This window comes from Kouleothrix sp. 19917 (genome assembly GCF_057073505.1).
On the sequence record NZ_CP097099.1, the window covers coordinates 3,806,197 to 3,863,867 of the forward strand.

The 57,671-nt window shown below is 65.0% G+C and carries 45 protein-coding genes (2 of these 45 only partly in view); 23 read left to right on the forward strand and 22 right to left on the reverse strand.

Annotated features, from left to right (window positions below):
* The 5 genes from M1P90_RS15535 to M1P90_RS15555 all read left to right on the forward strand — a co-directional run.
* Positions 1-2,072, forward strand: the 3' portion of a protein-coding gene (locus M1P90_RS15535; RefSeq protein WP_483703756.1) for a glycosyltransferase family 4 protein. 244 nt of this gene lie to the left of the window's left edge; the window shows 2,072 of its 2,316 coding nt (coding positions 245-2,316); its start codon lies off the left edge, out of view; it ends in the stop codon at positions 2,070-2,072.
* A gap of 188 nt (positions 2,073-2,260) precedes the next feature.
* Entirely contained in the window at positions 2,261-3,277 is a 1,017-nt protein-coding gene (locus tag M1P90_RS15540) for a glycosyltransferase family 4 protein (RefSeq protein WP_483703758.1), read from the forward strand.
* Positions 3,278-3,675: 398 nt separating this feature from the next.
* Positions 3,676-4,644: a glycoside hydrolase family 130 protein gene (locus M1P90_RS15545; RefSeq protein WP_483703760.1), complete on the forward strand. Its 969-nt coding sequence runs from the start codon at positions 3,676-3,678 to the stop codon at positions 4,642-4,644.
* Between the two features lie 192 nt (positions 4,645-4,836).
* Positions 4,837-5,691 carry an IclR family transcriptional regulator gene (locus tag M1P90_RS15550; protein ID WP_483703762.1) on the forward strand — a complete coding sequence of 285 codons (855 nt, stop codon included), beginning with the start codon at positions 4,837-4,839 and terminating at the stop codon, positions 5,689-5,691.
* A 113-nt stretch (positions 5,692-5,804) separates the two neighbouring features.
* Positions 5,805-6,290 (forward strand): DinB family protein, encoded by a 486-nt coding sequence (locus M1P90_RS15555; RefSeq protein WP_483703764.1) that lies wholly within the window; start codon positions 5,805-5,807, stop codon positions 6,288-6,290.
* Positions 6,291-6,504: 214 nt separating this feature from the next.
* Here M1P90_RS15555 and M1P90_RS15560 read toward each other — a convergent pair whose 3' ends face one another.
* Positions 6,505-7,569 carry a Gfo/Idh/MocA family protein gene (locus M1P90_RS15560; protein ID WP_483703766.1) on the reverse strand — a complete coding sequence of 355 codons (1,065 nt, stop codon included), beginning with the start codon at positions 7,567-7,569 and terminating at the stop codon, positions 6,505-6,507.
* Between the two features lie 380 nt (positions 7,570-7,949).
* On the opposite strand from M1P90_RS15560, the gene M1P90_RS15565 reads away from it, so the two are divergent.
* The 3 genes from M1P90_RS15565 (at position 7,950) to mutS (ending at position 13,229) form a co-directional block, all read left to right on the forward strand.
* Complete coding sequence (locus tag M1P90_RS15565) at positions 7,950-9,095, forward strand: enolase C-terminal domain-like protein (protein ID WP_483703767.1); 1,146 nt, start codon at positions 7,950-7,952, stop codon at positions 9,093-9,095.
* Positions 9,096-9,313: 218 nt separating this feature from the next.
* Positions 9,314-10,339 (forward strand): alcohol dehydrogenase catalytic domain-containing protein, encoded by a 1,026-nt coding sequence (locus M1P90_RS15570; RefSeq protein WP_483703769.1) that lies wholly within the window; start codon positions 9,314-9,316, stop codon positions 10,337-10,339.
* Positions 10,340-10,673: 334 nt separating this feature from the next.
* The gene (mutS, locus tag M1P90_RS15575; protein WP_483703771.1) at positions 10,674-13,229 is read left to right on the forward strand and encodes a DNA mismatch repair protein MutS; all 2,556 of its coding nucleotides are present in this window, start codon (positions 10,674-10,676) and stop codon (positions 13,227-13,229) included.
* A gap of 12 nt (positions 13,230-13,241) precedes the next feature.
* On the opposite strand, the gene M1P90_RS15580 is transcribed toward mutS, so the two are convergent.
* A complete protein-coding gene (locus M1P90_RS15580) occupies positions 13,242-14,627 on the reverse strand; it encodes a YecA family protein (RefSeq protein ID WP_483703773.1) in 1,386 nt (461 codons plus the stop codon).
* A gap of 177 nt (positions 14,628-14,804) precedes the next feature.
* Between M1P90_RS15580 and M1P90_RS15585 the strand changes: the two genes are divergently transcribed.
* Together M1P90_RS15585 and M1P90_RS15590 are read left to right on the forward strand one after the other, a co-directional pair.
* The gene (locus tag M1P90_RS15585; protein WP_483703775.1) at positions 14,805-14,960 is read left to right on the forward strand and encodes a hypothetical protein; all 156 of its coding nucleotides are present in this window, start codon (positions 14,805-14,807) and stop codon (positions 14,958-14,960) included.
* Complete coding sequence (locus M1P90_RS15590; protein WP_483703776.1) at positions 14,918-15,946, forward strand: hypothetical protein; 1,029 nt, start codon at positions 14,918-14,920, stop codon at positions 15,944-15,946. Before M1P90_RS15585 ends, M1P90_RS15590 begins: the two co-directional genes overlap by 43 nt.
* A gap of 58 nt (positions 15,947-16,004) precedes the next feature.
* Here M1P90_RS15590 and M1P90_RS15595 read toward each other — a convergent pair whose 3' ends face one another.
* From M1P90_RS15595 to M1P90_RS15605, 3 genes are read right to left on the reverse strand one after another with little or no spacing between them, the layout of a single operon-like run.
* The gene (locus M1P90_RS15595) at positions 16,005-16,520 is read right to left on the reverse strand and encodes a hypothetical protein (protein ID WP_483703778.1); all 516 of its coding nucleotides are present in this window, start codon (positions 16,518-16,520) and stop codon (positions 16,005-16,007) included.
* A gap of 27 nt (positions 16,521-16,547) precedes the next feature.
* Positions 16,548-16,931, reverse strand: a complete 384-nt coding sequence (locus M1P90_RS15600; RefSeq protein WP_483703780.1) for a calcium-binding protein — start codon at positions 16,929-16,931, stop codon at positions 16,548-16,550.
* Between the two features lie 9 nt (positions 16,932-16,940).
* Complete coding sequence (locus M1P90_RS15605; protein ID WP_483703782.1) at positions 16,941-18,062, reverse strand: DNA double-strand break repair nuclease NurA; 1,122 nt, start codon at positions 18,060-18,062, stop codon at positions 16,941-16,943.
* Between the two features lie 293 nt (positions 18,063-18,355).
* On the opposite strand from M1P90_RS15605, the gene M1P90_RS15610 reads away from it, so the two are divergent.
* On the forward strand, positions 18,356-19,021 hold the full coding sequence (locus tag M1P90_RS15610) for a pentapeptide repeat-containing protein (RefSeq protein ID WP_483703784.1): 666 nt from the start codon (positions 18,356-18,358) through the stop codon (positions 19,019-19,021).
* Between the two features lie 12 nt (positions 19,022-19,033).
* On the opposite strand, the gene M1P90_RS15615 is transcribed toward M1P90_RS15610, so the two are convergent.
* The 7 genes from M1P90_RS15615 to M1P90_RS15645 form a co-directional block, all read right to left on the reverse strand.
* A complete protein-coding gene (locus M1P90_RS15615) occupies positions 19,034-19,792 on the reverse strand; it encodes an amino acid ABC transporter ATP-binding protein (RefSeq protein WP_483703786.1) in 759 nt (252 codons plus the stop codon).
* Positions 19,785-20,585, reverse strand: coding sequence for an amino acid ABC transporter permease (locus M1P90_RS15620; RefSeq protein ID WP_483703788.1), 801 nt, complete (start codon positions 20,583-20,585; stop codon positions 19,785-19,787). The genes M1P90_RS15615 and M1P90_RS15620 overlap by 8 nt, the downstream gene beginning before the upstream one ends.
* A 104-nt stretch (positions 20,586-20,689) precedes the next feature.
* Positions 20,690-21,637 carry a substrate-binding periplasmic protein gene (locus tag M1P90_RS15625; RefSeq protein WP_483703790.1) on the reverse strand — a complete coding sequence of 316 codons (948 nt, stop codon included), beginning with the start codon at positions 21,635-21,637 and terminating at the stop codon, positions 20,690-20,692.
* Between the two features lie 327 nt (positions 21,638-21,964).
* A complete protein-coding gene (hflX, locus tag M1P90_RS15630) occupies positions 21,965-23,356 on the reverse strand; it encodes a GTPase HflX (protein WP_483703792.1) in 1,392 nt (463 codons plus the stop codon).
* A gap of 331 nt (positions 23,357-23,687) precedes the next feature.
* Complete coding sequence (locus M1P90_RS15635) at positions 23,688-25,103, reverse strand: serine hydrolase domain-containing protein (protein WP_483703794.1); 1,416 nt, start codon at positions 25,101-25,103, stop codon at positions 23,688-23,690.
* A gap of 341 nt (positions 25,104-25,444) precedes the next feature.
* Positions 25,445-27,019: a phosphoglycerate dehydrogenase gene (gene serA, locus M1P90_RS15640; protein WP_483703796.1), complete on the reverse strand. Its 1,575-nt coding sequence runs from the start codon at positions 27,017-27,019 to the stop codon at positions 25,445-25,447.
* 186 nt (positions 27,020-27,205) lie between these two features.
* Positions 27,206-28,300 carry a pyridoxal-phosphate-dependent aminotransferase family protein gene (locus M1P90_RS15645; protein WP_483703798.1) on the reverse strand — a complete coding sequence of 365 codons (1,095 nt, stop codon included), beginning with the start codon at positions 28,298-28,300 and terminating at the stop codon, positions 27,206-27,208.
* Positions 28,301-28,536: 236 nt separating this feature from the next.
* On the opposite strand from M1P90_RS15645, the gene polA reads away from it, so the two are divergent.
* Positions 28,537-31,446, forward strand: coding sequence for a DNA polymerase I (gene polA, locus M1P90_RS15650; RefSeq protein ID WP_483703800.1), 2,910 nt, complete (start codon positions 28,537-28,539; stop codon positions 31,444-31,446).
* 101 nt (positions 31,447-31,547) lie between these two features.
* Positions 31,548-32,570 (forward strand): glycosyltransferase family 2 protein, encoded by a 1,023-nt coding sequence (locus M1P90_RS15655; protein WP_483703802.1) that lies wholly within the window; start codon positions 31,548-31,550, stop codon positions 32,568-32,570.
* Here M1P90_RS15655 and M1P90_RS15660 read toward each other — a convergent pair.
* Both M1P90_RS15660 and M1P90_RS15665 read right to left on the reverse strand, forming a co-directional pair.
* A complete protein-coding gene (locus M1P90_RS15660; protein WP_483703804.1) occupies positions 32,567-33,973 on the reverse strand; it encodes an aspartate kinase in 1,407 nt (468 codons plus the stop codon). The genes M1P90_RS15655 and M1P90_RS15660 overlap by 4 nt on opposite strands.
* Before the next feature lie 110 nt (positions 33,974-34,083).
* Positions 34,084-35,001, reverse strand: coding sequence for a methylenetetrahydrofolate reductase (locus M1P90_RS15665; protein WP_483703806.1), 918 nt, complete (start codon positions 34,999-35,001; stop codon positions 34,084-34,086).
* Between the two features lie 263 nt (positions 35,002-35,264).
* Between M1P90_RS15665 and M1P90_RS15670 the strand changes: the two genes are divergently transcribed.
* Together M1P90_RS15670 and M1P90_RS15675 are read left to right on the forward strand one after the other, a co-directional pair.
* Positions 35,265-36,398 carry an FIST signal transduction protein gene (locus tag M1P90_RS15670; RefSeq protein WP_483703808.1) on the forward strand — a complete coding sequence of 378 codons (1,134 nt, stop codon included), beginning with the start codon at positions 35,265-35,267 and terminating at the stop codon, positions 36,396-36,398.
* Entirely contained in the window at positions 36,395-37,705 is a 1,311-nt protein-coding gene (locus tag M1P90_RS15675) for a PAS domain-containing sensor histidine kinase (protein ID WP_483703810.1), read from the forward strand. Before M1P90_RS15670 ends, M1P90_RS15675 begins: the two co-directional genes overlap by 4 nt.
* On the opposite strand, the gene M1P90_RS15680 is transcribed toward M1P90_RS15675, so the two are convergent.
* Entirely contained in the window at positions 37,702-38,157 is a 456-nt protein-coding gene (locus M1P90_RS15680; protein WP_483703812.1) for a DUF2269 family protein, read from the reverse strand. The two genes, M1P90_RS15675 and M1P90_RS15680, sit on opposite strands and share 4 nt — an antisense overlap.
* 137 nt (positions 38,158-38,294) lie before the next feature.
* On the opposite strand from M1P90_RS15680, the gene M1P90_RS15685 reads away from it, so the two are divergent.
* Entirely contained in the window at positions 38,295-38,927 is a 633-nt protein-coding gene (locus M1P90_RS15685; protein ID WP_483703814.1) for a TetR/AcrR family transcriptional regulator, read from the forward strand.
* 126 nt (positions 38,928-39,053) lie between these two features.
* On the opposite strand, the gene priA is transcribed toward M1P90_RS15685, so the two are convergent.
* From priA to M1P90_RS15720, 7 genes are all read right to left on the reverse strand, one after another.
* A complete protein-coding gene (priA, locus tag M1P90_RS15690; protein WP_483703816.1) occupies positions 39,054-41,735 on the reverse strand; it encodes a replication restart helicase PriA in 2,682 nt (893 codons plus the stop codon).
* Positions 41,736-41,783: 48 nt separating this feature from the next.
* Entirely contained in the window at positions 41,784-45,158 is a 3,375-nt protein-coding gene (locus tag M1P90_RS15695) for a hypothetical protein (protein ID WP_483703818.1), read from the reverse strand.
* Between the two features lie 322 nt (positions 45,159-45,480).
* Positions 45,481-46,809: a glycosyltransferase family 4 protein gene (locus M1P90_RS15700; RefSeq protein ID WP_483703820.1), complete on the reverse strand. Its 1,329-nt coding sequence runs from the start codon at positions 46,807-46,809 to the stop codon at positions 45,481-45,483.
* Between the two features lie 15 nt (positions 46,810-46,824).
* A complete protein-coding gene (locus M1P90_RS15705; RefSeq protein ID WP_483703822.1) occupies positions 46,825-48,288 on the reverse strand; it encodes a sialidase family protein in 1,464 nt (487 codons plus the stop codon).
* A 330-nt stretch (positions 48,289-48,618) separates the two neighbouring features.
* Positions 48,619-49,962, reverse strand: coding sequence for a (Fe-S)-binding protein (locus M1P90_RS15710; RefSeq protein ID WP_483703824.1), 1,344 nt, complete (start codon positions 49,960-49,962; stop codon positions 48,619-48,621).
* An 8-nt stretch (positions 49,963-49,970) separates the two neighbouring features.
* Positions 49,971-50,312, reverse strand: a complete 342-nt coding sequence (locus M1P90_RS15715) for a hypothetical protein (protein ID WP_483703826.1) — start codon at positions 50,310-50,312, stop codon at positions 49,971-49,973.
* 205 nt (positions 50,313-50,517) lie between these two features.
* The gene (locus M1P90_RS15720; protein ID WP_483703828.1) at positions 50,518-51,210 is read right to left on the reverse strand and encodes a response regulator transcription factor; all 693 of its coding nucleotides are present in this window, start codon (positions 51,208-51,210) and stop codon (positions 50,518-50,520) included.
* Positions 51,211-51,541: 331 nt separating this feature from the next.
* On the opposite strand from M1P90_RS15720, the gene rpmG reads away from it, so the two are divergent.
* The 7 genes from rpmG to M1P90_RS15755 all read left to right on the forward strand — a co-directional run.
* Positions 51,542-51,706, forward strand: coding sequence for a 50S ribosomal protein L33 (gene rpmG / locus M1P90_RS15725; protein ID WP_483703830.1), 165 nt, complete (start codon positions 51,542-51,544; stop codon positions 51,704-51,706).
* A 75-nt stretch (positions 51,707-51,781) separates the two neighbouring features.
* A complete protein-coding gene (locus tag M1P90_RS15730) occupies positions 51,782-52,237 on the forward strand; it encodes a hypothetical protein (protein WP_483703832.1) in 456 nt (151 codons plus the stop codon).
* A gap of 146 nt (positions 52,238-52,383) precedes the next feature.
* A complete protein-coding gene (gene tatA, locus M1P90_RS15735; protein ID WP_483703834.1) occupies positions 52,384-52,569 on the forward strand; it encodes a twin-arginine translocase TatA/TatE family subunit in 186 nt (61 codons plus the stop codon).
* A 221-nt stretch (positions 52,570-52,790) separates the two neighbouring features.
* Positions 52,791-54,077: a GTPase ObgE gene (obgE, locus tag M1P90_RS15740; RefSeq protein ID WP_483703836.1), complete on the forward strand. Its 1,287-nt coding sequence runs from the start codon at positions 52,791-52,793 to the stop codon at positions 54,075-54,077.
* A gap of 73 nt (positions 54,078-54,150) precedes the next feature.
* Entirely contained in the window at positions 54,151-55,686 is a 1,536-nt protein-coding gene (locus M1P90_RS15745) for a sugar transferase (protein WP_483703838.1), read from the forward strand.
* Positions 55,687-55,773: 87 nt separating this feature from the next.
* Positions 55,774-56,727, forward strand: a complete 954-nt coding sequence (locus tag M1P90_RS15750) for a UDP-glucuronic acid decarboxylase family protein (protein WP_483703840.1) — start codon at positions 55,774-55,776, stop codon at positions 56,725-56,727.
* 43 nt (positions 56,728-56,770) lie between these two features.
* Positions 56,771-57,671, forward strand: partial view of an O-antigen ligase family protein gene (locus M1P90_RS15755; RefSeq protein ID WP_483703842.1) — the 5' portion only. Its footprint extends 611 nt past the window's final position; the window shows 901 of its 1,512 coding nt (coding positions 1-901); its start codon is at positions 56,771-56,773; the stop codon falls past the right edge of the window.

Sequence of the window (57,671 nt, forward strand, 5' to 3'; positions counted from 1 at the left end):
TGCAAAACCCCGATGTCGTGTGCGTGCAGCACGAGTATGGCATTTATGGCGGCGCGGCTGGCAGCCACCTGCTGGCGCTGCTCGAGCAGCTGCGCATGCCGGTCGTCACCACGCTGCACACCATTCTGAAAGAGCCCGACGCCCAGCAGCGCCTGGTGCTGATCGAGCTGGCGCGCCGCTCGGAGCGCCTGGTGGTGATGAGCGAGCGCGGCGCGGGCTTGCTGCACGACGTGTACGGCGTACCGGCAGAAAAGATCGACCTCATCCCGCACGGTATCCCCGATGTGCCGTTTATCGACCCGAACTTCTACAAAGACGAGCTGAACGCGGCGGGCAAGACCGTTATCCTCACCTTTGGCCTGCTTTCGGCCAACAAAGGTATCGAGAATGTGATCGCCGCCATGCCGGCCATTCTGGAGCGCCACCCGAATGTTGTGTATGTGGTGCTGGGCGCGACGCATCCGCACGTGCGCCAGCACGAAGGCGAGCGCTACCGCAGCATGCTGCAAGACATGGCGCGCAGCCTGGGCGTGGCCGAGCACGTGCGCTTCTACGACCAGTTTGTCGCGCTCGATGAGCTGGTGCGCTTTATTGGCGCGGCCGACATCTATGTGACGCCTTATCTCAACGAGGCGCAGATCGTCTCGGGCACGCTGGCCTATACTGTCGGCGCGGGCAAGGCCGTGATCTCAACGCCCTACTGGTATGCCGAAGAAATGCTGGCCGATGGGCGCGGCACAGTGGTGCCTTTCCGCGATGCCCCGGCCATTGCCGACGCCGTGATTGGCATGCTCGAAAACGAGGCCGAGCGCCACGCCATGCGCAAGCGCGCCTACACGCTGGGCCGCGAGATGACATGGCCCGTGGTCGGCCAGCGCTACATGGATACCTTCGCGCGCGCCCGCGCCGAGCGCCGGCATTCGGCTGGGCTGCTGCCCGTGCACACGTTCGACGAAGCGCCCGACATGCTGCCGAAGGTCAAGCTCGATCATCTGCGGCGCATGACCGACGGCACCGGGCTGATTCAGCACGCTACCTTTGCCGTGCCGAACTACGACGAAGGCTACACCACCGACGACAATGCGCGCGGCTTGCTGGCGACCGTCTATATGGAAGAGCTCGACATGGCCGATAGCGAGCCGCTGGCCACGCGCTACCTGGCCTTTCTGCAGCACGCGTTCAACCCGCTGCACGGGCGCTTCCGCAACTTCATGCGCTACGATCGCCACTGGCTGGAAGAGATTGGCTCGGAAGACAGCCACGCCCGCACGCTCTGGGCGCTCGGCGCGACGCTGGGCCGCTCGAACAACCGCGAGCTACTGGGCATGGCCATCCTTCTATTTGAGCAGGCGCTACCCGCGGCGGCGCTTTTCGAGCACCCGCGCCCCTGCGCCTACGCGATCTTTGGCCTGAGCGAGTACCTGAGCCGCTACCCCGGCGACCGCGCTGCCCGCGCGACCCTGGCCGATCTGAGCGAGCGCCTGCTGGCCCGCTACCACGAGCACAGCGCGCCCGAGTGGCGCTGGTTCGATCAGATCGTGACCTACGACAACGCCGTGCTGCCACATGCGCTGATCCTGGCCGGCCACGCGCTTGATGATGATCCCACGCTCGCTGCCGGGCTGGAAGCGCTGCGCTGGCTGACTGAAGTGCAGAGCGACGGCGAAGGACATTTTGCGCCGGTCGGCTGCCACGGCTTCTACCCGCGCGGCGGCACGCCCGCCCGCTTCGACCAGCAGCCGCTGGAGGCGCAGGCTACCGTGGCCGCCTGCCTCGCCGCCGCCGACATCACCGGCGACGAGCGCTGGCACGTCGAGGCACGCCACGCCTTCGACTGGTTTCTGGGCCACAACGACCTGCAGCTCTCGCTGTACGACCCAGCGACGGGCGGCTGCCACGATGGGCTGGAGTGCGACCGGGTGAACCAGAACCAGGGCGCCGAGTCGACGCTGGCGTTTCTGCTGGCGCTGCTGGAGCTTACCCGCGCCGAAGAAGCGCGCGCCACCGCGCCGCTGGCCCGCGAGCTGGGCGGCTTCCAGCCGCTGGTGCTGGCGCGCCGGCCAGGAGCGTAGCATAACAGGAGATGGGGATGGGAGTTAGTGAAGTCGGAGCTAGAACCCTTCCTCTTTCTTCCCTTGTATCGGGTTTTTGGCGCGCAGCGCCAAAAACCCGATACAAATAAATCGTCACTACCTTGCTGCCGCAGGCAAAAAGCACGATGCCACTCTTGCCCTACGCGCACAAAAAGAGAAAGAAAACCATGCGCATTGCTATGCTCGCGCCGATCGCCTGGCGCGTGCCGCCACGCCACTACGGCCCCTGGGAGCGCGTCGTCTCGATCCTGACCGAAGGGCTGGTGGCGCGCGGCGTCGATGTCACGCTGTTCGCCAGCGCCGACTCGATCACGGCGGCGCGGCTGGCGGCGGTGGCCCCGCGCCCCTACGCCGAAGACCCGCCGCTCGACGCCAAGGTGTGGGAGTGCATGCACATCGCCGAGGTGTTCGAGCGCGCTAGCGAGTTCGATCTCATCCATAACCACTTTGATTTCCTGCCGCTTTCGTACAGCGCGCTGGTGCACACCCCGCTGCTCACCACCATCCACGGCTTTTCATCCGAGCGCATTCTGCCGGTCTACCAGCGCTACAATCGCCGCGCGCACTATGTTTCGATCAGCAACGCCGACCGCCACCCCAGCCTGGATTACATCGCCACGGTCTACCACGGCATCCCGCTGGAGGAGTTCACGCCGCGCCGCGAGCACGGGCGCTACCTGCTGTTCTTTGGGCGCATCCACCCCGACAAAGGCGCGGCCGAGGCGGTTGAGCTGGCGCGGCGCAGCGGCATGCCGCTCGTTCTGGCCGGCATTGTGCACGACCAGGCGTATTATGAGGAAAAAATAGCGCCCTACCTTGATGGCGAGCAGATCCGCTTTGTCGGCGTGGCCGGGCCATCCGAGCGCGACCGCCTGTTGGGTGGGGCTTACGCGCTGCTGCATCTGATCAATTTCGCCGAGCCGTTCGGGCTGAGCATGGCCGAGGCGCTGGCCTGCGGCACGCCCGTCGTCGCCACGCCGCGCGGCAGCGTGCCCGAGCTGGTGCGCCACGGCGAGAATGGCTTCCTGGTGCAGAATGGAGACGAAGCGCTTGCTGCGCTGCCGCGCGTCGCCACCCTCGACCGGGACGCAATTCGCGCCGACGCCGCCGCGCGCTTCGGGCAGGCGCGCATGGTCGATGATTATCTGCGCGTGTATCAGGAGATTCTTGCGGGGGGCGAATGACCACCGACCGCCGACGACTGACCACAGACAACCAACCGCCGACGACTGACCACAGACAACCGACCGCCGACGACTGACCACAGACAACCGACCGCCGACAACTGACCACAGACAACCGACCGCCGACAACTGACCACAGACAACCGACCACAAGCGCTTGTTTCCGGTTTCATGCTGGGTATTCGTCCTTCGTCGGGTGAACATTAGGCATTCGTCCGTCGTCGTTCGTCGTTCGTCGTTCGTCGTTCGTCGGTCGTCGGTCGTCGGTCGTCGGTCGTCGGTCGTCGGCCGTCGGTCGTCGGTCGTCTCTCCCGGCGCACGCATATTGCTGGTTCACCCGTGACGGCAGGTGGCTGCCTTCGTGGCACCTGACCTGCCCGCATACGATAGGAGGTTTCATGCGAGGTTTACGAGATGAGCTCTTTCACCGCCATCGCGGCAACCCAATCCTCACCGCGGCCGATTGGCCTTACGCCGTAAACACGGTATTCAACCCCGGCGCGACACTCCTGCAAGATGGCACCACCCTCCTGCTGTGCCGCGTGGAGGATCTGCGCGGCCACTCGCACCTGACGGCTGCGCGCTCGGCGAACGGCGTGGACGGCTGGTACGTCGATGAGGTGCCAACCCTCTACCCCGACCCCGAGAACTGGCCCGAGGAGCTGTGGGGCGTCGAAGACCCGCGCATCACCTACGTGGCCGAGCTGGATGCCTACGTGATCGTCTACACGTCGTACTCGCGCGGCGGCCCGGGCGTCTCGCTGGCGCTTACCAAAGACTTTAAAACCTTTGAGCGCTATGGCGCGGTGATGCCGCCCGAGGATAAGGACGCCGCGCTGCTGCCGCACCGGATCGGCCCATACTGGGCGCTGATCCACCGACCGGTCGGCCCATTTGGCGCACACGTCTGGATTTCCTACTCGCCCGACCTGCGCCACTGGGGCAGCCACAAAATGATCCTTGAGGCGCGGCGCGGCGCGTGGTGGGATGCCAACAAAATCGGCATCTCGCCGCCCTTGATCGAAACGCCCGAGGGCTGGCTGATGATCTACCACGGCGTGCGCAACACGCCGTCGGGCGCACTGTATCGCCTGGGGCTGGCGCTGTTCGACCTTGAGACGCCCGAGCGCTGCACGCTGCGCGGCGACACATGGGTATTTGGCCCCGAGGCCGACTACGAGCGCGAAGGCGATATCAACAACGTCGTCTTCCCCTGCGGCTATACCGTCGCGCCCGACGGCGACACCCTGCACATGTACTACGGCGCGGCCGACACCTCGATTGCGCTGGCGACCGCCAGCATCCGCTCGCTGCTCGACTGGCTGCGCGAAAACGCGCGCTCCACCACGCGGCAGGGCGGCTTCTAGCTGGGTTCGTTTATCCACAGATTACGCAGATTACACAGAACAGTATTCCAATAACCAACATCTGCGGCATCTGTGTAATCTGTGGATTTATCGTCCTTCGTCATCCGCCGCTTGCAGGCTTGACACGCCCCCGCCCGCGTGCTACGCTGGCCGAACTCAAGTTCGCCCTTCTGAACTCGCGAGAACCGCACCGTGGCAGCCGAATCGAACGTCAAATCCGCCAGCCGCGTGCTCGATATCTTCGAGGCGCTGTCGGCCTCGCCGCGCGGCCTGAGCTTCACCGCGCTCCAGCGGGCGCTCGGCATCCCAAAGAGCAGCCTGCACGCGCTGCTGGATGTGCTGGTGGCGCGCGGCTACCTTGAGCTGGATGCGGCGCGGCGCGTGTATACGGTCGGCATTCGGCTGTGGGAGCGCAGCCAGGCCTACCAGCGCCATCACGACCTGGTGAAAGAAGCGTTGCCGGCAATGGAAACGATCGTCGGCGCGATCAACGAAACAGTACAGTTGGCCGCGCTCGATGGCCTGGAAAATGTCTACCTCGCAAAGGTCGATAGCTCGCACCCGCTGCGCTTGCAATCCGAGGTAGGCATGCGCCTGCCGGCCTACGCCACTGGTCTGGGCAAGGCGCTGCTGGCCGAAATGGATGCAAGCGTACTTGCGGCGCGGCTGCGCGATCAGGCGCTGGTGCCTTTCACGCCGCACACCTTCACCGACACCAATGCGCTGCTGGACGAGCTGGCGCGCACCCACGCGCGCGGCTTCGCCATCGACAATCAGGAATTCACGCCCGGGCTGTGCTGCGTCGCCGTGCCGATCGCCGATCATCGCGGCGTAGCGGCGGCGGCAATGAGCGTTTCAATCCCGCTCACGCGCGCAGCGATTGAATTGCTGAGCGCCGCGCTCCATCAGCTCGCCGCCGGGGCGCTCCACGTCAGCAGCCGCCTCGGCGCGCCCACGCCCGACCCGCGGCTGGCCGCGCTGTGCGACCCGCAAGCGGCGCGGGCGGCACTGCAGGCGCTTGAGCAGGCCGCCGCGCTGGGCATTTGATAGCGGGAATTCAGACGAGACGTTTGCCACTACGCACCACGCACTACGCTCTGGTGCGATAGTACGTAGTGCATAGTGCGTAAATCATTTGGTGTGAAAGGAGCAATTGATTGATGGATGTTCGCGAGCCGATTGCGGCGCAATACATGGCCGCGCTCGAAATGCTGAAAGGCGCAATCGCCGCCTGCCCCGACGCGCTCTGGCAGCGCGCGGGCGACATCACGCCCTTCTGGCAGGTGGCATACCACGCGCTGTTCTACACCAACCTTTACCTCAACGAATCCGAGCAGGCCATCACACTGTGGCCCGGCCACCGCGAAGAATATCGCCACGAAAAGCCGCACGACGGCCCTGCGCCCGAGCCGGCCAGCAAGGCCACGGTGCTCGAATTTCTGGCGCACTGCCAGAATTTTGTTCGCCAGCAGGTTCCGGCGCTCGCGCTCGACGCGCCGTCGGGCTTTGGCTGGCTGCCGCTCACGAAGTTCGAGCTACAGATCTATTCCATCCGCCACATTCAGCAGCACGCCGGCGAGCTGATGGAGCGCCTCGGCCCAGGCGCGACTGGCCTCGACTGGGTTGGCACCTATCGGGGCGAGTAGGTTTTAGCCACAGAGAACACCGAGGCCACAGAGGGTTTTGAGTTGCAGGTTGGAAGGTTTGCATGTGTGCAGGTTGCGGGTTCCACGTTGAAATCTAGAACGTTGCAGGTTGCCTGGAGTTTGGAGTTTAGGTTCACCCTTTCATCTTGTCATCTTGTCGTCTGTTCACCCGTTCGTTCCCGCTAACTGCCCGGCTCTTGGTTCTCGGTGCTGCCTACTCGTACAGCGACTCAATCGTCACTGCCGCGCCGCCCGCGCCAGCCGAGCGGTACGCCGCGTCGAGCAGCTCGACCGCGCGCCAGCCAACCTCGGCAGGTGCGCCATTGCCTGCCCGGCCCAGCACCATATCCACAAGGTTGCCCGATGTCATAAAGCGCTGGCGCGCGCGCTCCTCGTCGGGAACGGGCGGCAGCTCCTCGACAGTGCCGTCGGCGTGGCGAATCGTGGTGGTGCCCGCGACCATATCCATATCAATCGCGCCGCGCTCGCAGTGAAGCTGCAAATCGAGCTTGTGCTGGAAGGCGTTGCCGCTGCCGCCCACCGAGCCAAGCGCGCCGCCCTCGAACTCGACCGCCATCGCATCCACCAGATCGAGCGCGAGGCCGTGGTTGCGCATCATGCCGACGACCTGGCGGGCGCGCAGCTCGGCCACAAAGAAGAGCAGGCCGACCATATGCGTCATTTGCAGGTGGCCCTGCCCGCCGCCTGAGAGCGCGGGCTGGCTGTAGACCGCGCCGGGGCCGTGCACGGGGAAGACCGGCGAGCCGAACTGCGGGCTGCCTTCGCCGCGCAAAAACTCCACCACCCGCGACACCATGATGCAGTTGACGTATTGCACCGCGCCAAGCTCGCCCGAGCGCATCACCTCGCGGGCGCGGATGGCGTGCGGCGAGTAGGTGTGCGTATAGCCGATGCTCAGCTCGCGCCCGCGCTCACGTGCAAGCTCAGTCAGGGCGCGGGCATCGGCGGCGCGGAGGGTCATGGGCTTTTCGAGCATGACGTGCGCGCCGGACTGAAGGCATTGCCGCGCCAGCTCGTAGTGCGTGGCGTGCGGCGTGGCGATCACCACGCCATCGGGGCGCTCGCGTTCGAGCATTTCGGCGCAACTGGTGTAGCTGCGCGCGATGCCGTAGGCACTGGCGGCGGCAGCCAGCCGGGCCGCGTCGGCGTCGCAGATCGCGACTAGCTCGGCATCGGGGTTGGCTTGCAGGCCAGGAATGTGTGTGTAGGTCGACCACCAGCCAGTGCCGACGACGGCGATGCGTGCGTGCTGGGCCATGAAATGCTCCTTTCGGGCGGCTGCGCCTGGATCGGCGGGGCATGCAGCACCGGCGCGCGCATTGCCACCGAGTTCATCTATCTGAACTACCTTTCGAGCTTGTGGATCGCTATGGTACTGTCGGGCGCGATGGCTGTCAAACCAGGGCCATTGCAACGGTGGGATTGGGGGATGCAATCTATCCGCAGATTACGCAGATTACACAGATTCTGGCTCTCTTATCTGCGTAACCTGTGTAATCTGTGGATGAATTTTGCTACTTTATTGGAGTGCCGCCTACCAAACGCGCTTGACAGGGTCAGCCCGCGCTGCTATGATCGCGTTCACCTGCAGGGAACAAAGTTCATAGATGTGAACAAACGCGCCAAAGGAGGCCCTTCGTGCGTATCACCAGTGTCACGGCCACGCCCATCCGCCCCGCGCCCAGCCGCGCCTCGTCGTGGCTTTCGGAATCGGTTGTCGCGAACCCGATGTCGATCTACCCGGCCTACAAGGACAAGCGCTCGTCGTGGGGCGCGCAGTGGGGGCCGGAGGTGCTGGTGCGCATCACGACCGACGACGGGCTGGAAGGGATTGGCTGCACCGCGCCCGCGCCCGCGCGCATGTTCGTCGAGCAGCACTTTGCGCGCCTGCTCCTCGGCGCGGACCCGTTCGACATCGAGATGCTGTGGGACCAGATGTTCCGCGCGTCGCTGCCGTATGGGCGCAAGGGCCTGCCGATTATGGCGATCAGCGCGGTGGACATTGCGCTGTGGGACCTGATTGGCAAGGCCAAGGGCGAGCCGGTATGGCGGCTGCTGGGCGGCAAAACCAAGCCCGCGCTGCCGGTTTACTCCACCGGCAACGACGTGGCTCACTACCACGCGCTGGGCTTTCGCGGCTTCAAGCTGGCCATGCCCTACGGCCCGGCCGATGGCTGGAAGGGCATGCGAGGCAACCTCGCGCTGGTCGAACAATCGCGCGAGATCGTTGGGCCAGACAGCGACATTATGCTCGACTGCTACATGGCCTGGAATGTCGAATATACTGTGCGCATGGCGCGGCTGCTGGAGCCGTACAATATCCGCTGGATCGAGGAATGCCTGCCGCCCGACGACTACGAGGGCTATGCCGAAATCACGGCGCGGATCGACTCGACCACGGTGGCGACGGGCGAGCACGAGTATACGCGCTGGGGCTACAAGGAGCTGATTTCGCGACGCTGCTGCCATATTCTCCAGCCCGACCTGGCGTGGGTGGGCGGGATCAGCGAGGCGCGCAAGATCGCGGGCATGGCGTCGGCGTGGGGGCTGGATGTGATTCCGCACGCGGGCGGCTTGCAGCCGTGGGGCTTGCACTTCATTGCCTCGCAGGTGAACTGCCCGCTGGCTGAGTGCGTGGTGATCGGCAACCAGGGCGAGCTCGACGCGGTGCGCTCGATGTATCCCTTCCTGAACGGCGTGCCGCTGCCCATCGATGGGCTGATCTCGCCCAGCGACGCGCCGGGCATTGGCGTGAGTGTGAACCCCGACTGGCTGCTGGCCTGACGAAGGGCGTATAGCAATACGCCCAGACTTGACGAAGGGCGTATTGCTATACGCCCAGACTCGGAGCCTCGAAGATAAAATATCACTGCTCTGAATAACGAAGCGATGGGGCCAGGGGAGGCGCAGCCTCCCCAAAGAATCCCTTTTTTGGGCTGGACGCCACGAATGTGGCGGCCAGCCCAAAACGATACGCCGAAGGCGCATGCAAAGGAGCACACATGAAATCTCTGGTTTGGGAAGCGCCGCGCGTGATGGCGATGCGCGAAGGCGAGCGGCCGGCGCCGGGCGCGGGCGAGGTGCTGATCAAAGTTGCCTACGCGGGCATCTGTGGCTCGGAGCTGGGCGGCTACCTGGGGCATAACGCCCTGCGCGTGCCGCCGCTGGTGATGGGGCACGAGTTCGCCGGCACAATCGTCGATGCCGACGCGAGCGTGGCCGATGCCTTCCCCACGCTGGCGAGCGGGCAGGCTGTCACCGTCAACCCGATGATCTACTGCGGCACATGCGATTTCTGCGCGCGCGGGATGAACCACCTGTGCGCGCGCCGCCAGCTGATTGGCGCGGCGCGGCCGGGCGCGTATGCCGAATATGTCGCCGTGCCAGCCAAGATGGTTGCCGCGCTCCCCGAGGGCGTCTCGCTGCGCACGGCCGCGCTGGCCGAGCCGGCCGCAGTTGCGGTGCGCATTGGCGAGCTGGCCGGCGCGGTGGCGGGCGACGATGTGCTGATCATCGGCGCGGGGCCGATTGGCCTGCTGGCCTTGCAGGTGCTGCTGGCCAATGGCGCGCGGCGCGTGTTCATGGCCGATCTCGACGCCGAGCGGCTGGCGATGGCGGGCGAGCTGGGCGCGACCACGATCGACCCGCGCCAGCACGAGGTGCCGAAGTTTGTGCGCGAAGCCACCGGCCAGCTCGGCGTCGTGACCGCGCTCGACGCAGTGGGCGCGACCGTCACCCGCGCGCAGTGCGTGGCCGCAACGCGGGCGGGCGGCACGGTGCTGCTGAGCGGCCTGCACGAAGAGTCGGGCGTCATGCCGGCGGCCGACATTATTCGCCGCGAGATCGTGGTGCGCGGCAGCTTCTGCTACACCCCGGCGAACTTCAGCCAGGCGCTCGACATGCTGGCCCGCGACGCGCTGCGACTCGACCCCTGGATTGTCGAGGCGCCGCTGGCCGAAGGCGGCCCCTGGTTCGACCGCCTGATCGACGCGCCCGGCGCGGTGGCGAAGGTGCTGCTGATTCCGTAGGGAGTGTTGAGTGTTGAATGTTGAATGTTGAGTTTGCAGTCGACAGTCGGCAGGAGGCAGTTAGCGGGAGGCAGGAGGCAGGAGGCAGGAGGCAGGCGGCAGTCGGCAGGCGGCAGGCGGCAGGAGGCAGGCGGCAGGAGGCAGGAGGCAGGAGGCAGTTAGCGGGAGGCAGGAGGCAGGAGGCAGGCGGCAGTCGGCAGTAACTTGCAAACTTGCAAACCTGTAACCTGCAACCGTTCTTGGCAAAAAGGCGAACAGGCGTTCACGTTCCGCGCCAGGATGGCCGCAGGTATGGTACCATGCGCGCACACCGAGCACCGGAAAGTGAGCGCTTTTGGAAACACACGACATCCAGCGCGTGCTGCGTGCGCGCTACGGCGGCGTCGCGGCCAGCGATGTGCTGATACAGTTTGCCCGCATCGAGCTTGAGCGCCCCGACGCGCTGGTGTGGATGCAGAACGGCAAGTTCTTTGAGGTCTATGGCGACCCGGCGCGTCTGCTGGGCCGCCTGCTCGATCTGCGCGTGGCCGAAAAGCCGCTGATGACTGGCCGCGACCGCCAGCCCGTCATGCTCGCCATGACCGGCATCACCATCGGCAGCGAGCGCGAGCACCTCCAGCGGCTGCTGCGCATGGGCTACCGCGTGGCAATCGGGCGCGAGGTGGCGGGCGAGCGCGACGGCACACTGAAAGCGCGCCAGCTTGCCGAGGTCGTCACGCCCGGCAGCGTGTTCGACGAAGACCTGCTGGACGACGACCGCCGCCTGCTAGCCGCCGTGGAACTCGGGGGCGCGCACGCCGCCCTGGCCGCCGCCGATGTTTCGACCGGCGCGCTGTGGTGCCAGGAATGGACAGGCGACGACGCTGCCGAGCGCCTGCTGGATGAGCTGGCGCGCCTTGGCCCGGCCGAGCTGCTGTGCAACGCCGACCTGCCACGCAGCGAGCGCGAGCGCATCGGCGGCGCAAGTGGCATCACCCGCCTGGAAGCCGAGCGCGGTCAGCGTCACCGCGCCCTCTGCGACGAGCTTGGGCTGGCGAACAGCTACCACGTTGGGCGGCTCTCGCCTCTGCCGGCATGGTGGTTCGGCGCGGAAACCTGCCAGGAAACGCTGCTCGCCCACTTCGGCACCGCCGACCTGCGCCCCTTCGAGCTCGACACGCGCCCGCACGCGCGCCGCGCACTTGGCGTGCTTATCCGCTACCTGCAGTGGAACCGCTGCCCGGCGCTCGCTCGCCTGCACAGCGTGCGAATCGGCGGCGGCTCGGACTTGCTGCAAATGGATGCCACCACGCGGCGCACGCTCGACATTCTTGCCGGGCCAGATGGCACCGCCTTTGGCTCGCTGCTGAGCGTGCTGAACCAGACGCGCACGCCAATGGGCGCGCGGCTGATGCGCGGCTGGCTTACCCAGGGCCTGCGCGACGCGAAGGAGCTGAATGCGCGCTACGATGCGGTGCAGACCGCTGCCGACAGCCTGCTGGCCCGCGAAGAAATTCGCGCGCAGCTTGGCCGCGCTGGCGACCTTGAGCGCGTGCTTGGCCGGCTGCTGGTCAGCGCCGAGCGCGCCACGCCACGCGACATGACGCGGTTGCACGCCGCGCTGGCGGCCGCCCTGGCGCTGCGCCCGGCGCTCGCCGCGCTGGGCGGGCTGGGCCTACCCAGCTACGACCCGCCGGCCGATCTGGCGCTACTACTTGGGCAGGCCCTTTCGGCTGCGCCGCGCGCCGAGGGCGAAAGCGCTGGCGTGCTGGCGGCCGGCTGGGACGACGAGCTGGATGCACTGTTTGCCCAGGAGCAGCGCGCCAACGAAGAGCTCGACCACCTGATCAACACCCTCGTGCTCACCACTGGCCTGCGCTCCTTGCAGCTCAAGCGCGACACGCGCAGCAGCCAGATGCTCCTGGCGGTCTCTGCCGCCGACGCGCGGCGCGTGCCCGCCGACTGGAATCGCATTGGCAAGGGACGCGAGCAATACAGCACCGAGCGGCTGCGCGAACTTTCCGACGAACTGCTCGACGCCGAAGCTGCCCGCGCCGACGCCGAGCGGCTGGCGTGGCAGCGCCTGTGGGAACATGTCGCCGCCGCCGGCCCATGCCTCGGCCAGCTCGCGCGCGACCTTGCGCAGATCGATGTGCTGACGACGCTGGCGCATGTTGCCGTTCGTGAGGAATGGGTGCGCCCAACGATTGTGGGCGAGCGCGTGCTCGAAATCGAAAACGGCCGGCACCCGGTGGTCTGCCGCGCGGTCGAGGGCTACATCCCAGCCACAGTGCAGCTTGACGACGCCACGCGCCTGCTGGTGCTCACCGGGCCAAACATGTCGGGGAAATCAACCCTCATGCGCATGGTCGCGCTGTGCGTGGTGCTGGCGCAGATGGGCTCGTTTGTGCCGGCCAGCGCCATGCGTTTCGGCCTGTGCGACCGCATTTTCACGCGCATTGGCGCCGCCGACGACATTGCCAGCGGGCGCAGCACCTTTATGGTCGAAATGAGCGAGGTGGCGACGATTGTGCACCAGGCCACCGCCGACAGTCTGGTGGTGCTGGACGAAGTTGGGCGCGGGACGGCGACCTTCGACGGCATGGCGCTGGCCGAGGCGATTGTCGATCATCTGCACACGGCGACGCAATGCCGCGGCGTGTTCGCAACCCACTACCACCAGCTTGTTAGCATGATCGAGCACCTGCCGGCGATTGCGCGCTTTCGCATGGGCGTGCGCCGCGACGGCGACCGGCTGATCTTTCTCCACGCGCTGGAGCCGGGCGTGGCCGAAGGTTCGTTCGGCATTGCAGTGGCGCGCATGGCCGGCCTGCCCGCACCGATCCTGGCCCGCGCGCAGACGCGGCTGGCCGAATTGGAAGGCGCAGCAGAACGCAGGGAAGTGGTATAGCGCCAGGATGGATCAACTATTTTCCCACGCCCGCCGAATATTCTCGCCTACAATCGAAGATTCTTTCCTCTGCCCCCAGAGCGGAGCCGCATCGCTAACGAGCTTGCGCAGGTCGCCCAGCGCGGCGGCGCGCTGCTCGGGTGCAAGCAGCCCGCATGTTTCGAGGAAGCGAAGCCACGCCGGCATCAGCTCAAGCAGCGCCGCCGCGTCATAGTAGCGCGAGTCGAGAATATTAAACATCTGGACAACAAAACGGTCGAGCGTCGCGCGGTCGGGGCAGAGCAGGTGTGGCGGCGCAGACGTGCGTTCCGAGCGCGGCGGTTTTTGCCCTTTGGGCCGCCCCATGCGCCCGAATTTCCGCGCATCGAGCTCGCCGGCGTGGCGTTCGAGGATGTACTCAACCAGTGCTCTGCGGGCCATATCGCCCTTCGCCAGCGAAACCCCATGCTCGCGGTGAAGCGCGCCAATAAATGCGAACGTCAGGTCGTGCAGCTGCGCAACGGCAGGATCTTCCACGATTTCATTCTCGCCCCTGCGGCTGTGCTGCACGCGCCGAAATGCGAAATCGCCGAGCGACCAGGCCCGCTCGTCGCGGCCGGTCAGCAGGGCCAGCACCGCAGCAAGCCCTTCGTGAGGAATGGGGGCGAATTGCTCGAGCGCGGCAAGAAGCGCCGGGTCGTCGGCGCGCAGGTTCGGGTCGCGCTCGATATGCGCGAACAGCGTTAGGTCGAGCATGCGCCGGGCAAATTCGTCATTGGCCCATGGCACCAGCTGCGCGTCTTCGCCAATATGCGGCCAGGCCTGCTGCATCATCTGCGCGGTCAGCGCAAGCCAGCCGTGATAGCACAATCGGTCGAGCGCGAGGTAAAACGTATCGAGATCTTTGCCGGCCGTCGCCGCCATGGCCAGCCCAAGCTCGGGCAGGGCCGCATGGTTGCCGGCCGCCAGGGCATCGGTAATTTCCCAATCGAGGTAATAAGGCGCGTCGTGCTCGTACAGCTCAGGGCGCTCAGCATGCAGCGCGCCTATCGCCTCGTCAAACGCGCTGCTGTCGTGATGGTCGCGAATGGCGCAGATCATCTCGAATGCCAGCTCGTCGTCAAAACGCTCGTCGGCGAGCAAGCGCCCAAACAAAGCGGGAACCTCGGCGTTGTCGGCATCTTCGAACGCGCCCCATAGCTCGGCGCGCGCTTGTTCAAGCGGCGTAGGAGCTGGCAGAGGGGGCAATCCGGGCGATAGCTCGGGGAATTGCTCGCCAAATACCTGTGCAAGCTCGCGCTGCGCCTCGGCGCGTTGGGCATATTCCTGCCGCGCCGCCGCTTCATCTTTCGCCAGGCAGCATTTCTTGTATTTCTTGCCGCTGCCGCATGGGCACGGGTCATTTCGCCCAACCTGCATGGTTCACCTCGGTGCAATAAGCGCATTCTGATGCGCACTGCGTATATTTCCCAGCTGCGCGCCGGCCTGCAACGCCGCGTTGATCACGACCAGATCGCAGTCTTCGCATATGCGAGTACAATAGGCAGCAATCGTGGTGACGGCACAGATCGTACCACAAAATGTGCGGAGGCAAGCATGAGCGAATATCAGTACTACGAGTTTCTGGCGATCGACCGGCCGCTTGGCCCCGACGAAATCGCCAGCATCCGCCAGCTGTCGAGCCGCGTGCAGCCGACGCCGACGCCGCAGTGTTCACCTACTCGTTTGGCGATTTTCGCGGCAACCCGCTGAATGTGCTGGCCAAATATTACGATGTTTTGCTATACATTGCCAACTGGGGCACCAAGCAGCTTGCGTTTCGCTTCCCAAAAGCTGCAATCGACCTTGAGGCGCTTCAGCCCTACTACTACGGCGTCGAGGAAATCGAGCTGACGACGGCGGGCGACTATGTCATTCTCAACATCATGTTTCAGGAAGAAGAGGGTTTTGACTGGATCGAGGGCGAGCTGGCTGGCCTGGCCCCCCTGCGCGATGACATCCTGCGCGGCGATCTGCGCGCACTCTACCTGATCTGGCTGGCTGCGGCAGGGCGCGGCGGCGAATCGGACGAATGGGGCGATGTTGGCGCGGGCGACGATACCGATGGCGACGACCCGATCGAGCCGCCGGTGCCGGCCGGTTTGGGGCAGCTTACCGCGCCATTGCGCGCGCTGATGGAGCTCTTCGACATCGAACAGGATCTTGTTGGCGCGGCAGCCCTCGCCAGCCCGTCACTCAAGGCGACAGCCGATCCAATTGAGGATTGGATTGCGCTGCTGCCCGAAACCGAGCGCAACGCACTGCTTGTGCGCGCCGCGCGCGGCGAAGCCGTCGGCCCAGAGCTGCTGCGCCGCCTGCGTGAGCTTGGCGGGCAAGCGCGCCCGAGTGCAGGGAATGCGCCGCGCCGCACCTTCTCCGAGATCGGGCAAGCCGCCGAGGCGGTGCGCCAGCAGCGCCAGAAGCGCGAGCAGCAGGCGGCCGAGCGCGCGCGGCTCGCCAGGCTCGAAGCGCTCGCCAAACGCGAAGAACAGGTCTGGGCAGAAATTCCTGGCTTGCTGGCGCTGCGCACCGCACGCGGCTACGACGACGCGGTAACGCACATGACCGAGCTGCGCGCTCTGGCAATGCACCAAAAGCAGCGCGCCGCCTTCGATGCCCGCCTGCGCGACTTGCTGGTGCCATTCGCAGGCTCGGCGGCGCTGATGCGGCGGCTGCGCGAGAAGAAGCTGGTGGAGTAAGTATTAACGGCCGTGGCAGTGCTTGTATTTCTTGCCGCTGCCGCACGGGCAAGGGTCGTTACGCCCAACTTTTTTTGGCCTGCAGCGCCGCTGGGCGCGGAGCCATTTGCGGCGGATTTTCCGGCACAAGGTCGTCCCACAGCCAAGGCTCGGACAGGAGCAGATCGGATAGCTCATCAACCCGGCGCTGTTCGGTCGCCGTAAGCTGCAGCTCCTCCATAATCTGGCGGCCCAGGAGCATGGCGCGCTCGTAGTTCAGGCGCGCAAATTCGTCGGGCGTGAAGAACGGCCGCGTGCCGCCGAAGCGCTTATACAGATCGATGTACTCGGCGTACAGTTTAGTTTCGTCTTGCTTGGCGTCTTCTGCCGCCTGCATTCGCGGACTGATCATTCGCAGCATGCGGTACACTTCGTCGAAGCCGTATTCGTGCACAATCGGGTTCATCTGCGCACGCGCTTCTTGATCCTCGGGGCTGCGTGTGACGATGTATTCGATCAAGTCGCGATGCAGCCGATTACGGCGCGCGATGATTTCTGCCCGCTCTTCTGCATCGGGAAAGTGGTTTTCGCTCATTCTTTTTTCGTCAAGCAAAATGCCTTTTTACTCTTCCTCTTCATCGTCATCAAATGGCAGGCCGCCGCTCCCCACAAAGGCGCGGTAGTCGTCGAGCACGATTGCGTTCGCGCCACTCGTATCTTCGGCCCACACCCGATCGGCCTGAACCTCGTACTCGTCGCCATCGGCGGCGCGCACGCGCAGCCGCACGCCTTCGCGCTCATCCGTATCGGCCACGCCAAGCACGGTCGCTGTCGCAGCGCCGGGCGTGCCGGGCTGGCCCCACGAGGCCGCAAACGGCGTGCGCAGCGCGTCGGTCAGGTAAACCTCGAAGGCGCTCAGCACCTCATATTCGTCGTAGCAATCGACCGTGATCTCCTCGAAGCGCTTTTCGCGGTCGGGGATGCTTGGAATATCCTCGATCTCCATAGTTCCTCCTTACCCGCGCTGCGTGCGGTACGGCCCCAGGTAGCGCTGCACCAGCGCCAGCCCAAACTGGTTTTGCAGGGTGGTGCGCGCCCCTTCGGCAGTCGCGTCGAGCGCGCGGCCAATCTGCTTGCAGATCGCGTCGGCCAGGAACTGGGGCAGCGGCTCCTGCACCGCGCTCAGGCGCAGCGCGCTGCGGAAGGTCGCCAGCGCCGCGCCAAGCGGCTCGCGCGCAATCAGCGCGGCCGGCAATTCCAGCCGATACGCCGGCCCCTCGGCGTCGGGCCGGTAATAGATCACATACAGCTGCCCGTAGCCCTGCTCAATCGCGGCGCGGCGCTCGGCAAAATCGGCAATGCCCGGCGAGCGGTAGCCCGTCAGCAGGTGCGGTCGATCCTGCTTGATTAGTGGCACCGGCAGCGAGTGCTCGCCCGCCTCCAGCACCGTGCTCCACAGCGTCCGATCGGTGACGGTGCCCGACAGGTGCGGCGCGAGCTGCGCCACGTCGTCGGCGGCGGTGGCCTGTTTGGGGTGGGCGATTACGCGCCGACAGCTCAGCACCAGCCGCCAGTCCTGATCGGCAAAGAAGCGCTCGATCAGCGCAGCGAACGGATCCCACCAGGCGGCGCGGCGCTCGCCACGCGATTCCTGCCCGAAGCGCACCAGCAGGCGGTTCACCTCCAGCAGCGACGAGTAGAACGAGCCGTCGAGAATAAACAGGCCGCTCGACGTGGCGCGAATGCGCTGGGCCAGCAGCCGCAGTTCCAGCATGGTGCGCAGCCCGCCCAGGATGGTTTCCAGCTCCTCGATTGGCGGCAGCAGCTGCACCAGCACTTCCTGGTCGGTCAGCGTCGCTTCTTCCACCGCCACCGCCGCAATTGCCGCAAAGGTCGCGCCAGCAGCCGGCACGGTGGCGTGCGCGCCATCCACCGCGCAGAGGCGGCGGGCCGGTCCTTCGGGTGCCGTGCGGATGCGCCCGGCCAGCGCGCCGCGCAGACGCTCACGGTCGCCTTCTAGCTGGGTCAGCGTGGCGCGGCAGGCGTCGGCGCAGGCACCAATCGCGGCCAGCACCGCAGCCGGCACGGCGGCCGGGCCAAAGGTGTGGGTATCGGCGGGCGCGTCGCTGGCGATCATGCTCGGCTCCGTGAATATATACGATGGAGTATTTCAGGATTCAGAAGAACTGAACCACGGGATTTTGAGTTACAGGTTGCAGGTTTGAAGGTTTGCAAGTTGCAGGCTATCAACTCAACACTTAGCATTCAACACTCACAACTTCTCTGGTCACCTCTTCACCCTTTCACCTTGTCACCTTGTCACCCTGGCCCCCGACCCCTACGCTGGCCGTAGTATAGCACGCCTGTGCAATATGCCGCCGCGTCTGTGCTATGATTGCGCGTGGAATTGTGTATGAAGAGGAACCGAGAGTGAACCGCAAAAGCCGCCGCCCCGCCGGCATCGAGCCGCCGCAGCTCGCGCCCGACATGCCCACCGTAGATGGTATTGCCGAGCTGGAAGCGCGCGCCAGCTACACCCAGCAGGTCTGGGCCGCGCCCCAGTGCGCCGCGCAGTCGGCCGAGGATGTGTCGTTCGACCAGATGGACGTGCGCGGCGGTAGCTTCAACGCCGCCGAGCTGCCACTCGTGCAGATGGCCGACTGCCGCTTCGACACGACCGATTTTGCAAGCTGCGCGCTGGAAAAAGCCTATGTGCGGCGGGCCGAGTTTGTGGGCTGCCGGCTGGTGGGCCTGCAAATTGGCAACGCCGACCTGGCGGATGTGCACTTTGTGCGCTGCAACGCCCGCCTGCTGCGCTGCTGGGAAAGCACCGCCAAGTCGCTGCTCTTCGAGCACTGCGCGCTGCAGGAAGCCTCGTTCGACGGTTCCGATCTGAGCGGCGCGGTGTTTGCGCACTGCGACCTGAGCGGGGCCGATTTCCGCAACGCCAAGCTCAAGGGCGCCGACCTGCGCGGATCGACCATCGCGGGCATCAAGCTCAACAGCCGCGACATCGCGGGCGCAATCATCGATCCGGGGCAGGCGCTGGAGCTGATTCAGCTTTTTGGCGTTGTGGTGCGCTCGGAAGAGGAGTAAAAATTTCTGCAACTAATGCAAAATACGCGACAGAAACAGCTTGGTGCGCTCGTGCTGCGGGTTGGTGAACACCACGTCGGGCGCGCCCTGCTCGACGATTGTGCCCTGGTCCATAAATACGACCTTGTGCGCAGCGTTGCGCGCAAAGCCCATTTCGTGCGACACCACCACCATCGTCATGCCCTCGCGCGCCAGGTCGAGCATCACGTCCAGCACTTCCTTGATCATCTCGGGGTCGAGCGCGGAAGTGGGCTCGTCGAACAGCATGACTTTGGGCTGCATGGCCAGCGCGCGCGCAATTGCCACACGCTGCTGCTGCCCGCCCGAAAGCTGCGGCGGGTGCTTGGCAGCCTGCTCGGGAATGCCCACTTTCTCCAGCAGCTCGCGGGCAACGCGCTGGCTTTCGGGGCGCGAGCGCTTGCGCACCTTCTGCTGCGCCAGGCAAATATTGTCGAGCACCGTCAGGTGTGGGAACAGCTCGAAGCGCTGAAAGACCATCCCGACCTCGGCGCGCACCGCGTTGATATGCCGCTCGTTGTTGTCGACGGGCGTGCCATCCACCGCCACGCGCCCGCTGTCGGGCGTTTCTAAGTGGTTGATGCAGCGCAGCAGCGTCGATTTGCCCGAGCCCGATGGGCCGATAATCATCATGACTTCGCCGCGCCCAACCTGCAGGCTGACGTTGTTCAGCGCGCGAAACTGCCCGAAGTGCTTGGAAATACCCGCGATCTCGATCATTGGCTGGCCGCCAGCAGCAGCGTGCTCAGACATTTTTGCCCACCCTTCGCTGGAACCACTGCAGCAGCAGCGACAGCACAAGCGTCATCGACAGGTAGAACAGCGTCAGAATGAAGTAGGTTTCTTCGTAGCGGAAGGTCGTGCTGACCGACAGGCGCGAGACCTGCGTGATTTCGCGCACGCCCAGCACCGACACCAGCGACGTGTCTTTCAGCAGCGCAATCAGGTCGTTGCCGAGCGCGGGCAGCACGTTGCGCACCGCCTGCGGCAGAATGATGTAGCGCATCGCCTGCACGTGCGACATGCCCAGCGAGCGCGCCGCTTCCATCTGCCCGCGCCCGATCGACTCAATGCCGGCGCGGAAAATTTCGGCGATGTACGCGCCATAGATCAGCACCAGCGCGACGATCGCGCGCGTCGTGAGCGAGACGGCGTTGTTCTGAAAGCCAATCGACTGCGAGAGCAGCGGCACAATCGCATAGGAGATCGTGAAGATCAGCACCAGAATAGGCACGCCGCGAATGAATTCGATGTAGGTGATCGCAAGGTTGCGAAAGATCGGGTTGCGCGACACCCGGCCCAGGCCAAGCACCAGCCCAAAGATCAGCGCGAACACAAACGAAACGGCGGTGACATAGAGCGTGATCGACAGGCCGTCGATGATCGTGAAGAAAATGTTCTGATACAGCGGATCGATCAGGATCCGCACGATCATGTAGAGAATAATGGCAAGGATGATAAACAGCCACGTGGGGATGCTGCGCAGCGAGATCGAGCCGGGGGCGTTCTGCTGCTGGGCAAGGGTTCGCTCCTGATCGGCAGCCATGCTGACTCCTCGTGGGTGGGAGGGTGAAAAAATGTCGCTCGCGGCCAGGGTTGGCCCAAGCCACGAGCGACGGAACACCAACAGCGGCGTGGCCCGCCAGCAGCTTAGCTGCCGGGCAGCTTGAAGTCGGCGCTGAAGTACTTCTTCGCCAGCTCGTCGAGCTTGCCGCTTGTGCGCATCTCGGTCAGCGCGGCATTCACCGGCTGCACCAGCGCGCTGCCCTTCGGGAAGATGAAGCCGAGCGCGTCGCTGGAGATCGGGTCGCCCACCAGCTGCACTTTGTCGCCGCTGGTGCCAACGTAGCCCTGGCCGGCGGTCTCGTCCATAATCACGGCATCAACGTCGCCATTGATCAGCGCGGCCACCGCAAACGGGAACTGCTCGAAGGCCTGGATGCGGGCTTCGGGCAGCTGCTTTTTCGCCGTTTCGTAGTTGGTCGTGCCGGTCTGCGTGCCCATGCGCAGCGCGCTATCGGCCACAAACGACTTCATGTCGGTGAAGCGCGTTTCGCCCACGCGGGCCAGCAGCCGCTGGTCGACCTTGATGTAGCCATCGGAGAAATCGACCTGCTGCTTGCGCTCGTCGGTGATGGTGATGCCATCGGCGGCGGCGTCGAACTGGCCGTTGCCCACGGCCTGGATCATGCCTTCCCACGAAGATTCCTGGAACGCCGGCTTGCAGTTGAGCAGGCGGCAGATCTCAGTCCAGGTCTCGTAGTCCCAGCCTTCACCCTGCTTGTTGCTCGGGTTGATGTAGTTGAAAGGCGGGTAGGCGTTTTCCACGGCGATCTTGACTTCTTTGCCGCCCAGGTCGGGCAGCGCGCCGCCGCTCGCGGCTGCGGTGGGTGCTTCCATTGCCGCAGTCGGGGCTTCCATGGCCGCAGTTGGCGCGGCGGCAGGGGCTTCTGTGGGGGCGCTGGTTGCGGCCGGCGCTGCCGTCGGGGCCTCGCTTGCCCCGGCCGTCGGCGCGGTGGTGGTGGGCGTGGTGCCGCCACACGCGGCCAGCAGCGCCAGCAGCGTGGCCATCACCACAAGGATCGTTACACGTTTCATAGAACCTCCTTTGCCCGGGTATTATACGGCAACATGCCGCCAAGAAAAAAACCAAAGGCGGCGCAGCGCACCTTCTTTGGCTCCATTCATATACCACTGTCGGGCCATTTTGTCGAATGCGCATTCTGCACATTCAGCCCGCGTTCTGCGGTGGTCCCCGCACAAACAGCCAGCCCCGGCGGAATGCTCCACCAGGGCTGGGCCGACATCAACCTTTACACCGGTTTGCAGAGCAACGGACCAGGGACATGCCGGCAAGAAAGGCGTTGTAGCACGGAAAATACGACTGCCTTCCGCATTCCGCCAGCTGCGCACTGCAATAGTGCGCTAGCCCTGCTCATTCACCTGGAATGGCGCGAGCTGGCGGGCGATTGCACGCGGGATGCGCCCGGCCACGCGGGTGCCGTCGGCCTCGTATTCCTCGGATTCGATCACGCCGTGCTGGTGCCAGAGCGCCACAAGGTCGTTGCGGCGGTAGGGAATAAACGCCTCCAGCGCGGCCATGCGCTCGCCCAGCGTGTCTTCGATGCGCTTGAGCAGGGTTTCCAGCCCCCACTCGCGCTGCGCCGACACAGCCACATAGTCGTCGGGCAGGCCCAGCTCGCCGGCCAGCCGCCCAACTTCGCTCTCATCCACGCCTTCGAGCATGTCGACCTTGTTGAGCACGGTGATGATCGGGCGTTCGCCAGCGCGCAGCTCTTTCAGCGTTTCCAGCACCGTATCGGTTTGCTGTGAAGCATTTTTATGAGTTATGTCGAGCACATGCAGCAGAACATCGGCCTCGCGGATTTCTTCCAGCGTTGCGCGGAAGGCCGCCACCAGCTGCGTTGGCAGCTTCTGGATAAAGCCGACCGTATCGGTGAGCAGCACCTGCTGGCCGCCGGGCAGGTCGATCTGGCGCGTGGTTGGGTCGAGCGTGGCGAACAGCCGATCCTCGGCGCGCACATTTGCGCCCGAAAGCGCGTTCAGCAGCGTGGATTTGCCGGCGTTGGTGTAACCTACCAGCGCCACAATCGGCACGCCATTCTTGCGGCGGCGCTCGCGATACTGCTCGCGGTGGCGGTGCACTTCTTCGATCTGGCGCTCGAGCAGGGCAATGCGATGCCCGATCATGCGCCGGTCGAGTTCGAGCTGCGTTTCACCGGGGCCGCGCAAGCCCACCACGCCACCAGCCGAGGCGCCACCGCCGCCGGCCTGGCGCTCGAGGTGCAGCCACTGGCGGCGCAGGCGCGGCAGCAGGTATTTGTACTGCGCCAGCTCCACCTGGATGCGGCCCTCGTGAGTATGCGCGTGGGTCGCAAAAATATCAAGGATCAGGCCCGTGCGATCGAGCACCTGCACCTTCAGCGCATCTTCGAGGTTGCGCGTCTGGCCGGGCGTCAGCTCGTCGTCGAAGATCACGAGGTCGTATTTCAGCTCCTCGCGCAGCACGGCGATTTCTTCGACTTTGCCGGGGCCAATAAAATGCTTGGAGAATTGCTGTTTCAGGCGCTGGTAGGCGCTACCGACAACCTCCAGCCCGGCGGTGTCGGCCAGCAACGCCAGCTCCTGCAGCGAATCTTCGGCGCTCCAGGGGCTGCGCCCGCCGGTCAGCTCGGCCCCCACCAGAAAGGCGCGCTCACGCGGCGCGGCGGTGGAGTGCAGCTTCTTGCCGTCGGCGGTGGTTGTGGTGATGGTGATCTGCTCTTCTATGGTTGGCTCCTTACGGTTGAAACGCACAAACGCCCCGGCCCATGGCCGGAGCGCACCATTCAGTTTGGTTCAAGCGGGTCGGCGGCGGCCGCTCGGTGCTGGGTGCCGTTATTGTAGCACGCCGGTTCGCCGCAGGCAACCCGCCCCGCGATGGATATTGCCTCGGTTCAGGCGGACGCGGACGAACGCAGACGAACGCAGAAGCGCACCTATCCGCGTTTATCCGCGCTCGTCTGCGTCCAATGCTGGTCCTCCGCAACATATCAGGTTAGGTGGACGCGGACGAACGCAGACGAGCGCAGAAGCGTACCTATCCGCGTTTATCTGCGCTCGTCTGCGTCCAATCGCAGGCACGCGCTCAGCGCGCGCCGCCGCCGGCTTCGCGGCGCTGCACGCGGCCACCAAAGCGCAGCCACGCAATCGCGCCGGCGGCATCGCGCAGGAACTCGCCGCGCGCGCCGCGAAACGGCTCGTCGAGCGCGAGGATCGCGTCGTCGCCGCAAAAAGCCACGCGCACCGGCGGCGGCGCAGGCGGCGGCGGCGAGTCTTTGGCCGGGAAGCCGCCGTGCGGAATATAGTGCAGCACCAGCGTGTCGCCTTCCAGCCGCAAGTCGCAATCGGCCAGGCGCGCAGTGTAAAGCCCGGCATAGGGCGCAAGCTCGGCGGCGCTGCGCTCAAGGGGCGTGGGTGGCTTTTCTTCGATGCCCAGAAACAGCTCCAGCGCGCGCCGCACCAGCGCCTGGTGCAGTTCGCCGCCGCGCTGCGCATTGGTAAGCACGGTAATGGCGAACTGCCGCACCGGGGCCATCAGAAAGGCCGATTGCTGGCCCTTGGTCGCGCCGCCGTGGCGGGCCAGGCGCACGCCATCCGCGTCGCGCAGAAACCAGGCCACGCCCATGCGCTCGCCATTCGCTGCCGCCGCGCCGGGCTCGCGCATTTCCGCCAGCCGCTCGGGCGCGAGCAGGCGCGTGCCGTCGGCTGCTGTGCCATCGCCCAGGTGAAAGCGTGCATAGCGCATCTGGTCGCGCGCCGTCGAGCTAATGCCGCCAACCGGGTGGGCGGTGCGCGCCAGCGGCCAGGGCCGCGCCACATGGGCGGCCGGCGCGTCGGGCGGGTAGCTGTTTTCGTGGCCGGCTACAAAGCGCCGAGTCATGATGTCGCCGGGGAAGAAGAACGAGTGATCCATGCCAAGCGGCGCGAGGATCAGGTCGTGCGCGGCCTGTTCGTAGGTCGTGCCAGTCACGCGCTCGATCACGCGCCCGGCGAGGTAAAAGCCAGCATTGTTATACGACCAGATTTCGCCCAGCGGCGTGAGCTGCGGCAGATCAGCCATGCGCTCGACAATCCGCGCCAGCGCGTCGTCGCCATTGCCCAGGTCGTCGAAATAATCGCCGGCCCAGCCGCCCGTGTGCGTAAACAGGTGCCGCAGCGTCACGCGCGCCGCGACGCTTTCGTCGGACAGGCGCAGCTCGGGCAGGTAGCGGCGCACCGGCGCGTCAAGATCAAGCGTGCCGCGCTCGACCAGGCGCATGGCAATCGTGCCGGTGACGGTTTTGGTGGTCGAGCCAATCTGGAACAGCGTGTCGGCGTCTACCGGCAGCGGGTTTTCGACGCTGGTGACGCCCATTCCTGCCAGGTGCTCGCGCTCGCCGTCGATCACGCCAATCGCCACGCCCGGCACGCCCAGCCGCGCCATTTCGCTTTCGGCCAGCGCGCACAGCTCGGCAAAACGCTCGTCGCTGCTGCCCGGGCCATTCGGCTGCACTCGATGCATAAGCTCCTCCTTCTGCTGATGCGCTATTGTACACCGCGCCGCCGCTGGCGCGTGCAGAGTGAGCCGAAAACGTAACCACCAAGGCACCAAGAAGTATCAAACAATACTTTCAAGCCTTGGTGTCTTGGTGTCTTGATTGTACACCGCCCTGTTACTGGCGCGTGCAGAGTGAGCCGAAAACGTAACCACCAAGGCACCAAGGCACCAAGAAGTATCAAACAATACTTTCAAGCCCTGGTGTCTTGGTGTCTTGGTGGTAAAAATTTCACTGCTTCTCAAACAAAAAATCGGGAGCGGCAATGCCACCCCCGACTTCCAAAAAACGCTGTACGTTCTGCGCGCTACAGCACCACGGCCACGGCGCGCTGAATGTCTTCCTCGGCGTGAATCTGGTCGAGCACCGTCTCAGGCACCTCGTCGTCGAGCGTCAGCACCATCATGGCCTGTTCGCGCGGGGCGAGGCGGCCCACATACATGCCCGAAATATTCACGTCGGCCGCGCCCAGCAGCATGCCCACGCGCCCGATCATGCCCGGGCGGTCGCGGTGGTAGGTGAACATCAGCGCGCCGTCGGGCACGAAGTCGACCCAGTAGCCATCCACCTCGACAATATGCGGCTCGTCGCGCAGCACGGTGCCGGCAAACTCGTGCGCGCCATCGGCCGTGACCGCGCGCAGCACCAGCCGCCCGGCGTAGCTTTCGTCCTCGGCGTTGGAATGCTCGGTGTAGCGCAGCCCGCGCTCGCGCGCCAGCAGCGGCGCATTCACCGGCGTCACGCGCTGCTCGCACACGCCGTCGAGCAAACCTTGCAGCACGGCCAGGCGCACAGGCGCCTTGGAAACGTCGCCCAGCTCGCCGCGATATTCCAGCTCGTACTGGCGCACCGGGTCGGTGATCAGGCTGGTGCACAGCGCGCCCAGCTTGCGGCCCAGCGCGATGTAGGGCGCGAGCACGCTCCATTCCTCAGGCGCGACAAACGGCGCATTGACGGCATAGCGCGGGGTCGCGCCGCGCAGCGCGTCGATCACGCCCTCGGCCACGTCCACGCCGGTGAGCGTTTGCGCCTCGAGGGTGGAAGCGCCCAGGTGTGGCAGCGTGATCACGCGCGGGTGGCCAAGCAGCGGGCTTTCGGTCGGCGGCTCTTTGGTGAACACGTCAAAAGCCGCGCCAGCAATCACGCGCCGCTCAAGCGCATCGGCCAGCGCCGCCTCGTCGACAATGCCGCCACGCGCCGCATTCACGATATAGGCGGTCGGCTTCATCTGCGCCAGGCGCGCCGCGTTGATCAGGTTGCGGGTGGAATCGATCAGCGGCACGTGGAGCGACAGGAAATCGCTCTGCGCCAGCACCTCGTCGAGCGAGGCCAGCGTCACACCAATCTGCGCGGCGCGGTCGGTCGAAACAACCGGGTCGTAGGCCAGCACGTCCATCTCCAGGCCGCGCGCGCGGCGGGCGACTTCAGCACCGATGCGGCCCAGCCCAACCAGGCCAAGCGTTTTGCCGCGCACCTCGAAGCCCATGAACTTGTTGCGTTCCCACTTGCCGCCTTGCAGCGAGGCATGCGCCTGCGGAAGCTGACGCGCCAGACCCAGAATAAGGCCAACGGTCAGCTCGGCAACGGCCACGCTGTTCGAGGCCGGCGCATTGACCACAATGATGCCACGGCGCGTCGCCGCATCGGTATCGATATTATCGACGCCGGTGCCGGCGCGCCCAACCACCCGCAGCTTTGTGCCAGCCGCCAGCACCTCGGCGGTGACTTTGGTGCCACTGCGCACGACCAGCGCGTCGTACTCGGGCAGCACTTCTAGCAGCGCGGCCTTATCCAGGTCGGTTCGCACATCGACTTGGGCGGCGGCCCTGAGCGCGGCCAGACCTTCTTCGGCGATTGACTCCGTGACCAGAATCCGATCCATTCCTAGTAACCTCCGGTCGTTGCGGGCTGCGCCAGCCGCACCACGCGGCAGCGGTTCGCGCACCCTTGCAAAAATAAAAGACCGTATTGCAGTGCTGTGGGCGCGAACGCCAACACCGGCACTGCAATACGTTCAGCCAGCAATGCTGAAGGCGCGTGCGGCACCATGCCGCCGGCCCCAAGCCAGTTAACGGCGCGCCAGCGCCTTTGTGACGGTATCGAGCTGCTCCAGCGTGTGCGTCAGGTCTTCTTCACTGAAAAAGCCCAGGTGCCCGATTCGCACCACCGTATCTTTCAGCCGCTCCTGCCCGCCAGCGATCACCGTATTATAGCGGGCGCGCATCTCATCGCGCACGTCCTTGGGCGAAACGCCCTCGGGCAGCGTAATCGCGGTGACAACATTCGAGTTGTGCGGCGGGTCGGCGAACAGGCCCAGCCCCATATCGAGCACGGCATTGCGCACCATGTCGCCGGCGCGCTGGTGGCGCATAAAGCGCGCCGACGCGCCTTCCTGCTCCATCATGTCGAGCGCGGCGCTCAGGCCGTAGAACACCGACACGGCCGGCGTGTAGGGCGTGCTGCCCTCGTTATGCGCCTCGCGCAGACGCTGGAAATCCCAGTAGTAGCGCGGCATGCGCGACTGCGCCACCGCTTCCCAGGCGCGCGGGCTGACGCTCAGCATCGACAGGCCGGGCGGGCAGCCAAACGCCTTCTGCGAGGCCGAAACCACCACATCGATGCCCCACGTATCCGTTTCCAGCGGCAGCGCGCCCACGCCACTGACCGAATCGACCAGCAGCAACGCCTGGCTTTCTTCGTGCACAATCTGCGAAAGGCGGCCGAGCGGGTTGGTGACGCCGGTGGACGTTTCGTTGTGCGTCAGGTACACGACCTTGACGTCGGGGGTGGCGCGCAGGGCGTCGCGCAGCGCAATCGGGCTGCACGCGCTGCCCCACGAGTGCTCAAGGCGCGTAACATTCACGCCAAAGGCCTGCGCGATTGCGGCGGCGCGTTCGCCAAAAACGCCGCCCACCACCATCAGCGCGCGGTCGCCGGGAGAAAAAAGGTTGACAATCGCCGCCTCCAGGCCACCCGTGCCCGAGGCAGTAAAACAGAGGATTTCGTTCTGCGTGTCAAAGATATTCGCCAGCCGCGCGCGCACCTCGCCGAGCAACAGCTTAAACTCCGCGCCACGGTGATTGACCATCTGGTTGGCCAGCGCGGCGCGAACCGACTCGGGCATGGGCGTCGGGCCAGGAATACGAAGATTTTGGGCTGCCATGTCGTCTCCTCACACCAAATACAAAACTGTGATCTCTGTTAATAGAACGACAATCAAGGCCAACAAGTTATCTTCTACCGGCGGTCACAGGCAAAGCGCGCCACATGCCGCACAGCCCCGCTATTATAGTCGCGGAGAGTGCGCCGCGCAAGCGTGTTTGTGCCGAGTCGCCGCGCCCCGGAGAGATAGGGTATAATAGACTAGATCGGATGTGCGACTATCAGGAAGGGGTTCCCATGCCAAGCCAACGGCCATTGCTCGCCTTGATCGACGGCCACGCCCTGGCCTTCCGCGCGTTTCACGCGCTGGCCAAAGCCGGGCTGCGCGCCTCCAATGGCGAGCCAACCTATGCGGTGTTTGGCTTCATCTCAATCCTGCTCAACGCTATTCACGAACACCACCCGAAATATGTGGCAGTGTCGTTTGATGTCGGCCGCACCTTTCGGGACGATATGTACGCCGAATATAAGGCCGGCCGCGCCGAAACGCCCGATGAATTTCACCAGCAGCTCGATCGCATCCAGCAGCTGATCCGCGCCTTCAACATTCCGATCTACACCAAGGATGGCTTTGAAGCCGACGACGTGATTGGCACGCTCTCGCGCCAGGCCGCCCAGCAGCAGGTCGATACGATGATCCTGACCGGCGACACCGACACGCTTCAGCTTGTCGATGATTATGTCAGCGTGCTGCTGGCCAACCCCTACGTACAGAAGGGCAAAAACACCATGCTGTACGACGAGGCGCAGGTGCTCGATCGCTACAATGGCCTCAAGCCCACCCAGCTTGCCGACCTGCGCGGCCTCAAGGGCGACACCTCCGACAACATTCCCGGCGTCAAGGGCATTGGCGAGGCCGGCGCAATCGCGCTGCTCAAGCAGTTCGAAACCGTCGAGAACCTGTACGCCCACCTCGACGACGTGCCGAACCGCTACAAGAAAGCGCTCGACGGTCAGCAGGAGCAGGCGCTGTTCAGCAAGCGGCTGGCGACGATTGTGTGCGACGTGCCGGTGACGCTCGATCTGCGCCACGCCGAGCTGCGCGACTACGACCGCACGCAGGTCATTGCGCTGTTTCAGGAGCTGGAATTTGGCGCGAGTCTGGTCAAGCGCCTGCCCGCCACCGGCGGGGGCATCGAAGTTGCCGAGCTGCCCGCCACCACTGGCACCGGCCAGTCCGACATGTTTGCCGCGCCGGCTGCGCCAGCCGCACCCAGCGGCGACGGCCCGCAGCAAATGGCCATGTTCGACATGCCGGCCAGCGCGCCCGCCCGCCCCGCCACCATCGCCAGCGTGCCCGGCAGCGAGCACGCCCCGCTCGGCGATTACCACGCCGTCGTCACCGACGCCGAGCTGGCTGAAGTCGTGGCCGCGCTCAAATCGTGCGCCGGCTTCGCCTTCGACACCGAAACGCTGGGCACGCGCTCGCTGCAAGACGACGCCGTGGGCGTTTCGATCTCGATCACACCCGGGCACGCCTGGTACATCCCCTTCGGGCACCGCAATGGCGAGCAACTGCCGCGCGAAACCGTGCTCGACGCGCTGCGGCCTTTTTTTGCCGACGAAAAGCTGCCCAAATACGGGCACAACGCCAAATTCGACATCGAAGTGCTGGAAACGGCGGGCGTGCCGGTGGCGGGCGTCACCTTCGACACCATGCTGGCGGCGGCGCTGCTGAACAAGCGGCGCGGCCTGAAGGAGCTGGCCTTCTACGAGCTGGCCCTGCCCGAACCCATGACCGACATTGAAGAGCTGATTGGCAAACGCGGCAAAAACCAGCTTCAGTTCGCCGACGTCGCCATCGACGCCGCGACGCCCTACGCCGCCGCCGACGCCGACATGACCATGCGGCTGTTTCAGGCGCTCCTCCCGCAACTCGCTGAGCAAGCTAAGGTCGCCGAAATCTTCCAGAAGCTCGAAATGCCGCTCATCCCAGTGCTGGTGCGCATGGAATCGGCTGGCATCGGCCTCGACGCCAAGTTCATGCGCAGCCTCGGCCAGCGCATGGGCGACGACCTGGCGCGTCTGGAAGACCAGATCTACGCCTTCAACGACGGCGTGAAGTTCAACATCAACTCGGGCGATCAGCTCAGCGACCTGCTGTTCAACAAATTGCAGCTACCAACTGCCGGCCTTGAGCGCACCAAAACCGGGCGCTACTCGCTCACGGCCGGCGTGCTCGAAAACCTCGAAGCCAAAACCGACAGCCCAGCCATTCAGCTTATTCTGCGCTACCGCCAGCTCACCAAACTGAAATCGACTTATGTCGATGCGCTGCCCGAGCTGCTGAACCCGGCCACCGGGCGCGTGCATACCAGCTACAGCCAGCTTGGCGCGGCCACCGGGCGGCTCAGCAGCAACGACCCGAACCTGCAAAACATCCCCACCCGCACCGACGAGGGCCGCGAGATCCGGCGCGGCTTTGTTGCCAACCCTGGCTGCATGTTCGTCGCCGCCGACTACTCGCAGGTCGAATTGCGCGTGCTGGCGCACATCACGCAGGATCCCAACCTGGTGCAGGCGTTCAAGGAGGATCAGGACATTCATGCCGCCACGGCCGCGCAGCTGTTTGGCATACCCATCGAGCAGGTGAACAAGAACCAGCGCCGCATCGCCAAAACCACCGTCTTTGGCGTGATCTACGGCATCAGCGCGTTTGGGCTGGCTGCCCGCACCGACCTGAGCCGCAGCGAGGCGCAGCAGCTGATCGACGCGCTGTTTGCGCGCTTCCCCGGCCTGCGCGACTATATCGACAGCACGCTGGAAGAAGGCCGCCGCGAAGGCTATGTGCGCTCGCTGTTTGGCCGCCGCCGCTACATGCCCGACCTGCGGGTGAGCGGGCCGCGCCGCCAGGCCGCCGAGCGCGAAGCGATCAACGCGCCGATCCAATCTACCGCCGCCGACATCATGAAGATCGCCATGATCCGCGTGGACGAAGCCCTGCGCGAGCGCAAACTCAAGACGCGCATGCTGCTGCAAGTGCACGACGAGCTGATTTTCGAAGCGCCGGAGGACGAAGTCGAGACGATTGTTGGGCTGGTGTGCGAGCAGATGGAAGGTGCCTACCAGTTCAAGGACGTGCCGCTGAAAGTTGATCTGGAAGTTGGGCCGAACTGGGAAGAAATGCGCGACATCACCACCCACTAGCGCAAATTTCCACCACAGCACAAGCGGCAGTGCAGCAGAACGAGGTATGGTACAATAGCGCGATTATATAGACCCAGGCCACACCACAAGGGAAGCAGTCCATGCAGATCGTTGATCCTATTCCACAATCGGTGACACGCTACGAAGCAGCGCGCGATCATGTTCGCCCGGTGATTTCAATCGTTGGGCCGGTATATAATGAAGAAGCATTACTCGAAGCATTTTGTCTGCGCACAATCGAAGTTCTTGAGGCCCATGGCGAGCCCTTCGAGCTTGTGCTGGTGAACGACGGCTCGCGCGATCAGTCGCCCGAGATCCTGCGCCGCCTGCATGCCCAGGATTCACGCATCAAAGTGATCAACTTTTCGCGCAACTTTGGCATGCAGGCCGCGCTCACCGCCGGGCTCGATCATGCGCGCGGGCAGGCGATTGTGGTGATGGATACCGACCTGCAAGACCCGCCCGAGGTGGTGTTGAACCTGCTGGAAAAGTGGCGCGAAGGCTATCAGCTGGTGTATGCGCAGCGCGCCGAGCGGGCTGGCGAAACGTGGTTCAAGAAGTTCACGGCTTCGGCGTTCTACCGGCTGATCGATAAAATCACGAGTATCAATATTCCCGTCGACACAGGTGAATTCCGCCTGATGGATCGCAAGGTCGTTGATGCGATTATCACCATGCGCGAGTACAACCGCTTTATGCGTGGCATGTCGGTGTGGGTTGGCTACCGCCAGACGGGCGTAACCTACGAGCGGGCGGCGCGCACGGCCGGCGAAACGAAGTTCCCGCTGCGCAAAATGCTGCGCCTTGCGCTGGATGGCATTACCAGCTTCTCATACCTGCCGCTCCAGCTTGCCACCTATTTCGGCTTCTTTGTGGCGGTGCTGAGCATGCTGTTTTTGCTGGCGGTGGTGCTGCTGCGCGCCTTTTTCCCCGATTTCTTCTACGGGCAGGCAACCACGCTGATCATGGTGCTGTTTCTTGGCAGTGTCCAGCTGATTTTCCTCGGCATTATTGGCGAATACCTCGGCCGGATCTACGACGAAGTGAAGCGCCGCCCGCTCTATATTGTGGCCGAAGAGCTGGGCTTTGAAGAAGATCCGCACGCGCATCGGCGCGGCGTTTAGCCAAGCCGCAAGTCGTGGTGCAGGCCGCGCACCACGCCATCAACTTCGGGCTCGGGCAGCAGAAATGACACATGCGCCGAGCTGGCCCCCTGCGCAAACGCCAGCACATGCGCGCCAACCCGGCCCAGCGTCGCAAGAATTTGCGGCGCCAGCCCGCCATTATTGCTGCTTGCGCTAATCACCGCCACCAGGCTGATCGGCAGCTCCGACGAGATGTCGCGCGCTTCGGCCCCGCTGTGCTCGCTGCGATACGCCGCACGCAAACATTCACGCGCAAATGCCGCATCCACCGTGCGAACCGTCACCGTCAGGCTGCGCTCGCTGAAGCTTTGCGCGAAGTTCAGCACTTCCACGCCACTATCCGAAAGTCGCTCCAGCGCGCGCGCCGCCAGCGCAGGCGACCAGCCGCCGCTTGCGCCCGGCGATGCGGCAACGCCAAGCAGGCTCAGCCCGCCCGCCGAAATAATTGTGTGGGCGGCATGCTCGCTGGGCTGGGCCTCGGCAACAATGCGCGTGCCGGGGTGGCTTGGGCGCAGCACGTTGCGAATAGACAATGGAATATTCTGCTCGATCAAGGGCGTGAGCGCGCGCGGATGCAAAATTTCGGGGCCAAAAGTCGCAATATCCACTGCTTCAGAATAAGAGATTTCGGGCAAGGTGCGCGCCTCGGGCACCAGCTTGGGGTCGGCGGTCAGGATGCCGTTCACATCCGTCCAGATGCACACTTCGTCGGCGCCCAGCGCCGCGCCAATCAGTGTGGCGGAATAGTCGCCGCCGCCGCGCCCGAGCGTGGTGACATTGCCTTCGCGGGTGCCGCCAATATAGCCCGTAATCACTGGCACGATGCGCGCCTGCAGCAACGAGCGCAGCCGCGCGCGAATACGCTCGGATGACTCGGCGGCGAAGGGCCAGGCCGCGCCGTAGTGGTTGTCGGTCACAATCAGCTCGGTGGCGTCGACGGTGCGGGCAGCAACGCCAGCGTGGCGCAGCGCGGTAGCCACCAGGTGTGTGGCGAAACGTTCGCCCAGCGCCGCCACCGTGTCGATGCTGCGCGGCGAGTGTTCGCCCAGCGTGGCAATCGAGCGCGTGAAACGATCGAAGACCTTCAACAGCTCGGCCCACTCGCGGTACAGCGTTTCGCGCTCCCATTCGTCGCTGACGAGCTTTTCGGCCAGGGCGCGGTGGCGGCTCCACAGCTCGCGCCGCGCTTCTTCAACCACGCCCTCCTGCCCGCTCGCCGCGCTGCGCGCCGCGCTGATCAGCCGGTCGGTGATGCCGGCGATGGCAGCACACACCACCACCAGGGGTTCGCCGTCGTCGTGGGCGTCGTGCACAATTTTTGCCATCTCGCGCAGCCGCGCCGCATCGCTCACGGATACCACGCCAAATTTCATGACACGCATGGCTCTACCCCCGCTGGTACACAGCCGATAGTCAGTCCCCTGGCATACAAAAGCCGAGGCTGGCAAGCGAATGCTCCCCATGCCTCGGCGCATTGGTCGCTGCTGTCTGCTTACTCAGCCGGCGGCGCGGGCGGGCGCGGCAGCAAGCCCGCCGCCTCAACCACAAGAGGAATCGCTTTCGTCCACCCAACCGACATGATATGCACGCCGCGCACGCCTTCGATCGCCAGCATATCCTGCGTCAGCTCGGCAGCAATACGCACGCCTTCGCGCTCGGCGTCGGGCGCGGCCGACATGCGTTCCACCACCCAGTCGGGCACGCGCGAGCCGGGCAGGTGGTCGCGCAAAAAGTGCGCCGACTGCGCCGAGCGAATGACCATCACGCCGGCCATGATGTGAACATGCCGGTGCAGGCCCAGCGCGCGGGCGTCGGCCATCCACTGCCGAAAGCGCTCGATGTCGAAAATGATCTGTGTTTGAATAAACTCGGCGCCGCTCTGCACCTTTTTCTCAAGCCGGGCGATCCGCTCGATATTCGGGTTGGCAACGCCACCTACGAAGAAGCGCGGCGCGTCGCTCAGCGGCGTGCCCGACTGAAATGTACCCTCGTCGCGCATCATGCGCAGCGCGCGAATCAGCTGGAACGAGTTGAGATCGAGCACATTCTTGGTGTCGGGGTGGTCGCCAATCTTGGGGTGATCGCCCGTCATGCACAAGAAATTATTCACGCCGCAGACCGAGCCGCTCAGCACATCGGCCTGCAAGGCGATGCGGTTGCGATGCTGGCAGGTCATCTGCACAATCGTCTCGATGCCAAGCTGCTGCACCACAATGCCCGCGCCCAGCGCCGACATACGGCCAATGCCGCGCTGATTATCCGTCAGGTTCAGGGCATCGACATGATCGCGCATGGCCACGGCCAGGCGCTCGAGCGTGGCGCGGCTGGCACCCTTGGGCGGGGCAAGCTCGCCCGTTACCACGAGCTGGCCAGCGTCGAGTCGGCGCTGAAAATTACTATTTGCTGGCATATTTTCCCGTGCAGCACAGCACACAAAACCCCTCATCAGCACTCGGCGATGAGAGGCTGCACTGCATACCAAGGCGTGAAAGCGCCTGCGAACAATTGGGCTGACGGGCGGGAGTATAGCATGCTGCTACACGACTGTCAATCATCGCGCCGATTCTGCCGCTGGTGCGCGGCCCGTTCCATGATACACTGCTTATAGCATCGTGTGCCACTATTTCGACTGTGTGGCTAATCCGCAATTCATACAACCCGCCGAGCACATTCATGCAATTTGAACAATCGATCTGGACCCACCACGACAGTTGGGTGCCGAAGCCCGGCCAGCCGCCGATCGGGGCGCAGCTAGTGCTGGTGTTTGGCGCGCGCGCTGCCCTTCTGCACGGGCCGGCGCTCGAAGCGCTGCGCGCTGCCTACCCGCAGGCCCAATTCTTTGGCTGCTCGACAGCCGGCGAAATTGCCGGCGCGCACGTTTACGACGGCTCGATTGCCGCCACGGCAATTCGCTTCGAGCACACCAATTTCCGTATCGCAACGATCACGCTCGAAGCAGAAGGTGACCAGGTCGCGCGCGGCGCGGCGCTGGCGCAGCAGCTTCCGCCCGAAGGCTTGCGCCACGTGCTGCTGCTTGCTGATGGCCTGGTCGCCAACACCAGCGCCATTCTTGCGGGAATGAACCTGCACCTGCCAGCCGGCGTGGCTGTGACGGGCGGGCTGGCCGCCGATGGCGTGGGCTTCAACGAAACACTGGTGCTGTGCGATGGCTTGCCCCGTTCCGGCTGCATTGCCGCGTTGGGCCTGTATGGCGAACATCTGCAGATCGGCTATGGTTCGCAGGGCGGCTGGGATCCCTTCGGCCCCGAGCGGCTGATTACGCGCTCGGCGGGCAATGTGCTGTATGAGCTGGATGGCAAATCGGCGCTGGCGCTGTACAAACACTACCTGGGCGAATATGCCCACGAGCTGCCGGCGGCCGGGCTGCGCTTCCCGCTGAGTTTGCGCAGCGCGGACGGTCAGCCCGGCCTGGTGCGTACCATCCTTTCAATCGACGAGCAGACGCAGAGCATTACCTTTGCCGGCGACATGCCGCAGGGCAGCTATGCGCGGCTGATGAAAGCCAACTTCGACCGCCTGATCGATGGCGCAACCGGCGCGGCCCGCGCCAGCATGCTTCACGGCTCGCAGCCCGAGCTGGCGCTGCTGATTAGCTGCGTTGGGCGCAAAGAGCTGCTGATGCAGCGGATTGAAGAAGAAGTCGAAGGCGTTGACGAAACCTTTGGCCAGCGGCCCGCGCTTGCCGGCTTTTATTCCTATGGCGAAATCGCGCCCTTCCTGAATGGCACGGGCTGCGAGCTGCACAACCAGACCATGACGATCACCACCTTCGCAGAGATTGCATGACACAGACACTGCACAGCCTGCTGCGCCGCCAGCTGAAGCGCGCCGCAATCAGCGACACCAGCACCGAAGCCCACTGGCGCGAGTTTATTGCCGCCGTGAATGCCGCCTACCACCAGTCTGATGCGGACCGGCGCATGCTTGAGCGCTCGCTTGAGCTGACCTCGCAGGAGCTGATCGAGGCCAACTCGGCAATGCGCGCCTTGTTCGAGCGCCTGATCCACAGCAGTGTGGACGGGATTTTCGCCTTCGACACACAGTGCTGCTTCACAGTCTGGAACCCGGGCATGGAGCGTTTCTCGGGCCAGCCGGCCAACACCGTGATTGGCCACCAGGCCTTCGAGCTGTTTCCGCACCTGGTGCAAAATGGCGAAGAATTTTTCTTCCGCGCGGCACTTGCCGGCCGCACCATGGTCGCGCAGGATCAGCGCCATGTCCGCCCGGGCGACGAGCAGCCCGGCTCGTTCGAAAGCCACTACGCGCCGCTCTTTAACGAGTCGGGCGCGATCATTGGCGGCATGGCAGTGGTGCGCGATATTACCGAGCGCAAACGCGCCGAGCAGGAGCTGCAGCGGGCCAAGGAAGCCGCCGAAAGCGCATCGCACGCGAAGAGCGTGTTTCTCGCCAATGTGAGCCACGAGCTGCGCACCCCACTGACCGCGATTATTGGCTACAGCGAGCTGCTCAAGCAGGAATCGCTGCTGCAAACGCTGCCACCGATTCTGGCCGACCTCGACCATATTGTGGCGGCGGGAAATCACCTGCTGGCCCTGATCAACAGTGTGATCGACCTGGCGCAGATCGACGCGGGCAAGCAGATCGCTATTCCCGAAGAATTTGCACTCGCGCCGCTTGTGGAAGGGCTGGCCGACACCGCGCGGGCACTGGCGGCGCGCAACGCCAACACCGTGCATGTGCGCGCCGATGGCCCGATGGGCGTAATGGTTTCCGACCGCACTAAAGTGCGCCAGATGCTGATGCACCTGCTCAGCAATGCCTGCAAGTTCACGGCAGATGGGCAGATTACGATTGGCGTTGCGCGCAGGGAGCAGGATGGCAGCGAGTGGGTGGTGTTTACGGTTGAAGACAGTGGGGTTGGAATGACCCGCGAGCAGCTCGCCGGACTATTCCAACCCTTTACTCAGAACGATACCTCGCTGACACGGCGCTATGTTGGCAGCGGCCTGGGCCTGGCGCTGAGCCAGCGTTTCTGCCAGCTGCTTGGCGGCACGATTGAGGTGCAAAGCGCGATCGGGCAGGGTTCAACCTTCACCGTCTGCCTGCCGGCAACCCTGCCCCCCAGGCGCTAGCCCAGCGCCGGCTTGGCGATCATCGCCCACACCGCCGAAAGCAGCAGGACGATGTTCAGCGCGCTCAGCCACAGCAGGCGGCTTTGCAACGGCGGAACCTGCGCCTGCTGGCCGCTAGATGCCAGCGCGCCAATACGCGCGCCGATCGGGCGCATCACGCCATTCGTCAGCACCATCGACAGCACAATCACCGCGAAGCCCCAGATGATCCACAGGCTGTTCATCTGAAAGCCGGCGCTCAGGCCGGTGGCAAGCCCGGCCAGAAATGTCAGCCCGGCCGCCGGCAGAAACACCGCCCGCCCCACAAAGCCGCCAAGCTGCGCCAGTGCCGCCTGCGCGCCCCCTTCGCGCACACGCGCCAGCCGCATGTTCAGCAGCGTCATGGTTATAATTCCGCCCACCCATACAATCACCGACACGACATGGATGAACTTGAGCGCACCAAAGAGCATGGTCGTCCTCCTGTGTAGCCTCCGCGCCAGCCGCGTGCCAAATTATTCTTACATACTGTATAATTAAATTATTCGAATGTCAACCTGTACAAACGGGAATCGCGGGGATTTGGTAGAATAGCGGCGGAGGAAACAGCATGAGTCCACGCAGCTACCGCCTTGGCGAACGCGAACACGCCGTTCAGCAAACCCGCGCCCGCATGATCGACGCGGCGCGCAGCCTGCTTACCGCACACGATGGCGGCACACGCTTTACCATCGAGGCGGTGGCGCGCGCCGCCGACGTTTCGCGCATGACGGTCTACTACCAGTTTGAGTCGAAGGTGGGCTTGCTGGAGGCGATCTGCGATACGCTTGCGGCAAATGGCGGCATCGAGCAGTTGGGGAGCGTGTTTCGCCTGCCCGACGCCTATGCCGCGCTGGCCGAGCTAGTTCGCGTGTTTGGCGCGTTCTGGGAATCCGACCGGGTGTTATCGCGGCGGCTGCGCGCGCTGGCAACCCTCGACGAAGAGTTTGCGCAGGTGATCCGCGCCCGCGATGAGCGGCGGCGGCGCGGCTTGCGCATCCTTGCGCAGCGCCTGGCCGCGCAGACTGGCCACCCCACGCCGGCCACGTTCGACGCCACGGTCGATCTTCTGTTCGCGCTGACGAGCTTCGAGATGTTTGATATGCTGGCCGGGGCAAATCACACCTGCGCGGAGATTGCGCCAGCGGTGGAACGGGTGGTGCGCGCAGCGCTGGCCGCGCAAGTTTCTAGCGATCCTGCATGATTTGCAAACAGGAATGGGCCGCTGCGCCGGCAGGTTCCTGGTGCTGCAATCCGTCAATAGCGCCTCGTTGCGCATCGCAATCCCCAAACCCTAACCCCATCCCCTAACCCCTGCGCGTCACGCGCACTACAGCACATGCACCGGGTCGACATCGAGCGCCCAGCCGTGCGGCAGGTGCAGCGCGTCGAGTAGCGGCGCGGGATTTTCGGCGCGCAGCAGAATGTGCCAGCGAAAGCGGTTGCGCTGGCGGTGGAAAAAGGCCGGCGCAGGGCCGATGATGCTCCAGCTGCCAAGATCGAGCGTTTCCGCCAGCTGCCCAATCTCCTCGGCAAATTCGCGGGCGGCGCGCTCGCCCCGTTCGTCGCTGCCGCTGGTGTGAATAAAGCGCACCAGGCGGCTAAATGGCGGGTAGCCGGCCTGCTGGCGAAACGCGATTTCCTGCGCAAAAAACGCGGTGTAATCGTGCTCTTGCGCGGCTTGCAGCGCGTAGTGATCGGGCGCATAGGTTTGCAGCACCACCTGCGCGCCCGCGCTGCGCCGCCCGGCGCGGCCCGCCACCTGCGTCAGCAGCTGAAAGGCGCGCTCGCCCGAGCGGAAATCGGGCAGGTTCAGGCCAGTGTCGGCGGCGACCACCCCCACTACCGACACCAGCGGCAGATCCAGCCCCTTGGCGATCATCTGCGTGCCCACCAGCACGTCGGCGTCGTGGCGCAGGAAGTGATCGAGCATGCGCTCGTGATCGCCTTTGCGCGTCACACTGTCGCGATCCCAGCGCAGCGTGCGCGCGCCGGGGAACAGCAGCTCAACTTCTTCGACCACGCGCTGCGTGCCAATGCCAAACGACTTGATGCGCGGGCTCCAGCACTCCGGACACTGGCCTGGCACCATTTCGCGGTGGTTGCACGAATGGCAGACCAGGATATTAAAGGAGGAATCGTAGCCACCGGGCGGCGGGCCGCCTTCCAGCTCGTCGTAGTGCACAATCAGCGGCGTGGCGCAGTTCGGGCAGCTGATGACATGCCCGCAGTCGCGGCACATCACAAAGGCGGCCGCGCCGCGCCGGTTGAGGAAGAGAATGGCCTGCTCGCTGCGCTCAAGCGCGCCCGACAGTGCTTTCTGCAAGGGCCGGCTGAAAATCGAGCGGTTGCCCTGCTGCAGCTCGCGGCGCATGTCGACAATTTTGACTGGCGGCAGCGGCAGCGCCACCGAGCGCGGCAGGCCCATCGCGTCGCGGCCCATGCCCACACGCTCAGTCAGCGAAACGAGCGTCATGCGGCCGTCGCGCGTGGCCTGGTAGCTTTCGACACTCGGCGTGGCGCTGCCCAAAATCAGCGCGCTGCCCGACAGCTCGGCCAGGGCGCGGGCGGCGTCGCGGGCGTGGTAGCGCGGCGCGGCGTCGTGCTTGTAGGACGATTCGTGCTCTTCGTCCACAATGATCAGGCCCAGGCGCGGCAGCGGCGCAAACACCGCCGAGCGCGAGCCAATCGCCAGCATGGCCTCGCCGCTGCGCAGCCGCCGCCATTCGTCGTAGCGCTCGCCCAGGCTCAGGCCGCTGTGCAGCACGGCCAGTTTGCCCGGGAAGCGCGCCGCAAAGCGCCGCACCAGCTGGGCAGTAAGCGCAATCTCGGGCACCAGCACCAGCGCCTGCCGCCCGCGCCGCATGGCCCGCCCGATGGCGCGCAGGTACAATTCGGTTTTGCCACTGCCAGTGATGCCATGCAGCAGGATGGGTTTTGGGGTTTGGGAAGCATCTCCCGCCCCGTTTCGCTCTGTTTCGATCAGATCCAGCACATCAGCGATCGGCTTCCAGGCCTGCTCCTGCGCGGCAGTGAGCTGTGGCGGAATATCAGGTGGCACGGCGTCGCCGGCCAGCGGGTCGCGCCGCACCTCGCGCGTGCTCAGTTCGACCAGGCCGCGCCGCTCCAGCCCGCGCAGCGTGGCGAGGTCGGTTTTGGTGGCGGCATACAGCGCCTTGGCAGGGAAAGGATTGTCGGTGGGCGCGTCGGCGGCGCGGGCGCTGCGCGCCTGCTGGGCCAGAAACGCCAGCGCCGTGCGTTGTTTGGGAGCGCGGCCCAGTTCTTCCAGCGCCTGCTCAAGCGCGGGCGGCTCGGCCACCAGCCGCACCATGCGCTCGGTGAGTGGGCGGGCGCGGGCGCGGCTGATCGCAGCGCCGCGCATCAGCAGGCCGCGCTCGTGCAAGGCGTAATAAATCTCGCGCAGATCGGAGTCGCCACCGCGCAGCGCGCCACGCAGCTCGCGCTCGGTTTGTTCGCCGCGCTGGCGCAGGAAGTACAGCACGGCGCGCTCGCGCTCGGGCAGTGCGCCAAGCTCGGCGGCCATGCCAGCGGCCGATGCGCGCCAGGTTGGTTCGGACTGCTGGGCGACGCCGGGTGGCAGCATCAGCGCCAGCGCTTCATAGATTGGGGCGTGGTAGTAGACGCTGAGCCAGCGCGCCAGCCGCACCTGCGCGGGCGTCAGCGCGGCCTCGGGGTCGGCCACGTCGAGCAGGTCGCGCAGCACGGGCGCGTCGGGCGCAAGCGGGGCATCGGGGTCGGGGCGCAGCCGGTCGATCAGCGACGGGCGCTCGGCGGCGCTTTGTTCGCTTTCAAGCACCCACGCGCCGGCCGCATCCTGCCGGTACATATCGAGAATAACGCCCTGCACGCGCTGGCGGCGCAGCGGCGCCCACACCAGCTGGCCCGGGCGCGCAAAGGCGTGCAGGCGCTGCGGCACACGGTAGGTAAATACCGGCTCGGCGCCGGGGATGGTGGCGCGCAGGGCCACGTCGGCAAGCAGTTCGGCAGGCATGGCGCAAGTGTAGCACGGCGCGCGCGGGGCGGCAAGCAGCGCCGAATCTCACCGTGCCTGTGTGTCAGGCGCCTTCAGCACTTCCAGCGCGGCCAGCGTCGGCCAGAGCGTGATATCGGCATCGCGCACTGCTACGAGCGTACTCTGGTATTCAAACAAGAGCCAGTGCCGCCCTTCGCCCGTATCAGTCACATCCCAGGCCTGCACGGTTTCGCCGCCAATGGTGATCGGCTGCAGGGCGCTGCTGTTCCAGATTCCCAGGGCTTTCAGGTTTGCCGCCATTTCGCGCGCCGGCCCCTGGTAGAAGCTCAGCAGCTGCGTGCCATCAGTGGAAGAAATGGTGTAGGTTGAAAGAAACGCATAGCCACCGAGCGCGATATTTTCGAAGACATTACCGCTTGACGTGAATGGCAGGTCGTCGGCAGAGGGCGAGGCGTTAGGTATCTCGAACGCATGAAGCGCGGGTTTGCCCGCGCCGGGTGCAAAGCCAAGCACGGGCGATTCGGCAAACTGCAGCACTTCTTCCAGCCCAGCACCACGCATCGCGCGGGCGAAACTGCTGCTTGGCAGCCCATAGCTGCGGCGCACCAGCGCGGCTGGCGGCTGTGCGCTGAATGTTTGGGCTGGCACGCGCTCGGCCGGTACCAGCTCTTCGCTGACGCGCTCCCACGATTCGAGCAGCGCGCCGTTGCTGGGGCCGCCAGCCCATGTTTCGGTGCGCACTGGCCGGCCATCGCTGCCCAGCGTAATCACCGTGGTCAGGGCGTTTTCAAGCAGGTCGGCAAGATAGGGCGCTTGTTCGCCAGCGTGCTCGGGCGTGTTGATCTGCCAATGCCACAGCTCGGCGTAGGCTTCCCCCTTTGCGCACGATTGGCCGCGCCAGCTGCCCTCGGTCAGGATGACGGCGCGCGCGCCGTTGCCAGCATCGCGCAGAATTGCGCCGGGGCATGTGAGCAGTCGCAGCACCAGGCTTTGGTCCTCGTTCAGGCGCAGAGCTGCTGGCCAGCTTGGGTACCTTGTCAGGCTGCCCAGCACCGCGTCATAATCCCAGCTATTGATTGGGTCGCGCCACTGGCGGCCAAGCTCGCGCCCATCGGTGCTGCGCGTGGTGGTCACGGCAACATCGCCTTCGCTGGCGCGGCGTGCCCAGTTTTCCTGCACAAACGTGGCCGGCCAGCCGCCATACGGCGGGCTGTGGTAGGGGTCGGCAAAGGGGTCGGGCTGCTCGCTCTGGCGCTTATAGACCTGCTCGGTGAAGTGGCGCGCGCCGCCCTCAGGCGGCTGCGGCGGGTCGGCCAGCGCGCCGAGCAGCGCCTGCCATGCGGCATCGTGCGCTTGCTGCTCGACGAACAGGGCAGCCTGGGCGCGCAATGCCGCCAGCGAAGGCGGAGCCAGTGAGCGAATCACATCCAGCAGCTCGGCGCGCGTGTAGCCCTGCGCAACGACCGATGTGGTGAGCGGGCGCTCGGGCAGCGAGCCGGGGTGCAGGATCAAGGCGCGGTAGCCCTGCGCTGGCATGGCTTGCAGCCGCACCGTCATGCCATTCACCGCGATCTGGTCGGCGCGGCTCAGCGCGAACTCCTGATCGCCAGCCAGCACGGTGTGAAGAAATAATTGCTGTTCTGGCCCAGCGTAGCCGAAGCTCAAGCTGCCGAGCAGGTAGCCATCCTGCGGGCCAGGGGATGCGCCCGCGTTCACCAATACCGCCGCCGTGGTGCCAGGCGGGGCCTGCGCCGGCATCAGAATATCGGCTGCGCCTTGCTGCACCAGCCAGGCCGGCGAAACAAGGTGCGTCCAGTCGAGCAGCGGCAGCAGCGGCGTGCGTAGCTGCGGCATCGTCGTAAATGTGCCGACGCCATTCCAGGCGGTGGCCTGATCAAAAGTGCGGTTGGCGGCGGGCGTGTCGGTGATGGTTTCTTCGGAAACGATCCGCCAGGTGCTGCGGGCCGATTGCTCGGCACCCGATTCGCCAAACAGCTCGCGCACTTCGCGCAGTTGCCCGCTGGCCTCGTCAATCGTCAGCAGCACCGTGACTTTGCTGGTCGTCGCTTCGGGCGCGTCGGGCGGCAGCGCCAGCGGGCTGGTGCCGGCGAAGCTCACCAGCTGCAACAGGCGACCATCGGCGTCGCGCTGGCGGCCCCAGGTGCGCAGCTCGGCGCTGGCGGCCTGGCGCAGGTAGTTGCGTGGCAAGGCCCACGGCCCGCTGCCCAGGCGCGCTTCGAGCATGGCGGCGCGCTCGCTTTCGGTGGTGGGGAAACGCACGCGCAGGTTCGGGCCGTGCGCGCCAAACGGGTAGAGCGAGTTTACATAGCTTTCGCTCACCGCATACCAGAGCGATTGCGTACCGTCGCTCAGCTCGAACTCGTAGGGGCCGCCGCCGCTGTGGTGCACCAGTTGCAGGCGATGCCGCCCGCCCGCCGGGTCGCGCCATTCGTCGGCGTTGAGCAGCACCGCCGCGCCATCGGCAAAGAACCACTGGATGGCGTACTGCGCGTGCCACACGCCGGTTTGGCCGGCGGGCGGCGCGTAGAGCTGCGCGGTGGCGCGCTGCACGAGTGTGCGCGGCTCGGCGGCGGTGGCCAGGTCGGCGGTGCTGCCGGTGGGCGTGGGCGCGCTGCGCGGCCAGACCAGAAAGGCGATGATTAGCAGCACTGGCAGGGTGACCAGGGCAATGCGCGTGCGCGGCTGCGCGAGCCAGCTTTCCGCTTCGCTGCCGGGGGCGCGTGCGGCGGCTTGCATGTCGCCAAGCAGTTGGGCTGGCAGGCGGAGTTCGCGCAAGGCACCACGCAAAATTTCCTCAACACTTGCGCTGAGCTGCGACCAGGCCAGGTCGGCAGCGCGGCACAGGCTGCACAGCGCCAGGTGGCCGCGAATTGATGGATCGGCCATGCGCGCAGGATCGGCCAGGGCCAGTGCGGCGCGGGTCGGGCGGCACTCGGCGGGCGGGTCGGTTTCGGTGAGCAGGGCAGCGCGCTCGATCGGCGCGTGTGGCGCAAGTGGCAGCAGGGCGTCGCGGATCTGCTCGCGGGCGCTGGCTTCGTCGCCGCCGACAATTGCCGCAATCTGGCGCGGCTCGAAGGCGCGGCCAATCGCCAGGCCCAGCACCAGCCGAAGCTGGCGCGGCAGGCGCGCAAGCGCGGCCAGCAGCGGGGCAGCCTCGGGGTGGGCGGGCGGCGGCGCGGCCCAGCCGGGCAGGCGGCGCGGCGGGCGGGCGGCTTCTTTCGGCAGCGCGGCCAGCAGGGCGCGGATGAGCGCCGGCTCGTTGGGCGGCGTGCCGTCGAGGGCCATGCGCCGCACGGCCTGGATCAGCGCACGCGCAGCCTGGCGCTCGTCGCCAAGCAGCAGAATCGCCAGCCGGTATATATCATCGCCGTAGCGTTGCACGGCGCGCTCAAGATCGGTAGCGGGAGTCGCAGAAACCACGGGCAACCTCGTCGTTGTTCAGTTGAGCGATGTGTCTACTGCTAAGACGCATGAGCGCGGGGTTTGTTTTGGGGGAAATGCTCACAAGCGCATTGTAGCGCGAGCGTGGCGCAAGCTTCGTTATGGTTGCGCGCAATAAGGCCGGGCCCCAGAGCGCACGGAGAGCACAGAGCGAGAAAACGAAACTCGGTATGCTCGTTACGCAACGACGAACTCGAAGCGCCTTCAGTATCAGGCGAGCGATGCGGAAATCAGGGAAACGTTTCTGCTTTGTAATCGCTAAACCCTATTCCCCATTCCCTGAACCCTGCGCTGAAGCGCCTCAGGTGCCGCGCTCGATTGCGTGGCCGCGCTCGTCGGGCGGGGCGGCAAGCGCGTTGTAGTGCAGGGGCGGCAGGCCACGGAAGCGCCGCAGCGCCTGGACGTAAATCGTTTCGATCTCGGGGCCGGCGCGATCCGACGAAAGCGCGTTCATGGCGCGCTGGCGGCCAAGCTGGCCCAGGCGCTGCGCCCAGGCCGGCTGGTCGAGCGCGATGCGCAGCTTGGCCGCCAGGTCGCTGGTGCTGCCAAAGCGCGCATAGATGCCCAGATCGCCCAGGTACTCGCGCGCCACCTGCGTATCGAAGGTGACGACCGGCAGGCCCATGGCCATGTACTGCGGGATTTTACCGCTGCCCTCGGTTTCGCTCATTTTCGGCGCCACGGCCACATCGCCCAGCGCCAGGTATTTGTGCGAGTCGCGGTAGAGAATGCGCCCCGGCAGCGACACATGGTTGGCGATGCCAAGCTGCTCGGCCAGGCGGCCATAGCGGTCGACGCCGGGGTAGCCCATGATCAGAAAATGCACATCGGGCATGCTTGGCAGCATCTGCTGCGCCGCTTCCATCAGCGCGTCGATGCCCTGGTAGGTCGCCAGCACGCCCAGGTACACCACCACGCGGTGGCCAGGCGGGATGCCCATCTCGGCGCGCAGGGCGGCGCGCTCGGCCTGCCACGCGGGCGTTTCGGCCAGCGGGCGGAAGCGGTCGGTGTTGATGCCGTCGGCCACGGTGTACAGCCGGTCGCTGGGGAAGCGAAACTCGCGGCGCAGCAGCTCGGCGGCATTTTCGCTTGAAGTAATCAGCGCGTCGGCCTGCGTGTTGATCGCCTGCTCCAGCCTGCGCAGCACGGTGTAGGCGCGGCTGTCTTTCCCACTCAGAAAATGGTGATCAATCATTTCCGAGGTCATGCTGCCCTGGAAATCGAAGACCAGCGGCACGCGCAGAATGCGCTTCAGCACCGCGCCGATCAGCGCGCCTTCGTGCAGGTGCGCGTGAATAATCGTTGGGCGCAGGCGCAGGCCGGTTTCGAGCGCGCGGTAGGAAAGCGCGGCGTCGAGGTAGATTTTGTGGCGCGACGAGCCAACCATGGCGCGCTTGAGCCAGGGCACATCCCACGAGCGGCGAATCTCAACGCCGGGCATGTCGTCGCCATTATGGTAGGTGGTGATGACAACCCGGTGCCCGAGCTTTTGCAGCGCCTTGGCTTCCTGCCAGATGCGAATATGGCAGCCATAGTCGGCAAAAAAACTCGTTGGCGCGATCATGAGAATGGTATGCCGCAAGCCCACAGCCCTCCAGTTGGCCGTGCCAGCCCACGCAAGCGCTGGCATCGGGTGCCTGGCATTCTACCGCAGCGGCGTGGGCTGCGCAAACGGGTCGGGCTGGCTGATCAGCGGCAGGTAGCGGCACGACGGCAGGCGTTCGGCGCGGATCGCGTGCTCGGGCAGCGCAACGCCCGGCTCTAGCCCGCCCGCCACCGTGGCGATCACCTGATCGAACTGCGCCGTTGACGGCGGGCGCGGCAGCGCGAAGATCGGGAAGGCGCGGCCGCCAGCAAAACCAACGTCCATGTAGTCGCCCACCATGCGGCCCTGGTTGGTGTCCGGCATCCATTCAGGTTTGAAAGGACCGGCCAGCGCAACGGCGGGCGCCCATGTCGCGCCGCCATCGGCTGAGGACGTGAAGCCCGCAAACAGCTTGCCGCTGTCGCGCGCGCATGGAACATTGAAGTAGTAGTAGAACGTAATGCCCATGCGCGCAGTTGCGCCAGCTGTGCCCGGCTCGATCGCCAGCCCCGGCAGCACCGCGCTAATCGTCAGATCGGGTGGGCTCACCGCGATGCGCGATGGTGCAGACCAGGACACGCCATCGTCGGTCCAGCTCATCCGAAGATCATTGGCATCGCAGCTTTCCTGACCATCACAGGCAGGCCACGCCACAAACACCCGCCCACTGGCGTCGATTGCCGCCGTCGGCAGGAGCAGGCTGCGCAAACCAATCTCAAACGCTCCACGATACCATGGAGACGCGATCTGCACCGGGGCTTCCCAGCTCTGGCCGCCATCGATCGAGCGGAACGACGCGAGGCCACCGCCGCGGTACGGCACAATCACGGTGCCGTTGGGCTGCACCACCGGCTGGCCGCCCAGGCCATACCCATCAATTGGACCGCGCTGATGGTCCCAGCTCAGCCCGCCGTCGCGCGAAACGCTGAGCACCATTTTGCCAGAAACCGTCCAATGCGCATAGCAGTTGCCGTAGAACGGGCTCGTGCCGGTGTTGTCGCAGGCCAGCCAGGTTTTATCCAGCCCGACCGTTTCGGTAATAAATACTGGCGCGCTCCACGCCGTGCCGCCATTGGTCGAGCGATTGACCGTGATGGCGTTCCCCAAGCCACCCTGCAACAATGGCAGCGCAATAATCAGCCAGGCAGCGTGTTTGGCGTCGTAGGCCACCGATGGGTCGCTCACGCGGTCGTAGGTTGTGCCGCCGCCATGCACCGTCAAGCCCGACAGAAAGCCATGCGTCCAATTCGCGCCGCTATCCTGCGAAGTCGCCCAGCCAATCGTGCTGCTGCCACCGTCGTAGAAGCGCCCGACCTGAAATGCCGTGACAATCGTCGAACCGAATGAGAAGGAATCCGGCTCAACCTCGGTCTGGTGCTGGCTCAGTATATTTGTGAAGGGATCACTGCTGAGCGGCAGGAGCGGCAGGGGCGCGGCGGGCTGCGCCACACCCGGCGCAAACGCCAGCGTGCCCAGCAGCAGCGCCAGCGCCCACCAGCGCACGAAGGAGCTTCGTTGCAGCATGTTTAACACTCGCTTGTGGCATGTCAGGCCGTGGGACTGAAGCCCTCGGCTCCCAGAGCAAAGGCCGCCTGCGCGGCCTGTTCGAGCCTGCGAAGGCAGGCTTCGCCACAGGTAGCCCGCCCGTTTACGGGCCGGGCGCAACCCGATGGGGCCGGGCTATGTTGGAAATCGCCATGGCGGTTCGGGCGCACTCGGCCTGTTCGAGCCTGCGAAGGCAGGCTTCGCCACAGGTAGCCCGCCCGTTTACGGGCCGGGCGCAGCCCGATGGGGCCGGGCTATGTTGGAAATCGCCATGGCGGTTCGGGCGCCTGCGCAGCCTATTGCCCGCCCCTACACGCTGCTCGCGCCACGGTACGACGCGTCGAGCAGCTCGATGATATGATGCGCGCGCATCGCGCTGCCGCGCCGCCGCAGCCCGCCAGCAAGCTGCATATGGCAGCCGGGGTTGGCCGTCACCACCACCTCGGCCTTGGTGGCCTCGGCGTTGTTCAGCTTGCGCTCACCAAGCTGCGCCGCCATCTCGGGCTGGGTGACGTTGTACACGCCCGCGCTGCCGCAGCACAGCGACGACTCGTGCATTTCCTTGAGCATCAGGCCGGGGATGGCGCGCAGCAGCGCGCGCGGCTGGGCACTGATGCGCTGGGCGTGCGCCAGGTGGCACGGCTCCTGGTAGGTCACAGTGATCGGCAGGGGCTTGAGGTCGCGCCGGTTCAGCGTAATGCCAGCCAAAAACTCGCTTACGTCTTTGACCCTGGCCGAAAATGCCGCCGCGCGCGCCGCCCAGGCAGGGTCGTCGTGCAGCAGGTGGCCGTACTCCTTCATATTCGAGCCGCAGCCGGCCGCGTTCACAATAATTGCATCCAGGCCCATGCCCTCAAATGCCGCAATATTGCGCCGCGCCAGCTCGCGCCCGCCGTCCATATCGCCGCCATGGACATGCAGCGCGCCACAGCAGCCCTGATCGGGCGGCAGAATGACCTCGCAGCCATTTTTGCGCAGCACGCGCACCGTGGCCTCGTGCACACCCGCAAACGCCGTCGACATCACGCAGCCGGCCAGCAGCGCCACGTGGTAGCGCGTTTCGCCTTCGGCCGGGTAGATCTGCCCCTGCGGCACCGTGAAGGCGTCGCTCATGGGCGGCAGCAGCGCCTCGGTTTCTTCCATGCCCAGCAGCTTGAGTATGCCCGTGCCGCGCGCAAGCGCCTGCGCGCCGCTGCGCTGGTAGATCCACATCAGCCGCGAAAAGGCGCGGAACAGTTCCAGCCGCTTGAACAGCGCGCCAAACACGCCGCCGCGCAGCAACTGCACCACCCACGGGTGCGGTGGCAGCCGTCCCTCGTCGCGCGCCTGCTCGATCTGCGCGCGCGAGGCTTCCAGAATCTGGCCGTACTGCACGCCGCTCGGGCACACCGCCTCGCAGGCACGGCAGTTCAGACACGCGCTCATCTGCTCCTGAAACACCGCGCTTTCCATGCCGATCCGCCCGTCCGCCACGCCCTTCATTAAATAGATGCGGCCACGCGGCGAAAACATCTCCAGCCCGGTTTCGCGGTAGGTCGGGCACGACGAAAGGCACAGCCCGCAGTGCACGCAGGTGTTGATCACCGCGTCGCTGGGCGTATCGGCCCCGGCAAACGGCACCTGCGCCACCTGAATGTCGGTTTCAGCGATCATTGGATTCCTCATTTGATCCAGCGCTGCGCTCCGGTGCGCTGCGAAATTGTGGGCAGAAACAGCAGCCGCGGCCCCAGCTCGCGCCCGCTTTTGCGCCGCCACGTCACCCAAACCGACATGCCAGCGTACAGGCCGATCTGGCGCGGGCAGAACTGGTATGGGTGGCACACGCTTTGCGGGCCATTCCGCACTGTGAGTTCCACGCCGGGCCATACAGCTAGTTCGGATGTGAACTGAGGCACGATGCCGCGCCGCACGCCCAGCACCAGGCCAGTCCCTGCCAGCACTACCACCAGCAAGGCCAGGCCAAACAACATGGCAAGCGTGCGCAGTGCGCGGCGAGATGGCATAGCAAACTCCTTGGATGGCGGTACTATACCATAAACTCTGCCGCAGCGCAGTTGTATATAAGGAAGAAAAAAGCAGCAGCACTGCCAGTCGCAGCGGCTCATGCCCCGCCAATCCAGACGTACTGTGTGCCGCCCACATACCAACGCAAACAGGGCAGCTTGCGCTGCCCTGCCTGCTCAGAAAACGGGAGTGGTTGTGCGTGGGTTAGATCGCCGCGGGGTCGAATTTATACCCAACGTGGCGGATTGTCAGCAAATGGCGTGGGTTTTGTGGGTCGCGCTCAAGCTTCGCGCGCAGACGCCACACCGAAGTCGCAACAATACTGCGCGCCTGCTGCGGCGCAAATCCCCAGACGTTGCGGATGATCTGATTGTTGCTGCACACCCGGCCGCTGCGCTTCATCAGGAAAGCCAGCAGGTGTACCTCGCGTGGCGTCAGGTCTATGCCCTTGCCTTCTTCGGTAATACACACCTGCTTCAGCGGGTCGAGCACCCAGCCGCCCTGGTTGAGCGGCGTGGTTGGTGGCCGGCGGGCACGCTCGGCGCGGCGCAGCACGGCCCCGACGCGGGCCAGCAGCTCGGCCGGCGCGCATGGCTTCGAAAGGTAGTCGTCGGCACCCAGGCGCAAACCTTGCACGCGGTCTTCAGCGCGGGCGCGCGAGCTAAGAAACACAATCGGCACATCCGACGTGCGGCGAATGCGGCGGCAAACCTCGAAGCCTTCCTGATCGGGCAGCAATGCTTCCAGCACCACCAGGTCGGGGGTCTGGCCAGTCACCACGCGCAAGGCGCTGCGGCCATCGTTGGCGCGGCTCACCTGATAGCGGGCTTGCTCAAGCAAGGCGACAGTATGTTGTAGGCTTGTTCCATCTCCATCGGCGACGAGTACGTGCGGCATAGCTGTGTGCTCCTTCTGAACGTCGCTCACTACCACTCCCGATTTCCTTCTTCGCGAAGTTCTTAACCATATTTTTACCATAGTGTTATCATTGGCGTCTACCGCGTCCTGCTCACATTCTGCTCATCTCTGTGCGCAAAACGCCATGCGGGCATTGTTGCGCCAAGCGATGCGCTAGACTTTGCAGGCCGATCACAGAAATGTCTCATCTTGTTGTGTTCTTTTGTCTCAAATAGATGTGCGATTTGTCAATTCGGGCGTTTGCTGCTACAATGCCGCCAGTTTGTTAACGTCGGGCCACTGCGCCCACACCCAGTATAGGAAGGTTCCGATGGCCAGCAAAAAAGGCAACCGCATCATCGTTAAGCTGCGCAGCACCGAGAGCGGTCATATGTATACCACCGAGAAGAATCGTAAGAACGACCCGAGCCGCCTCGAGCTGAAGCGCTACGACCCGCTGGTGCGTCGCCACGTGGTCTACCGCGAATCGAAGTAAGCGCCGCAGGTTTGCTGCTCACAACGCCAGCGCGCCATTATGCGGCGCGCTGGCGTTGCGTTATTTGTGCCTGATATGCAACGCACGCTTCGCATCACCATTGCCCTGCTGCTCAGCCTGATCGTGCTCTTTGCGCTGGTGCTGCTGCTTAGCCCGGCGGCGCGGCGGCTCGCACCCAGCTGGCTGTACTACGATCTGGTTGTGCGTCAGGTCGCGCCGCTGCCACCTGCCGCCGAGCACTATGTGCTCGCCGCCGGCAACGATTTCTGCAGCATCGGGCGCGACTCGGCCTGCGGCGGCTACCGTTTGGTGAATGCGCGCAGTTTGCAGATTGGCGCGAACGACCAGGCTGCTGGCGTACAGGCCGCGTGGTGTGTCGATTATGTCGTGCTGCGGCGCAACACCAGCACGCTCAGCGGCGGCCTGATCGAGTGGGCCAACATCCCGAATGCCATGGTTGTGCTGCAAACAGCAGGTGGCTTCGACTCATTCAGAATCGAGGGATGCAGCGGCACAATGCTCGAACGCTAATGCGATGCTTAGGTCGGTTTAATTGACACTGCCCTGTGCTGCGGTATAATACAGCCGGCATATCAGCCATATGCTGCTCAGGCCATTTTCACGCTAACGCAGGGCTGGCAATTGTGCGCGGCGGCGCAACCATTAGGAGCACGACTATGTTTGGCTTGCAACTTCCAGAATTGCTGATCATTCTGGTCATTGTGATCGTCCTGTTTGGCGCTTCGCGTCTGCGTGGGCTTGGTGGCGCGCTTGGCGGCAGCATCCGCGAGTTCAAAACTGCGGTGCGCGATGAGCAGAGCCCCGAAGCCAAAGCTGAGAAAGCTGAAAAAATCGAGTCGTAGCGCTTTTGGCGCAACTGCTCGGCAACGCAAAACGGGCCATCGGCAGGGCGCGAGCCCGCTACCAGAAGCCGCGACGCTTCGCGACGGCTCGGCACGGCATTCGATATGTGCCAGCGGGGGCGTGTGCGCTTCGGCTGGCATTTTTATGCCCAGCGGGTAGCGATGGCCGGGGATGTGGCGCGGCGTTGTAAGCCGGGCCACCGATAGATGGAAATACCAACATGGCAGGTGAATTTTTTGACCGCGCCCAGATCCATATTGCCGCCGGCTCTGGCGGCGATGGCTCGGCATCGCTGCGCCGCGAGGCGCATGTGCCACGCGGTGGCCCCGACGGCGGGGATGGCGGGCGCGGCGGGCATATTTACATTCTTGCCGATCAGCACCTGAATACGCTGCTGCCCTTCCGCGAAAAGAATCGCTTCAAGGCAGCGCGGGGCGGCGGCGGCGGCGGCTCGCGCAAGCATGGCCGCGACGGCGAAGACATGGTGATTCGCGTGCCGCCGGGCACGGTTGTGCGCGCCACCATCGACGACGAGCCCTACGAGGTCGACCTGACTGCGCCGGGCATGCGTTTGCTGGCCGCGCGCGGCGGCAAGGGCGGGCTGGGCAATGTTCATTTCGCCACTTCAACCCACCAGACACCGCGCATCGCCGAGCTGGGCCAGCCGGGCGAAGTGTTCGAGATCGACCTTGAGCTGAAGCTGCTGGCCGATGTTGGGCTGGTTGGCTTCCCGAACGCCGGGAAATCGACCCTGCTCTCGATCATCAGCGCGGCGCGGCCCAAGATCGGCCACTATCCCTTCACAACGCTCCAGCCCAACCTGGGCGTGGTGGCGCTGGGCGATTTCTCGTTTGTGGTTGCCGACATTCCCGGCCTGATCGAAGGCGCGCATCGCGGCGTGGGCCTGGGCTTCGATTTCCTGCGCCATGTCGAGCGCACCCGCCTGTTGATTCACCTGGTGGACGCGGCGGGCGTGGACGGGCGCGACCCGCTGGAGGATTTTCAGAAGATCAACGACGAGCTGCGTCTGTACCAGCCCGAGCTGGCCAAGCGCCCGCAGATCGTCGCGCTCAACAAAACCGACCTGCCCGAGGCACAGGCCAACCTGCCGCGTCTGCGCGCCGCCCTTGCCAGCGAGGCCGTGTTCGAAATCTCGGGCGCAACCCGCAGCGGCATCGACGCGCTGGTGCAGGCCATGGCCGAGCGCCTTGCCACCATTCCCGCGCCCGACCGCACGCCGCGCGAAGAAGAGCTGTCCTGGCCCGTCCCCGAAGTCGACGAGCGCGTGTTCAGCGTCGAGCCCGAGGGCACGGGCTGGCGCGTGCGTGGCAAGCGCATCGAGCGCCTGATCTCAATGACCAACTTCGCCCAATCCGAAGCCCTGATGCGCATCCAGCGCGTGCTGGAGGCCAGCGGCATCAGCGCCGCGCTGCTGAGCGCGGGCGTGCAAGAGGGCGACCCGGTGTATATTGAAAAAGCTGAGCTGATCTGGTCCGATCAGGAATAGTGCTGCGGCACCTGCGGGCAGGCCACGAACGCCGGCCCGCAGGTGCCACGTATGCAGTGTTGTGGGGAAACGCGTGGCCGATATCACTGAGGAAACCAGAATCGCCGATGCGCCCGAGCTGCTTCCACCCAGCCAAACCGCGCTCTACCCTGCGCGGCCTTCCTCATTCTGGCAACGCAACAGCGCAAGCATGGCGCTCGCCACGCTCGATGCCATCCTGATCTTCATGTCGTTCGCGCTGGCCTACTGGCTGCGCTACGAGGTTCGCTGGCCGGCGCCATTCAACAGGATCATTCAGGAAGTTCTCACGATCAACTCCGTGCCGTTCGACAACTTCCTGCCCTACGTCGCGCTTCTCACCATCTCGCTGCTGGCGCTTTTCGCGATGAAAGGCGTGTACCGTCTGCCGCGCAACGCCGGCCTGCTCGACCACCTCGGGCCAGTCATCAGCGCCAGCACCACTGGCATTGCGCTGGTCGTGCTCTTCACAATTATTCAGCGCCCACTCTACTCGCGCCTGATCTACGCGCTGGCGTGGGTCATTATTATCGCCAGCATCGGCCTGTCCCGCGCAACGCTGATCAACATTCGCCGCTGGCGCTGGACACACGGCGTCGGGCGCGAGCGTGTGCTGGTAGTGGGTGGCACCGGCCTGGGCCGGCAGGTGATGGACAGCATTGTAGCGCAGACCTTTCTGGGCTACTCGCTGGTGGGCTACCTCGAAGATCGCGACCTGCCGCGCACCGAACGCCGCGACGGCCATTTCCGCTACCTGGGCGTGGTGCAGCAGCTTGAGCACGTGCTGCAAAGCCAGCCGGTCAACCTGGTGATTATTGCGCTGCCCTTCTGGGAGCACCATCGCCTGCCCGAGATCGTGCGGCTCTGCCGCGCCGCGCAGATTGAGTTCCGCGTGGTGCCCGACCTGTTCGAGCTGAGCTTCGACCGCGTAAATGTGCTGAACCTGAGCGGCATTCCGCTGATCGGCCTGAAGGAACTTTCGCTCAAGGGCTGGAACCTGGTGTTCAAGCGCGCAATCGATCTCACAATCATTGCGCTGGCCGCGCCCATTCTGGTGCCGCTGGTGGGCGCGCTGGTCTGGGCCATCCGCCGCGACTCGCCCGGGCCGGCGATTTTCAGGCAGAACCGCATTGGCCGCGGTGGCAAACCGTTTACCGTCTACAAATTCCGCACCATGGTCGTTGATGCCGAACATCGCAAGGCCGAGCTGGCACAGTTCAACGAAGCCGACGGCCCGATCTTCAAAATGCGCAACGACCCGCGCATGACGCGCTTTGGCGGCTTTCTGCGCCGCACCAGCCTCGACGAGCTGCCGCAGCTGTGGAATGTGCTGCGCGACGAAATGAGCCTGGTTGGCCCGCGCCCACAGCTGCCCGAAGAAGTGTCGCAGTACGAAGAATGGCATTACCGCCGCCTGGAAGTCAAGCCCGGCATGACGGGCCTGTGGCAAGTGCTGGGCCGCAGCGACACCTCCTACGACGAAATGGTGCGGCTCGATATTTACTACGCCGAAAACTGGTCGCCCGGCATGGATGTGCGCATTTTGCTGGAAACTGTGCCAGCAGTGCTGAGCGGCAAGGGCGCGTATTAACAGTCGTTCAGAGTATCCCTGCCCGCGCCAGGACGGTGAACTAACAGGCTACCACTGCTACCAACCATCATTCTGAGGAGCATTTCCATGCGTGTTCTCATTACCGGCGGCGCAGGCTTTCTTGGCTCGCACCTGTGCGATCGCTTTCTGGCCGAAGGCCACACCGTCATCGCGATGGACAACCTGATCACGGGCAGCACCGACAACATTGCCCACCTGGTTGGCCACGAGCGTTTTAGCTACATCAAGCACGACGTTACCAACTACATTTTCCTCGATGGCCCACTCGACGCGATTCTGCACTTCGCCTCGCCCGCCTCGCCAGTCGATTACCTCGAGCTGCCCATCCAGACGCTGAAAGTCGGCGCGCTGGGCACGCACAAAGTGCTGGGCCTGGCCAAAGCGAAAAACGCCCGCTTCCTGCTGGCTTCGACCTCGGAAGTCTATGGCGACCCGCAGGTGCACCCGCAGCAGGAAAGCTACTACGGCCACGTCAACCCGATTGGCCCGCGCGGTGTGTACGACGAAGCCAAGCGCTTTGCCGAAGCCATGACCATGGCCTACTCGCGCTACCACGGCGTCGAAACCCGTATTGTGCGCATCTTCAACACCTACGGCGAGCGCATGCGCCTGCGCGACGGGCGCGTGGTGCCAAATTTCATTCAGCAGGCACTGCGCGGCGAGCCGCTCACGATCTATGGCGATGGCTCGCAGACGCGCTCGTTCCAGTACGTGGCCGACCTTGTGGAAGGCGTGTATCGCCTGCTGATGTCGAACGAAGTCGACCCGGTGAATATTGGCAACCCTTCTGAATACACCATCCGCCAGTTTGCCGAAATGATCAACGTCCTCACTGAAAACAGCGCCGGCATCGTTGCGAAAGACTTGCGCACGCAGGACGACCCGCAGGTGCGCCAGCCGGATATCAGCAAGGCGCAGCGCATCCTGGGCTGGCAGCCATCTGTACCCGTGGAAGAAGGATTGCGCCGGACGATCCCGTGGTTCCGCGAAGAGCTGATCCGCCGCGGCGAACTTTCCTAAGGTGGCGCAGCAGCCACGCCAGCACGCCGGCCGAACAAGCCTGTTGCCCGCACCTCCCGCGCAGCAAGCCCCGCTCGGCCGGCTGCTTGTTGGCCTCGGGCGCGCGCGCCGTCCACTCGGCTGGCTGTTTCTTGCGGGGCTGGTGGCGGCGCTGGCGCTCGCGCCGCTTCCCCGCGCCATGCTGCTTGCGCCCCTGGTTGTCGCGCTGCTGCTCGCCCCGTTCGACCCGATCATTGGCGTGTGCCTCGCCATCCTCTCAGTTCCCGCACAAGACCTCGTGCAGTTCCCAGGCGGCCTGAGCCTGACGCAGGCGGCCATGCTGCTGGCAGTGGCAAGCGTCGCACTCGAATGGCTGCTCAAGCCGCCACAAATGCCCACCAACTTGCCCGCGCGCACGCTGCTGCCCTGGCTCGGCATGCTGTGGGCGCTCGGCCTTGCCACCGCCGTCACGCCCTTCTCGACCACGGATGCACTGAAAGAAACCTTGCGCTGGGGCGAAGCCTTCGTGATCTGGCTATTTGCGCTCACCGCCGTGCGCCGACGGTGGCATCTGGCCGCCCTGCTGGCGTGTTTGCTGCTCGCGCCCTTTGCCGAGGCGCTCATCGGCCTGGGGCAGTTTGCGCTTGGCGCTGGGCCGCCCAGCTTCCGCATCGCAGCAGGATTACCGTTTGTGCGCGCCTATGGCACAATCGGCCAGCCCAACTCCTTCGCAGGCTACATAAACATGGCCTGGCCGCTGGCATTATCCTTCGCGCTGGGGCTGAGCTGGCAGGCGTGGCGGCGCGAACCACAGCGCCCGCGTGCTGGCCTGCTGCTGGCTGGTGCGTGGCTCCTCGCGGCAACACTGCTGGCCGCGCTGCTGGCCTCGTTCTCGCGCGGGGCCTGGCTGGGCGCAGTAGTTGGCCTGCTTGGAATGGCGCTGGCGCTGGGCGGGCGGGCGCGCT

What these genes read in the sequence shown, in the direction of transcription:
- M1P90_RS15540 (WP_483703758.1), top strand. Translation starts at nt 2,261, where the DNA reads ATGCGCATTGCTATGCTCGCGCCGATCGCCTGGCGCGTGCCGCCACGC.
- M1P90_RS15545 (WP_483703760.1), top strand. Translation starts at nt 3,676, where the DNA reads ATGCGAGGTTTACGAGATGAGCTCTTTCACCGCCATCGCGGCAACCCA.
- M1P90_RS15555 (WP_483703764.1), top strand. Translation starts at nt 5,805, where the DNA reads ATGGATGTTCGCGAGCCGATTGCGGCGCAATACATGGCCGCGCTCGAA.
- M1P90_RS15560 (WP_483703766.1), bottom strand. Translation starts at nt 7,569, where the DNA reads ATGGCCCAGCACGCACGCATCGCCGTCGTCGGCACTGGCTGGTGGTCG.
- M1P90_RS15570 (WP_483703769.1), top strand. Translation starts at nt 9,314, where the DNA reads ATGAAATCTCTGGTTTGGGAAGCGCCGCGCGTGATGGCGATGCGCGAA.
- M1P90_RS15580 (WP_483703773.1), bottom strand. Translation starts at nt 14,627, where the DNA reads ATGCAGGTTGGGCGAAATGACCCGTGCCCATGCGGCAGCGGCAAGAAA.
- M1P90_RS15585 (WP_483703775.1), top strand. Translation starts at nt 14,805, where the DNA reads ATGAGCGAATATCAGTACTACGAGTTTCTGGCGATCGACCGGCCGCTT.
- M1P90_RS15595 (WP_483703778.1), bottom strand. Translation starts at nt 16,520, where the DNA reads ATGAGCGAAAACCACTTTCCCGATGCAGAAGAGCGGGCAGAAATCATC.
- M1P90_RS15600 (WP_483703780.1), bottom strand. Translation starts at nt 16,931, where the DNA reads ATGGAGATCGAGGATATTCCAAGCATCCCCGACCGCGAAAAGCGCTTC.
- M1P90_RS15605 (WP_483703782.1), bottom strand. Translation starts at nt 18,062, where the DNA reads ATGATCGCCAGCGACGCGCCCGCCGATACCCACACCTTTGGCCCGGCC.
- M1P90_RS15615 (WP_483703786.1), bottom strand. Translation starts at nt 19,792, where the DNA reads ATGTCTGAGCACGCTGCTGCTGGCGGCCAGCCAATGATCGAGATCGCG.
- M1P90_RS15620 (WP_483703788.1), bottom strand. Translation starts at nt 20,585, where the DNA reads ATGGCTGCCGATCAGGAGCGAACCCTTGCCCAGCAGCAGAACGCCCCC.
- M1P90_RS15625 (WP_483703790.1), bottom strand. Translation starts at nt 21,637, where the DNA reads ATGAAACGTGTAACGATCCTTGTGGTGATGGCCACGCTGCTGGCGCTG.
- M1P90_RS15635 (WP_483703794.1), bottom strand. Translation starts at nt 25,103, where the DNA reads ATGCATCGAGTGCAGCCGAATGGCCCGGGCAGCAGCGACGAGCGTTTT.
- serA (WP_483703796.1), bottom strand. Translation starts at nt 27,019, where the DNA reads ATGGATCGGATTCTGGTCACGGAGTCAATCGCCGAAGAAGGTCTGGCC.
- M1P90_RS15645 (WP_483703798.1), bottom strand. Translation starts at nt 28,300, where the DNA reads ATGGCAGCCCAAAATCTTCGTATTCCTGGCCCGACGCCCATGCCCGAG.
- polA (WP_483703800.1), top strand. Translation starts at nt 28,537, where the DNA reads ATGCCAAGCCAACGGCCATTGCTCGCCTTGATCGACGGCCACGCCCTG.
- M1P90_RS15655 (WP_483703802.1), top strand. Translation starts at nt 31,548, where the DNA reads ATGCAGATCGTTGATCCTATTCCACAATCGGTGACACGCTACGAAGCA.
- M1P90_RS15660 (WP_483703804.1), bottom strand. Translation starts at nt 33,973, where the DNA reads ATGCGTGTCATGAAATTTGGCGTGGTATCCGTGAGCGATGCGGCGCGG.
- M1P90_RS15665 (WP_483703806.1), bottom strand. Translation starts at nt 35,001, where the DNA reads ATGCCAGCAAATAGTAATTTTCAGCGCCGACTCGACGCTGGCCAGCTC.
- M1P90_RS15670 (WP_483703808.1), top strand. Translation starts at nt 35,265, where the DNA reads ATGCAATTTGAACAATCGATCTGGACCCACCACGACAGTTGGGTGCCG.
- M1P90_RS15675 (WP_483703810.1), top strand. Translation starts at nt 36,395, where the DNA reads ATGACACAGACACTGCACAGCCTGCTGCGCCGCCAGCTGAAGCGCGCC.
- M1P90_RS15680 (WP_483703812.1), bottom strand. Translation starts at nt 38,157, where the DNA reads ATGCTCTTTGGTGCGCTCAAGTTCATCCATGTCGTGTCGGTGATTGTA.
- M1P90_RS15685 (WP_483703814.1), top strand. Translation starts at nt 38,295, where the DNA reads ATGAGTCCACGCAGCTACCGCCTTGGCGAACGCGAACACGCCGTTCAG.
- priA (WP_483703816.1), bottom strand. Translation starts at nt 41,735, where the DNA reads ATGCCTGCCGAACTGCTTGCCGACGTGGCCCTGCGCGCCACCATCCCC.
- M1P90_RS15700 (WP_483703820.1), bottom strand. Translation starts at nt 46,809, where the DNA reads ATGCCAGCGCTTGCGTGGGCTGGCACGGCCAACTGGAGGGCTGTGGGC.
- M1P90_RS15705 (WP_483703822.1), bottom strand. Translation starts at nt 48,288, where the DNA reads ATGCTGCAACGAAGCTCCTTCGTGCGCTGGTGGGCGCTGGCGCTGCTG.
- M1P90_RS15710 (WP_483703824.1), bottom strand. Translation starts at nt 49,962, where the DNA reads ATGATCGCTGAAACCGACATTCAGGTGGCGCAGGTGCCGTTTGCCGGG.
- M1P90_RS15715 (WP_483703826.1), bottom strand. Translation starts at nt 50,312, where the DNA reads ATGCCATCTCGCCGCGCACTGCGCACGCTTGCCATGTTGTTTGGCCTG.
- M1P90_RS15720 (WP_483703828.1), bottom strand. Translation starts at nt 51,210, where the DNA reads ATGCCGCACGTACTCGTCGCCGATGGAGATGGAACAAGCCTACAACAT.
- rpmG (WP_483703830.1), top strand. Translation starts at nt 51,542, where the DNA reads ATGGCCAGCAAAAAAGGCAACCGCATCATCGTTAAGCTGCGCAGCACC.
- M1P90_RS15730 (WP_483703832.1), top strand. Translation starts at nt 51,782, where the DNA reads ATGCAACGCACGCTTCGCATCACCATTGCCCTGCTGCTCAGCCTGATC.
- tatA (WP_483703834.1), top strand. Translation starts at nt 52,384, where the DNA reads ATGTTTGGCTTGCAACTTCCAGAATTGCTGATCATTCTGGTCATTGTG.
- obgE (WP_483703836.1), top strand. Translation starts at nt 52,791, where the DNA reads ATGGCAGGTGAATTTTTTGACCGCGCCCAGATCCATATTGCCGCCGGC.
- M1P90_RS15750 (WP_483703840.1), top strand. Translation starts at nt 55,774, where the DNA reads ATGCGTGTTCTCATTACCGGCGGCGCAGGCTTTCTTGGCTCGCACCTG.